We start from the raw sequence: 57,671 nt of genomic DNA, 5'->3' as shown, positions 1-57,671 counted from the left end.
CATTTGAGCTTCTCCCATTACGCCAAGTCCTATAGCACGAGATTTTAAATTCGTATCTTTTACTTTTCTATGTGGATAAAAATTAAGATCGATCACATTATCAAGCATTCTTATAGCAGTTGGAACAACTCGTTTTATATCTTCTTGAGTATAAACTTTACTTAAATTTATACTTGCTAGATTGCAAACTGCTGTTTTTCCATCATTTTTAAATTTTTCAACTATATAAACTTTATTGCCGTCTATGCTATCTAAAGTGCTTATTTTTTTAGCTGGTTTTTGATAGTTTCCATTAACAGTGATTATTTCTTCTTCATGGAAGTATTTTTCTTCGCCATTTTCAAAGACAACCTTGATTTGATAATAGTTTGGTTCAGTGTTTTGAAAGATTTCTGTGCATAAATTTGAACTTCTAATAATGCCTGAATGAGCATTTGGATTAGCTTTGTTAGCATTATCTTTAAAACATAAAAAGGGCATACCAGTTTCAAAATAATTAAGTAATATTTTTTTCCAAAGTTCTTTTGCTTCTATGATTTCTTTGACAATGTTTTCATCTTTTTCATATTCTTCATATCTTTTTTCAAATTCTTCTCCATATAAATCACACAAATCAGCAGTATCAGCAGGATCAAAGAGGGTCCATTTATCATTAGCTCTAACTCTTTTCATAAAAAGATCATTAATCCACAATGCAGGAAAGAGTTCGTGAGCTCTTCTTCTTTCTTCTCCTGAATTTTTACGTAAATCAATAAAATCGCTTATATCCATATGCCAAGGTTCTATATAAACAGCAATAGCACCTTTTCTAGTTCCTAGTTGATCAACTGCAACTGCTATATCGTTAGTAATCTTTAAAAAAGGTATAATACCTCCTGCTGCATTTTTATGACCATCAATGCTTCCACCCATAGCACGAACTTTAGACCAATCCCAGCCTATACCACCTCCGAATTTAGAAAGCAAAGCCATTTCTTGATAGCTATCAAAAATACCTTCTATATTATCAGGTGTGCTTCCTATATAACAAGAGCTTAATTGATGGCGTGTAGTTCTAGCATTAGATAGTGTTGGAGTGGCTAACATTACTTCAAATTTAGAGATGAGGTCATAGAATTTTTTTGCCCATTCTGTAGGATTAAACTCATTTTGAGCCAAAAACATTGCAATAGCCATAAACATTTGTTGAGGTAGTTCTATAGGCATACCTTTGCTATCTTTTATCAAATATCTATCGTATAAAGTTTTAATACCAAGATAGGTAAATTGCATATCCCTTTCAGGTTTTATATAAGCGTTTAGATCATCAAGATCATATTTTTCTTTAAGGCCTAGTAGGATTCTTCCTTCTTTTTCTCCTTTTTCAAGATATTCTCTTAGATGATTGTAACGGTTCATACCATTTACTTTTTTGTAAAGATCAAATAAAAAAAGTCTAGCCGCAACAAAAGTCCAATTAGGACAATCAATATCTATCTTATCCACTGCTGTTTTAATTAAAGTTTTTTGTATCTCTTCTGTGGTTATTCCATCTCTAAATTGAATTTTTGCATCAAGCTCTAATTCGCTTAGATTTACTCCCTCTAAATTTTTAACAGCATCAGAAGTGCATTTTTTGATTTTTGAAATATCTAATTCTTCAGTACGTCCATTTCTTTTAATAACTTTCATAATTAACCTTTAGAATTATTTAAATGTTCTTGCAAAAATTGCATCAATATTTTTTGTGTAATAAGAATAATCAAAACATTTTCTAACATCTTCTTCTTTAAGTTTTGATCTTAAATCCTCATCATTTAAAAGAGCAATTAAAAATAAACTTTCATTTTTTTCATTTAGGGCAGATTTTCCATCTTGTAAATCATTCCAAACTTTCATAGCATTTCTTTGAACGATTTTATAAGCTTCTTCACGACTTAAACCTTTAAGTGGAAGCTCTAAAAGAACTCTTCCTGAAAAAACTAATCCACCTGTAAGATTTAAATTTTTCATCATATTTTTAGGGTAGACTAAAAGATTATCAATCAAATTTTTTAGTCTATTTAGCATAAAATCAGCAGTAATAAAAGCATCAGGTAGGATAAATCTTTCTACACTTGAATGGCTTATATCTCTTTCATGCCAAAGAGCAACATTTTCTAAAGCTGGTGTTACAAAGGATCTTAAAATTCTACAAAGTCCTGTTATATTTTCACTTAAAACAGGATTTCTTTTATGTGGCATTGCTGAGCTTCCTTTTTGCCCTTGTGAAAAATATTCTTCAGCTTCATAAACTTCTGTTCTTTGAAAATGTCTAATTGCTACAGCAATTTGTTCGCAACTTGAAGCTAATATAGCTATGGCAGAAATTACTTGTGCGTAACGATCTCTTTGAATGATTTGATTTGATACAGGAGCTGGTTTTAAATTTAAAATTTTACAAACTTCTTCTTCAAATTCTAAAGGAGCATGAGCAAAATTCCCCATGGCCCCACTGATTTTTCCATAGCTAATTACCTCTTTTGCATGAAGTAAAAGTTCTTTTGCATTTTTTATTTCATCATACCAAATTGCCATTACCAAACCAAAAGTGATAGGTTCACCATGAATTCCATGACTTCTTCCTACCATTAAGGTATTTTTGTGTTCTAAGGCACGTTTTTTAATTACATCTAAAAGTTGTTCTATATCTTCTAAAATTAATTCTAAACTTTCTTTTATTTGTAAGGCTACAGCAGTATCAATACAATCAGAACTTGTCATTGCATAATGCAAAAAACGACCTTCTTCTCCTAAATTTTCACTAACATTTGTAAGAAAAGCTATGACATCGTGTTTGGTAGTCTTTTCAATTTCGTCAATTCTATTGATGTCAAATTTGGCATTTTCTAAAATTTTTTTACAATCTGCATCATTTATAATTCCAAGCTTATTCCAAGCTTTAACTGCGGCTAATTCTACTTTAAGCCAAGCATCATATTTGGCTTTTAAGTCCCATTTTTTAGCCATTATTTCCCTGCTATATCTTTGAACCATTTTAAACCTTTTTTGGTTATAATTTTTTTAATGAGAAAATGTAATTCTATCTCAAAAAATTTACAAAAAGGTTAAAGTTGCCTTATACGAAAATTAAGCTATCAAATAATGGAAAAAAGGCGTTTCAAGTCCTTATGGAAAACTTAAAAATTTCTATAAATGAGGCTCAAAAACTTATAGATAAAAAAAGACTTTTTTGTGATGGAAATTTAGTTACACAAAAAAATCAAATTTTAAAAGGCATTATAGAATTGATTGTTTATGAAAACAATCCAAAAGGAGTTGAAATTGTCTTTGAAAATGAAGATTTTTCTGTGATTGAAAAGCCAAGTGGAGTATTATCTCATCCCAATGGAAGAAATTGTGAATATAGTCTTTGTGATGAAATTTGGCATATTTGGGGAAAAGAGGCTTGTGTGGCTCACAGGCTTGATAAAGAAACAAGCGGACTTATACTTGTAGCAAAACATAAAAATTCTCAAATTGATTTTAAAACTATGTTTGAAAAAAAAGAAATTCAAAAAGAATATTTGGCTTTAGTCCAAGGAAAGATAAATGAGAATTTTAGTGTAAATGTAAGAATGGATTTAGTTAAAGATTATGACGATATAAAAACAAGAATGTGTATTTGTGAAAAAGGAAAAAATTCTTTCACTGAATTTGAAATTTTAGAATTTTATCCAGAATTTAATGCCACACTTTTGCTTTGTAAGCCTTTTACGGGAAGACAGCATCAAATAAGACTTCATTTGTTTCATGTGAAACATAAAATTTTAGGAGATCCTTTATATGGCTTAAATAAAGAGCAAATTGAAAGAATTTTAGATAAAAAAATGGAAGAAAAAGAAAGGATAGAATTTTGTGGAGCAAAGCGTTTGCTTTTACATTCTTATCGTTTGAAATTCAAATACAAAAATAAATTTTTTGATATAATCTCCAAAAAAAATATAAAAAAAGAATTCTTAAATTTCTTATGATTAAAACTCATAAGAAATTATATTTTAATAATTAAGGAGTTAAAATGAAAAATAAACTAACAACGGGGGGGGGTAATAGGATTTTTTTGTCCTTATGGCATAGGAGATAGTTTAATTTCTTTAAAAGCTTTATATGCAATAAAACATATTTATAGGGCAGAAATAGTTTTTTTTGGAAAAAGTAATTTAAAAGATTTAATATCTTGTTTTGATTTTATTGATAAATTTGAAGAAATTCCTTCATTAACTTCTAGTGAAAATCCTATCATAAAAGAGAAAATTAATAAGTATAATTTAGATTTTATTATTTCTTTTCATGCTAAAACTTTTGTACTTAAATTTTTGATAAATACTAATGCTAAAAAAGTGATTACTAGAAATCGTCCTATTTCTATTTTTTCTTTAAAATGCAAATGTGTCTTTGTTTCTTTTATTAAAAGATTTTATAAAAATAGAAACGATGAATTTAAAATGCTTTATTATGCAAGAAAAATAAATCCTAAATTATTTGATAAAGAAATTAAAAATTTAAATTTTGATATAAAAATTAAAACAAATATTTATAATAAAAATATCATAAATAATTTTTTAGATCAAAATAATATAAAAGATAAAAATTTAATACTTCTTAACCCTTTTTCTATTTCAGCTTTTTATACTTTAAAATTGGTAGATTATTTAAGGCTTTGTCAAGAAATTGTTTCTAAATTTAGTGATGTTTGCATAATTATACCAAGTTATGAGACTGTGCATAAAGATTTTATACAAGAATTTAATATGTTTTTTAAACAAAAACCACAAAAAATTTATATTTTTAAAAACGATGACAATATTTTAAATATTTGCGAGCTTATCAAAAGAACAAAATGTGTTATATCTCCTAGTACAGGGGTGATTCATCTTGCTTCAAATTTGGAAAAATCAAGCATAGGTTTATTTAGTGAAAAAGATATAATTTTTTGGGAAACTTTTAACAAGGATTATGTTTTGCTAAATAAAACTAAAGAAGAATTGAGTACATATGATATTTTAGAGATTATAAACGAAATATTTTTAAAATTAAAAAGATATTTATAAGTCTTAGATTTAAAATAATAATAAATTAAATTTCTAAGGTTTTGAAATTTAATTCTATTGCGATTTTATAGGTTTTAAGCTAAAATTTTTAGCTTGAGTTATCTTAAAAGGAGTGATAATGAAAAAGATTGAAACGGGGGGGGTATCACTTAAAATAGGCTATTATTGTCCTGATGCCTTAGGTGATATGATAGCAAGTTTAGATATGCTTTATGCATTAAAATATATCTATAACGCAAAAATTATTGTTTTTGCAAGAAATAACACTTTGTCTCTTTTAAAGAGTTTGGGATTTATTGATTATATTGAAATTTTAGAAAATTCTATAAAACAAGAAAATTTAGAAAAAATTAATCAATATAGTTTAGATTATATTATTTCATATAAGGCAAATACTTTTTTAATTGATCTTTTTATTAAAAGTAATGCTAAAAAAGTTATCACAAGACTCAAAATCAGAAGCTTTTTTTCTATAAAATGCAAAACACTTTGGATAAAACTTCTTAAACGTCTTTATAATAAAAAAACAGAAAGAGATAGGTTGCTTTTTTATGCTAGAAAAATAAATGCTAGAATTTTTGATAAAAAGATTAAAAATTTAGAATTTAAAACACAGATAAAAACCAATGTAACACATAAAAATTTAATTAAGAATTTTTTAAATCAAAATGAAATTAAACGTTTTATAGTGCTTAATCCTTTTAGCATTACTTCAAATACTACTTTAGATACTATTTCTTTTTTAAAATTAGCAAAAAACATTAGACAAATTTATCAAGATGTTAGTATTGTTATACCTACTTACGATTTGGTGCATGATCATTTTATAAATGAGCTTTATGGATATGATAAAAATTTATCTAAAGAAATTGTAATTTTCAAAAATAATGATGATATTTTAAATTTAGCAGAGCTTATTTTAAAATCAATTTGTGTAATAAGCCCTAGTACAGGCACTACTCATCTTGCCACAAATTTGAAGGTTTTTAGTATCGCACTTTACCCATTAGGAGATGAAGTGCTTTGGCCAACATATAATAAAGATTATATTTTTATTAAAAATGCCAAAGATAATTTAAGTGAAGATGAAAAGCAAGAAATTATTATAAATATCATTAAAAAATTAGAAAAATATCTTTAATCTTTTTCTAATTTTAGAATCTTTTTGGTTTGTATAGCTATAGGGATATTTTTAATAGGTTTGGTATAATCGTGACAATAATCACAAGCTTTAAAAAAATCTTGCACATAAAAGTCCAAATATCTTTTTTTATCATCTTATAGGTTGATAAAATCCCCACTGAATTCTTCTAAACCTTTAAGTCTTGATAAAGAACTGGCTACAGGACATACAAAGATTGCTCCTTTGGGAGCTAATAAATGTTTATCCCCCCCCCCATTGCTAATGCCTTGTGCACTCATAAGAGAAACACAAGGCATCATACAAGCATAATAGTTTTTTATGATATCTTCTTTTGTTCTATTTCTTTTATAAATTTTTTCTATGTCATACCAAGTATCAGTTGTATTAAAAGAATAAGCAATTTTATTTTCTTTAAGTTTTTTAAAAATACTTTCTTGTTTTAGTGGGATTTTAAATTTGGAGATTTTTTATAATCAGATATACTAATTTTTCTTAATTTTTTAGAGTTTTTAAGTTCTTTTACCAACTCATCGCTAAAATCTATGGTTGCATTGGTTAGTATATCAAAGGTAAAGATTTTTTTAGAATTTTCTATATAATTTATAAGTTGTGGAAGTTCTTTAAAAAGCAAAGGTTCTCCACCTATAATCCTAAGCCTTTGTATGCTATCTACTTTTTCAAATAAGGTTTCTAGGCTTGTTTTTAAACCTTCAAGCGTTGAGGTGTATTGATTGTTAGGTGAGAAGTATTGCATTAAATTATTGCAAGATTCGCAACGCATGGTGCATTTTGTAGTTAATACAAGCTCAAGGTAGGGTATATCGACCTTTCCTTGTAAAACTCTTTTTGTAAAATAAGATTTTAAAAAGAATTTTTTAGAAAAGTAGCATATAGTACTTTGTAAATTCTAGAGAATCCTCTTTTTCCATTTAGATAAGAAAAATGCCATTTAATATTTGGATAATATATCTTTTGATAAATAAATCATTATTTAAATATTTTTCATAGTATAAATCTTGCATTAATATCCTTAAAAAATTTTTAGTCTTAGCAGGGTAAAGTTTTTTAAAATTTTTTATAAGAATTATATTATAAAACTTATTTAAAAATTTGTATAAATTTTTATTTTTTTTGTCTGAAAAATAAAAATAAAATGGTTACAAAATAAATCACAATAGCCCATACCAAAAATGCTTCAATAAGTCCTATTTGCCTTACTATCGGTTGAGAGATTATAGGGCTTAAAAATTGTCCTAAAAATATAAAGCTTGCTAAAATTCCATAAGCTCTAGCTCTAGCATTTGCAGGACAAATAGAAAATAGATAAGCAGTATTATTAACAAGCATAATTCCTCCGCCCGTTCCAAGCAAGGCTAAAGCAAATATTACAGCACTAAAAGAGTGAATAAAATATAAAAGCATAAAAGAACTACCTACAATAAATAGAGTTAAAATATAAATTTGTTTTATGCTTATAAATTTCATTAAATACTTATAGCTTAGAGAAAATACCCCATAAAAAAGAGCAGAAACTGACATAGAAATTCCTATATATTTTGGATCAAGTCCTAGATGATCTTCTATATAGTAAGGAAGTTGAGTTGGTGATATGTAATAAATTACCATGATAAAAAATCCTATAAAATATATAGGAAAAAATTGCCAATAATTTGTTTTTGTTTCTATTTTAGTGTGATTATAAAATTTAAATTTCTTAGGTTCAAAAAGATATATATAAGCTAAAATTGTGATTAAAATTCCAAGTCCATATACCAAAAAAGGATAACGCCAAGAATAGCTAGAAACATAACCTGCAATAGAAATAAAAATAGCCCCTCCAACGGCACAGAAAAAACCTTGCCAAGAAAGAGCATTTTCACGGCGATTAAATCCACCTCTACTATAATAATCTCCAAGTAAAGCTGAAGCCCCTGTCATAATAAAAGCTGTTGCGATTCCAAATACAGCTCTTGAAACAAGAATGGCATAAATATCATTTAAAAAAAATCCAGCTACACCCGAAATTGTCCAAACTACCATAGCGGGAAAAACAAATTTTAGTTTGCCGAATTTATCCATAAACATTCCTGCAATCGGAGATAGTATTACTACAAAAATAGCTGGTATTGTTAAAATAAGACGTGTTAAAATATCAAGATGATTAAGTGTAAATTCTATCAAGATCCCATTTTGGTTTTGTAAAAGTTTGTCAAAATGTCTATTAATGGCAGGAAGAGCCGAAGAAATAACAACGCTTCCTAGCATTGTCATAGCAGCCATTGAAAATACTGCGATCTTAAAACCAGTTTTTTCTGTAATTTCAACCATTTTTTTATCAAATTTAGTATCATTAGGGTGAAATATATGCTGTTTTTTTGCCATAATAAACCTTTTTTATTTATTATACTGCAAAAAATTGATTTTGTTAAAAATTAAAAACTAATTTTTATTATCTTTTGTAATTACCCAAGCCATACCACAAAAGCCTATGATAACAACTAAGAATATAAAAATAAGTTCTATAATATCAAGCCAACTCATTTTTCTTTCTTTCTTTTAATTGCCCACAAGCCGCTGAAATATCAAGACCTTTACTTTCCCTTATCGTGCAAGTTATACCCTTTGAACTTATATAATCTTGAAATTTAATAGCATTTTCTAAATTTGGACGCTTATAAAAACTCCCTTCGTGTGGATTAAAAAGTATTAAATTTACTTTAGCTTTTATACCATTTAGAAGTTTGACAAGTTCTTTTGCGTGATCTATTTTATCATTGATGTTATCAATTAGTAGATATTCAAACATAACTCTTTTTCTTTGATCTATAGGAAATTCTCGCACCGCTTGCATAATAGAAGCTATATTATAAGCTTTATTTATAGGCATTAGCTCATTGCGTAAAGTATCATTTACAGCATGTAAAGATATAGCAAGTAATACTCCTAAATTCATTTCTCCTAGTTTTTTGATTTGATTTGCTAAGCCACTTGTGCTTACAGTTTGACGTCTAGGACTTATGCATAATCCATCATTGTGAGACAGTATTTTAATAGCTTTTGATACATTATTAAGATTATCAAGAGGTTCTCCCATTCCCATATAAACTATATTAACGCGTCTTTCATAAGGAATTTGATTATCTTTTTTGATGCAAAGAATTTGGGCTACTATTTCTCCAGCACTTAAATTTCTTTTTAATCCACCTTTTGCTGTCAAACAAAAACTACAACCACTTTTACAACCTACTTGAGAAGAGACACAGATAGTATATTTAGCATGAGCGATTTTTATACCTTTTTCATCAAATTTCTCTTCTTTCATTGGTAGGAGCACACTTTCTATTCTCAATCCATCTTTGAGTTCGAAAAGATATTTGATGCTACCATCTTTGCTTTGTTCTTTATAGATGATTTTAAGAGGGTTAAAATGATAATTTTCATTTAGTTTTTCTCGTAAATTTTTTGGCAAAGAGGTCATTTCTAGAAAATTATCGGCATATTTTTGATATATCCATTGATAAATTTGTTTCACGCGAAACATTGGATTGATATATTCTTCCAATTCTTCGGGTAAAAAATCTAAAATATTTACAGTTTCTTTCAAAATTTATTCCTTATATTTTAGAGATAATTATGTTCTTTTAAATATTGTATTAAATTTTCTTTGGCTTTTTGATGATTTTTTATGAAATCTTTATGTGCGTTTTCATTGCAAAAATTAGTTGCACATAGAATACACTCTGCAAAAATTCCAAAATTTTTAGCCACGCTTAAAACAGCAAAAGCCTCCATATTTTCAGCAAAAAAATCTAATTTAGCAAATTCTTTGGCAGCTTTTTTATCTTGACAAATATAATTTGAAGAATTTATTTTAATTGTTTCACAAGAAACATTTTCATTTTTAAGACAAATTTCATTTTGTGCTGGAGTGTAAAAATTGTTTGAAATTTTTGAAAATTCAATATTATAGGCATGAGAGCTTTTATAAATTTCTAAAATTTTACCCTTTTCGTATAATCCACAAGTCCCTATAAATACTAGATTTGATGGTTTATATATATGACAGATTTTAGTTAGATTACAAGTTGCTTCTACTAATCCTATGCCTATAGCTTTGGCAAATGAGAAATTTTCATTACCTCCTGCACAAATTATCATCTAATCCTTTCTTAATTTATTTTTAGAATTTTATCTAAAAAGACTTAATTAAGAATTTTTAGATAAAATAATTCTTTATGATTAAAGCAAAAAAATATTATGGACAGAATTTTTTAAATAATAAAGAAATAGTTTATAAAATCATCCAAGCCATACCCAAAGAAACAAATAATATTGTTGAGATTGGGCCTGGCTTAGGTGATTTAACGCAAGAACTTTTAAAAATTTCTTTTGTTAAAGCATATGAAATCGATAAAGAACTTATACCGCTTTTGCAAAAGAAATTTCAAAAAGAAATCGAATGTGGAAAATTAAGATTATTACATCAAGATGCAAGCGAGGTTAAAGGAAGTTTTGATGAAAATAAGTATTTTTTGATTGCAAATTTACCTTATTATATAGCAAGTCATTTAATTTTAAAGGCCTTAGAAGATGAAAACTGTTTAGGGCTTATTGTTATGGTACAAAAAGAAATGGCTCTTAAATTTTGTGCTAAAGAAAATGAAAAAGAATTTTCTTCTTTAGGAGTTTTAAGTGCTTTAATTTGCAAAAGAAAAATACTTTTTGATGTAGATCCTAAATGTTTTAATCCCGAACCAAAAGTTGTCTCATCTGTGATGAGTTTGATAAAGGAAAAAGAATTTAGGGAACTTTGTAATATAGAAGATTTTAAATTTTTTTTAAAAGATTGTTTTAAATTTCCAAGAAAACAGCTTCTTAAAAATTTGAGTCTTCATAGAAATAAAGTTTTAGAAATTTTAAATAGTCTTAATATAAAAGAAAATGCAAGACCCCACGAAATTTGCGTTGATTCATACCTTAAAATTTATGAAAAATTAAAGGATGAATATGAGCGAAAATAATCAAGAAAACCAAGAGCAAAAGATAAATTTTAATTCTAAAAACAATAAACATTATAAATATAGAAATAAAAGAAAAAAAAATATTCAAAATTCAGAACACGAAAACTCAAATTCTAATACTCAAAATAATCAAGAAGAAAAAAAGAAAAAAAGAAAAAATCTTCCTTCTAAATTAATCGGAAATGAAGACTGGCAGATCGCTCTTGCTGAGTGTATAGAAGCAAATCGTATTTCGCATGAAAATCGTTTAAATCCTCTAAAATACAATAACTCAAGTGAACACAAGATCCGCATAACTCCTCTTGGTGGTTTGGGTGAAATTGGTGGCAATATTACTATTTTTGAAACAAATAATGAAGCTATTATTGTAGATATAGGTATGAGTTTTCCAGATGGGACTATGCACGGAGTAGATATTATTATACCTGATTTCTCTTATGTTAGAAAAATTAAGGATAAGATTAAAGCTATTATCATCACTCATGCACACGAAGATCACATAGGAGCTGTGCCTTACTTTTTTAAAGAATTTCAATTTCCAATCTATGCAACTCCTTTAGCCTTAGGAATGATTTCAAATAAATTTGAAGAACATGGTTTAAAAAGCGAGAGAAAATGGTTTAGACCTGTAGAAAAAAGAAAAATTTATGAAATAGGTGAATTTGATATAGAATGGATTCATATCACTCACTCTATCATCGATGCTTCTGCACTTGCTATAAAAACTAAAGCAGGAACTATTATACATACGGGTGATTTTAAAATAGATCAAACCCCAATTGATGGTTATCCTAGTGATTTGGGACGTTTAGCACAATATGGAGAAAATGGAGTTTTATGTCTTTTAAGTGATAGCACCAATTCTTACAAGGAAGGCTATACAAAAAGTGAAAGTTCTGTTGGGCCTACTTTTGATCAAATTTTTTCAAAGACTAAAGGTAGAGTGATAATGAGCACTTTTAGCTCTAATATTCACCGCGTTTATCAAGCTATCACTTATGGTTTAAAATACGGAAGAAAAGTTTGTGTTATAGGTCGTTCTATGGAGAGAAATCTCTATACCACAATGGAACTTGGTTATATCAAGTTAGATAGAAAAATTTTTATTGATGCTGATGAAGTGAATAAATACAAAGACAATGAAGTTTTAATTGTAACTACAGGAAGCCAAGGCGAAACAATGAGTGCTTTATATAGAATGGCAACTGATGAACATAAATTTATAAAAATCAAGCCAAGCGATCAAATTATCATTTCAGCTAAAGCTATCCCAGGTAATGAAGCAAATGTTTCTGCGGTGCTTGATTATTTGCTTAAGGCTGGTGCTAAAGTAGCATATCAGGAATTTAGCGAAATTCACGTAAGTGGGCATGCAAGCATAGAAGAACAAAAACTTATGCTAACACTAATAAAACCAAAATTTTTCCTACCAGTTCATGGTGAGTATAATCATATCACTAAGCATAAAGAAACAGCTATGAAGTGTGGAATCCCTGAAAGAAATATTTATCTTATGAGCGATGGGGATCAGGTTGAGATTTGTCAAAAATATATCAAACGCGTAAAAACAGTTAAAACAGGAAAAGTTTTTGTAGATAATCAAATCAATAAACAAATCGCTGATGATGTAGTAATCGATCGTCAAAATTTAGCCGATAATGGAATAGTTGTTATCATAGCTCAGCTTGATAAAGCTTCAAAAACACTTGTTAATAAACCTAGAGTTTTTAGCTATGGACTTGTAGCTGATAGACAAGATCACGCATTTTCAAAGGAAATGGCTGAAGTTTTGGCTCAATTCTTTAGCAATGTTAAAGATGAAGTTTTAAATGATCCAAGATTTTTAGAAAATCAAATCAGACAAGTATTAAGAAAGCATATATTTAGAAAAATTAAAAAATATCCAACTATAGTCCCAACTATTTTTGTAATGTAAAATTTTATTCAAAGCTTCTTAAAGGAGTTTTGAATTTTTTCAAGAATTAAAGTAATGAAAATTTTATATAATAATTTTTTGGTTTTATTGAAAAGTAATATATTTTATTTCTTTATTTTTTTTATACTTATATTTTTTACCAGAAATTAATGATTTTATTAGAATACATTTTATACAAAATGATATAAATCACTTAGATACTTTTTCTCAGATGATGTGGCTTTAAGTGATTTTAGAAATATTTCAAGCTTTTTTAATTGCACCTTTATTTTATCTTTTAGGAAAAATAAAGAAAATCCATTAAAAATATTTTATTTTACTTTTTTTGTTTTTATTGTTATAGGCTGGGTGGTGGTTAATTATAAAGTTATTAATTATCGTATAAATTCACATTATTTATTTTTATATTTTCAATGATTTATAATTGTTTAGAATTTCTTGTAATGTTTTTTATTACTTTGTTTTTGGTTAAAGAAAGAATAAAAATATTAATTTTTATTTGTTTTGTTAAATTTATTGTTAGCTTTTTGATAGATTTTATTTTTTTAAAATATACAGATTGTGGTGTGTATTATAAAACGTAAGTTCCGTTGTTTCTAATATTGATAACTATTAGTTTTTATTATTATATAAAATTTTATATATGATAGCTTTAAAAATATTAAAATACGATTTATTGCAAAAACTCATATATTTCTAGCTTTAGAGCAGTTGCTAGATAATATGGCTTATATATTTGTAATTTTAGCAAGCTTAAATTTAATGCATCAAAACAGTGAATATTTTATAGCTATGTCTTATTTTTGGGGATTTATACTTGTATTTATTTTGAGTTTTGGTAGTATTATTCAAAAGATTATTGTAAAAAAAGATGAAATTTGTTTTAAGAATAAATTGATTTTTATATTTTCAATAAATATCTTTTTTATATTTTTGGTTATTATAAGTTATTTTTATATCCAACAAATAGCAACTTTTATAGGATTAAATTTAAATAATCAAAGCTTAAGTATCATTAAATCCCTTTATTTTGCTTATGTAATATTTCATTTAAGTTATAGTATAAAATGTATTTTTTATGCTGCAGGTTGTTTTGAAAAAACACTTTTAATAAGCATCTTAATTAATTTTTGTATATATTTCCCTTATTATTTTTTAGTTATAGATAATATAGATTTTCTTATAAAAATATTTTCTATTGGAGTTTGTTTAAATTTTATCATTTCTTCTGTATTTTTAGTATTTTTCATAAAAGCGAATGTGAATAATAAAAATGTTAAAATTACAAGTTAGTTTTAAACAAATCAAGGCATAACAATGAGAATCAATAAATTCATTTCACACAATAGCCATTATTCTCGTCGTGAGGCAGATGAACTTATTAAACAAGGTTTAGTCAAGATCAATAATAAAATAGCCCTTTTAAGCGATGGGGTAAAATTTGATGATAAGATTTTTATCAAAGGCAAAAGACTTCAAAAAAGAACAAGTTTTAGTGTGATTATTTATCATAAGCAAAAAGGCGAGATTGTTTCTAAAAAAGATGATAGAGGTAGAAAAATTATTTATGATAGCTTGCCAAAACAATTTCGTAATTGGCTAAGTGTAGGAAGACTTGATTTTGCAAGTGAAGGTTTGCTTTTATTAACAGATTCTCCCGTGATAGCTTCTTCTTTAATGCGTAGTGATTTAGAAAGGGAGTATTATTTAAAAGTTAAAGGCATAGTAAATAAACAAGTTATAGAGGCTATGCAAAACGGGCTTGAAATTCAAAATGAAAAAAAAGGAGCTCATGCTAAAACAAAAATCACTTCTATGAGTTTTGCCCCTTTTTTAGACTATGAAATTTTTGGTTCAAGTGGAGGTTATACTAAACTTAGGGTTATTATTAATGAGGGTAAAAACAGAGAACTTAGGCGTTTTTTCGCTCATTTTGATTTAGAGGTGATGGATCTTAAAAGAGTAGCTTTTGGAGCGCTTGATTTAGGTATTTTAAAAGCAGGAAAATATCGCTTTTTAGAAAAAGGAGAATACGAAAAATTAAGAGATTTTTTAAAGTTTAATAATATTAAATATTAAAGCCTTTTTAAAGGCTTTAATATTTTTAGTATTTTTCAAAATATTTTTGTATAGTATTTATATCGTTTGTTTTGGTAAGAGCTAACATTAAAAGAACTCTTGCTTTTTGTGGATTTAAACCTTGTGTATTAATAAAGCCTAAATCTTTATCATCTTTACTTAGGGCAACAGATCCTGCCACTACTCTTGAGCTTATGGCAACTTTTAGGCCTTGTTTCATAAGTTCTTTTAATACTTCTTTTTGATTTTGATGAATGCTTCCAGCTCCACTTCCTGCTATCACTAAACCTTTTGTACCATTTTCAAATAAAGCTTTAGCAGCAACGCCATTTCCATCATTGGAATAAGTATAAAGTATATCAACCTTTGGCAAAGTATCTAATTTGCTCACATCAAAAGGAGTTTTTTTGGTATGTTCTTTTAAATTTGTATTATAAAAAAATACCTTTCCATCTACAATATAACCTAAATTTCCAAAATTAGGCGAAGAAAAAGCATCAACATTTAAAGTGTGGGTTTTGCTTGCATCTCTTGCACCTTGTATTTTATCATTCATTGCTATCATTACACCTTTGTTTTTGGCCTCTTTGCTTGCAGCTAGGGCTACGGCATTATAAAGATTTTTTGGACCGTCTGCACTCATAGCACTTGCAGGACGCATAGCTCCCACTAAAACGACAGGTTTATCGCTTTTGATAGTTAAATTTAAAAAATAAGCAGTTTCTTCCATAGTATCAGTTCCATGAGTGATTACTACACCATCGATATCTTTTTTGAGAAGTTCATTGATTTTTTTAGCAAGTTTTAGCCAAATTTCATCAGTCATATTAGAACTATCAATATTTGCAACTTGCTCTCCGCTAACTTGTGCTAAATCTTTAATTTGTGGAACGGCTTTGATTAAAGTTTCAATTCCTATAACTCCTGCTTTGTATCCTGTTGTTTCTAGTTCATTATCAATGGATCCGGCTATAGTTCCACCTGTGGCTAATATAACAATTTTTGGTTTTGCTTCTAGCATACTTGCTCCTAAAATTAAAAACATTATTATAAAAATAATATTTTTCATAAACTCTCCTTTATTATTTATTGCAATATATTAAATTATATTAATAAATAACAAACAAAAGTTAAATCAATAAATTTCTTTGACAATGAATTGAGGGACTATTAAACCTCTATATTCATTTTTAGAAATACTTCCAACTAGAGTGATTTTTTCGTTTAAATTCGGTTCTTTATCAAAATTAAAAAATAGAGCTTCTATTGTTTTGCTATCTTTATTTAATATGAGTTTTAAATGCTTTTCTTCTTTTCCTATAAGTTTTTTGTTTTTAACATTTAAATTTTCTAAAACAAAAAAAGGTCTTGGATTTTTATATCCAAAAGGCTCAAAAGACTCTAAAATTTCAAGCATTTCAAAATCAATTTCAATTGGATCTAAAATTCCTAAAATTTCATCTGCATCATTAAATTCATTTTTGGGAATTTTAAGACATTCTTTAAAGATTAAATTTTTAAATTCATCTAAGTATTTAAAATCAAGACTAAATCCAGCTGCACCTTTGTGTCCTCCATAATTTTCAAGCAAAAAGTTAGCTTTTGTTATTAAAGACAAAACATCTACTTTTCCAACGCTTCTAGCACTACCTTTAAGTTTGTTTTCATTTTTTGAAAACACAAAGGCCGGTTTTTTAAAATGTTTGGCAAGACGACTTGCAACTATCCCCAATACTCCTTCGTGCCAATTTGCCCCGCCTACTATAATGCAAGCGTCTTTTTCGTCAATTTGTTTTAAAGATTCTTCGAAAAGTTGTTTTTCTTCGTCTTTTCTGTTTTCATTAAAATTCACAATTTGCTCTAGATAGTTTTGTGCATCTTGTAATTTTTTAGTATGCAAAAAACGATAAGAGATACTCGCATCATCCATTCTTCCAGCACTATTTATAAGAGGAGCAATTAAAAAGCTTATATTATCAAGTCCAAATTTATCTTTTTGATAGTATAGTTTTATCGCTTTAAAAGCGGCTCTATTTGATTTATTTATATATTCTATTCCTTTTCTAACAAGAGCGCGGTTTAAATCTCTAAGTTCCATCATATCAGCAATAATGGCAATGGCTAAAAGTTCTATAAATTTGGATAAATCATATTTGATTTTACAAACTTCTTTTAAAGCAGCGACTAAATACCATGCCACTTGTGCGCCACAAATTTCTATATTAGGGAATTTACAATCTTCTTGTTTTGGATTTATAATGGCAAAAGCATCAGGCAGGGTTTGCAAGGGCATATGGTGATCGGTGATGATTAAATCAATATTTTTTTCTTTGCAAAGTTTAGCAGCATCAATAGCAGCTATGCCATTATCAACAGTTATAATTAAATCACAATCTAATTCTTTAATAATTTCTTCATTAAGCCCATAGCCATCTTTAAAACGATTAGGAATTTTGACTACATAATCAAAACCAAGATCATCAAAAAATTCAGATAGTATCACGCAAGAAATAATACCATCTACATCATAATCACCCACTATGGCAACTTTTTGATTTTTTTCTATGGCTTCTTTAATGCGATTTGCCCCTTTATAAATATCTTTTAAGCAAGAGGGCAAAGGTAAATCGCATAATTTTGTATGCATATCATTTTCAAAACGTAATTTTAAAATTCTTTTTATATCTTCTTTGTTAATTGTATTCATTATTTAATGCTGCTTTTATAAATCCACAAATTACAGGATTTGCATTTTCAAGTCTTGAGGTAAATTCAGGATGAAATTGCACTGCTAAAAAGAAAGGATGATTTTTAAGTTCTATGGCCTCAATAAGTCCTTTATTTTCTCCACTTATGATAAGTCCTTTATCTTCATACATTTTTTTGTATTTTGGATTGGCTTCATAACGGTGACGATGTCTTTCTTTTACCGATTTGGCATTGTGATAAATTTTGCTTAATAAACTATCTTTTTTAATTTCGCACTCATAAGATCCAAGACGCATAGTTCCACCTAGTGGCGTTTTACTTGTTCTAATTTGTTTAGTTCCATTAGAATCTATAAATTCATCAATTAGATAAACAATAGGGTTTTGACATTTTTCATCAAATTCGCTTGAATTTGCATCTTTTAATTTTAAAACATTTCTTGCAAATTCAATAAGAGCAAGTTGCATGCCAAGGCAAATTCCTAAAAAAGGGATATTGTGCTCTCTTGCATAATTTATTGCTTTTATTTTGCCTTCAACTCCCCTATACCCAAAACCTCCAGCAACTAAAATTCCATTTACATCTTTTAAATCTTCTAAAGAATCTAAATTTTGCAATTTCTCGCTATCTATCCATTTGATATTAACTTTAGTATCAAGTGCTGCTCCAGCATGGATTAACGCTTCTGTTAAACTTTTATAGCTTTCTTTAAGATCGATGTATTTTCCAACAAAAGCAATTTTTACCTCATTGCTTGGAGCAATTACTCTTTTAACAAGGTTGTTCCAATTTTCCATATCGGGTTTTAAATTTTTAAGATCTAAAATATTTGCAATAGCACTTAAAATATCTTGTTTTAAAAAATTAAGTGGAATTTGATAGATACTTGCTGCATCAATGCTTTCTATCACGCAATTTTTTTCAACCCCACAAGAAATAGCTATTTTATTTTTCAATTCTTTATCAAGCGATTTTTCACTACGACAAATGATCATATCAGGACTTATACCTATACGACGTAATTCTCCTACGCTGTGTTGAGTAGGTTTTGTTTTAAGTTCTCCTGCGGCTTTTATAAAAGGCACAAGAGTAAGATGAATATTCATAGCATTATTCTTGCCCACTTCAAGTTTTAATGCACGTATGGCTTCTAAAAAAGGTAAGCCTTCTATATCTCCAACTGTTCCGCCAATTTCTACTATGAGTATATCTTTATCTTTTCCTGCATTTTTTATTCTATCTTTGATTTCATCTACTATATGAGGGATTACTTGTATAGTTTTTCCAAGATATTCCCCTCGTCTTTCTTTTTCTATCACGCTTTGATAAACGCGCCCTGTTGTAAAATTATTGCTTTGAGATAAGCTTTCATCTAAAAAACGTTCATAGTGTCCTAAATCAAGATCGGTCTCAGCCCCATCATCTGTAACAAAAACTTCTCCATGTTCAAAAGGACTCATTGTTCCAGGGTCTACATTGATATAAGGATCAGCTTTTAAAATTCCTATATTAAGCCCTGAATTTTTTAAGAGTGTTCCAATGGATGCTGCAGCTATACCTTTGCCTAAAGAGCTAAGAACACCTCCGGTTACAAAGATATATTTTGTTTGTTTTAGCTTCATTGATTTACCTTAGATTTTTTGTTTTATTATAACCCAAAAAAGCTTTTTATTTTATTATTTATAAAGTAATTTTGTGTAAGAATTTATAATTTTTTAAGGAAAAATATGAATTTTACAAATACTCAAAAAGCTCTCTTTGATAAAAACCTAAAAGCCTTAAAAAATCCTATTTTAAAACAAGATTTAAGTCAGCTTAAAACCCTTAAATTTAAGATTATTTTAGGAAAGCATAATTTAGATATTAATATTATAGGGGGGGGAGTAAGAGCCTTTATAAAGATGTTTTAAGTGAGCTTAATGAAAAGCTTATAAAATATCAAACTCATTTTGCATTTTATCCAATACTTTATTTTATGGTTTTGGGAATGGAGTTTTGCTTAAGGCTTTGCTTTAAAACACAAATCATAGGCATATTATTGTTTTTGAAAAAGAATTAGAAATTCTTTATATAGTATTTCACTTATTTGATTTTTCTAGTTTTTTAAAAGAGCAAAGATTAATTATTTTTTATACCGACAAAATGAGCATAAATGACTATGCTAATTTTTGTTCTACTCCTGTTTTTGTAAGATATGCAAAAGTTTATCATCTAGAATTAATGAGTGAGTATTATTTTAAATTTCAAGAAGATATTTTAAAAGTCAATGAAACGATAATGTCTTATTTTAAAAAAGAAATTCTAACTAATGGAAATGATCCAAAAGATGTTTTAATGGGTTTAGAAAATTTTATAATCAATTTGCCCAAAATGATTACGCGCCCTAGTTTTACAAATCTCATTCAAGATCGTTGCAAGTCTTTTGAGAATGCTATCATAGTATCAACTGGGCCTAGCTTAACAAAGCAACTCCCTTTGCTTAAAGAAAATGAAAAAAGCTATAATTTTTGTGCTGATAGCGCCTATCCTATTTTAGCCAAAGAGGGCATTAAACCTGATTATGTTTGCATGGTGGAAAGAACTGATTTTACGGCTGAATTTTTTAATAATGACTTTAAAGAATTTGATAAAGATATAACTTTTATTTTAGCAGGAGTGGCATCTCCTAAGGCTTGTGAATTTTTAGAAAAAACAATCGTTCTTTTATGCTTATACCAAGGGATTATCTTTTTGCTTTTTATCTTGACTTAAAACCTTTTTCTTATGTTTTTTACTCAGTTAGCGTGGCGCATTTAGCTTTTGTGATAGCTTTGAATTTGGCATTTAAAAATATTATTTTTATAGGTCAAGATTTAGCCTTTAATGATGAGGGAGATTCCCACCCAAAAGATTATAAACATACTCCAAAATATGAGAGTAGCAACTATAAAGGTTTAAAGGCTTTAGCTTATGGAGGAAAAACACAGGCTAAAACTCAAGAAGCATGGGTTTATTTTAAGCAAGTTTTAGAACAAATGATAAATGAGGCAAAATGTTATGGCATAGAAGTTTATAATGCCACAGAAGGTGGATTAAGGATAGAAGGAAGCATAGAAAAACCTTTTTCTTTGTGTATTAAAGAGCTTTTAAAAGATACAAAAAAATCTTATTTACCTTTAAGTGTATTAAGTTTTGCTAAGCAGAGTGAATTTTTATTAAAAGCTTTTGTAAAAATTATCAAAAGTATAAAAAATTGTAAAAAATTTGTTGATAAAATCAGTCAAAAGATAGCTTATATAGAACAAAGCCACCTTGATTTAGAGCAAACAAAAAAGACAATCAAAGATTTAGAGTGTTTAAAACAAGAATTATTTAATTTTAAAGATCTTTTAGGGCTTTTGCAACCTAGTTCTTTTCAGCTTGAGCTTAGTTTGGCAAAAATTTCTGTGATAAATGTTAAAAACGAAGAAGAACTTTTAAGAAAAAATTTACTCTTTATTGAAGAATTTATAGAGTATTTTAGACTAGTTAAGGGTTTATTGAGCCTTCAAAGGCAAAGTTTTTTAAAACATATTTGCGCACTAGAGAATGAACTTATAAAAAGAGGTTTTGAAAATAAAATTTTAAAAATAAAAGATAATATATGCTAAAATTTCAAAAATTAAGGAGTTTTTATGCAGATTACTTTACTTCATCACACACCACTTTTTGTATGTTCTCACGCTACTAGAACTTGTTGGCAAAGTTTTGATAAGGGTGATTGCGGAGGAGAAAAAGATAAAGAATTAATAGATCGTGTAGGCAATAAATTTAAACATTCTTCTACTTTAGAACATTTAAACTATACTTTTTATATACAAGGGATTTCTAGGGCTTGTTTGCAAGAGGTTGCGCGCCATCGTCATACTAGCCCTAGCGTAAAAAGCACACGCTACACTTTAAAAGAACTTAGAAATGAAGATGAGTTTAAAATTGGAGATTTTGAGAATGCAAGCCGCTATCTCGTTCTTTGTGGCAATGAAGAGGTAGATAATGCTAGTATAAAAGCTTTAGAAAATTTGCGTCTTATTTTGCAAAAAAGCATTAGTTTAGACATTGCTAAATACTGCTTACCAGAAAGCTATAAAACAGAACTTACTTTAAGCATTAATGCAAGAAGTTTACAAAATTTTATCGCTCTTAGAAGTTCAAAATCAGCTCTTTGGGAAATAAGAAATTTAGCTAATGCTTTATTTAAAGCCTTGCCAGAGGATCATAAATTTATATTTGAGCATTGTTTATATAAGGAAGGATAATTAATGCTTTTGGTCAAAAGCATTAAAATTCCTACACCTTCTTGCTTCTAATAAATAAAAAGTTTTATTTATCTTAATGTGATCGTGCTGTTTATCAGCATTAAGTCCTACACTAACACCCATTGTGGTTTCGCTTGCTGGACTTCCTGCATCACCAAGTGCTCCTGCAACTCCTATTATAAAGACTATTAAAGCAAGAGAAAAATTTAATTCTAAACAAATAGGAACAAAAAGAGTTGTGATAATAGGTATAGTTTCAAAAGAAGTTCCTATACCCATTATAAAAAGTTTCTAAAAATTCTATAAAAAGAGTGCTATCACACTTCCAATAAACAATAAAGTTCCATTATAAAAGATAAAAGTAGGGATACAAGTATCTTTAATGTGATCGTGCTGTTTATCAGCATTAAGTCCTACACTAACACCCATTGTGGTTTCGCTTGCTGGACTTCCTGCATCACCAAGTGCTCCTGCAACTCCTATTATAAAGACTATTAAAGCAAGAGAAAAATTTAATTCTAAACAAATAGGAACAAAAAGAGTTGTAATGATAGGTATAGTTCCAAAAGAAGTTCCTATGCCCATAGTGATTAAAAGCCCTATTAAAAGCATTATAAAAATAGCTAAAAATTTACTTTCTTTCATAAAAGGAACAACAGAATTTACAAGCTCATTTACAGCGCCACTTTGTTTTAAAACTTCTCCATATCCAGCTGCTACGAGTATAACAAAGGCTATAAAGCCCATCATTTTTAAACCGTCATCAAAAATTAAATCGATTTTTTTATACTCCACTCCGCCTAAAGCTACCATCAAAACAAAACCTAAAAGTCCAGATAAAGGTAAATTCATTGTAGCAATTTGACAGATTAAGGTTACAACAAGTCCTGCTAAAACTCCCCATTCTTTACGAGTCATTTTAAGATTGTCAAAATCTACTTTAGAAAATTCTATCTCTTTGTATTCTCTTGGTTTTCTATAAAAAACAAAAATAGCCAAAAAAAGTCCAAGTATCATACAAAAAGCAGCTAGATACATAGTATTGGTAACATCATTTAAAGATATATTGACTCCATTAGAAGCAATATTATCTTTTATCAAGTCTTGAAAAGTGAGTCCAAAACCCACAGGCAATACCATATAAGGAGTAGTAAGTCCAAAAGTTAAGGCACAAGCTACCGCTCTACGATCAATTTTTAAGCGATTAAAAAGGCTTAAAAGAGGCGGGATTAAAAGCGGTATAAAAGCCACGTGTATAGGCACTAAATTTTGTGAAAAACAAGAAATAATTGTTAAAGAAATTAGTAAAAAATATTTTTTATGTGAAATAAAATGACTTACGATTTTGATTAAGTAAGCGGTTAAATTTGTTTTAGAAATGGCAGCTGCAATAGCCCCTAGTAAAATATAGCTTAGAGCAGTTTTTAAATTTTCTTTCATACCACCTATTAAGATATCCATAGTTTCGACCATAGATAAGTGAGAAAGCATTCCAGCTACTAAAGCAGAGATTAAAAGGCTAAGTAAGACATTAAAACGAAAAATACAAAGTAAAGTCATTAAAATAACACTTATAATAATGGGATTACTTAAGAGCATATAATTTCCTTAAAAAGTATTAAATCTTTTATCATACTTATAAAAGATTAATTTTTGCTTTATTAATTTATAAATTAAAGCTAAAAGATAAGTTTTTGTGTAGTATTTGCTTTTTTATATTTTTAAATTTATAAAAAGTATCAATTAAATTGCAACCCACCAAAAGGTGAGTTAGCAATAATTGAAGGCATCAAGCCTACGTATAAATCTTGTATTGTAAAACCACTAAAAGTAGGCTTGCAAAGCAAGATTTTTATCTAAGATTAACTTAGATAAAAACTTTATCCAAAAAGGATAAAGTTTGATTATTGTTTTAATTGGATCAAAGTTTGAAGCATTTGATCGCTAGTTGAAATAGTTTTAGAGTTTGCTTGATAACCCCTTTGGATAATGATAAGCTCAGTTAAAGAACGGCTTAAATCCACGTTTGACATTTCAAGCGCTGAGGTTTTCATCTCCCCACGTCCACCTGTTCCAGCTTCTCCAACTACTATATTTCCACTATTTGCAGTAACTTTGAAAAGATTTCCGCCTATTTCTTCAAGACCTGAGTTATTTGCTACTGAAGCCATAGCTATTTTTGCTACTGCAAAGGTTTTTCCATTTGTAAATTCACCTAAGATATTTCCTTTATCATCAACGCGTATTGCATCAGGTTTTAAGTTTCCTGAAGTGTAGCCATCTGTGGCTTGATTGGTAAGAGCTGAAGCTGAGTTAGAACTTACAAGACCATCATTACTTCCACTTGTTCCAAAGGAAAGCTTGATTTGTTGATTTGGAGCTGCACCATTATTTGGTGAAAAATTAATCGTTCTTGGATTGTAATTTGACAAAGAGCCATCATTGTTAAATCTTGCTGTTCCTACTATGATATTATTTGGACCTTCGCCTGTAGTATTAATCTCTGCAGGTTCTGGAACACGGATAATCATTTGCCATTCATTACCACCATCTTGAGTGGTGCTTTGTTTTACAAATTGCACTTCTAAAGTATGTTTTGATCCTAAAGAGTCATAAATTTCAAGTCCGGCCGAAAAAGCACTAAGCTTTAAAAGTTCGCTTTGTTTTACTTGATTTCCAGCAGGGAAAGATCCATCAAGTCCTTTAAAGATTTTTGTAAAGGCATCATTAGTGCTTACAGTTCCTCTCTCATCTGTATAAGCTGTGATATTAAAATTCATATTATGAGGTCCAAAATTTAATGGTCCTTGACCCCCTGTAACAAGCGTTGGACTATTTGAACTTTCATTAACATTAGTGATAGAAAAAGCTCCTGAAGAATTTACAACTACTTTAACATTTTCATTTACATCTGCTGCAGCAAATGTCCCATTTCCATCATAATCAACCCCATATCTTGCATCTCTTTGTAAAAGTTCTCTTAAATCTTCAGTAGTATGAAAAGTTCTTACTTCAGTGTTTAATAAAGAACCATTCATTACAGCATTGTAATAATTTTGTGAACCAATAACATTTGTATCTGTACCATTCCAAGTAGGATTTCCTGCTCCCCCATTTGTTCCTGGAACATAAGCATAACCTCCATCAGGATTATACATAGGAGGAAGGGTTTGAGGTGAAGAACTATAGATATATTTATGAGCTGTTATAACTTGTGCATTTCTACCACCTGTTAGAGCATCTTGTCCGGTATTACCACCTGTAGCTGTCCATAAAGAAGCATTATTTTGTTGCACTTGTTGATATGCAAATGAACCTTCTGCTCCATCTTGCCCTGCTGTCCAAGTTGCTGTCCAAACTTCACCTGCTGTATTATCAGAATTTACTACAAGATTGATATTTTTCATATTATCAGTAGTACCATCTGAATTATCATTGATAAAATCTATACCACTACCATCAGAATTTTTTACTGCTTTAACTCCTGTGCCTTGTCTTGTGTCATTAGGGGCTGTAAAAGTATTAATATAAGTTATAGCTTCATCTATACTTGATATGTTATCATTTTCTATCTTTACTCCATTTAAAACTATACTTAATTTTGTTTTTTGATCACCATTTCCCCAGAAAGCTGCTGTTTGATTTTGTTGTAAATTAGGATTAAAAGCACTAACACCTAAAGAGTTTGTAGAGTATTTTGCATCTGCATAAGATACCCAAATACCTTGTCCATCTCTTAAATTTAAGCCTTGTCCATTAGCATTAAATAAAGATGCTGCATCAACACCTTTTTCTGTAACTTCAACTGAATTTTTAGAAGTGGTATAAAATTGAGTAGTTCCTGTATCATTTTCATCTTTAGTTTCATTTGTTTTGCTATTATATCCGTGAACAGAATCTAGGGCATATAATGGTCTGCTGGCTGTTCCTATATTAAGCCCGCTGTTAAGATTTGCTTTAATAGCTACTTCGGTTGATTGTGCTGCAGGGATGTGCATGCCTGGATCGATGAAAATATTTTTTGGACTTCTTGAAGAATCAATGCTTTGAGTATCCCAGTCGATATTCCAACCTTGGACAACAAAACCTGCATTATTAACAAAATTCCCATAAGCGTCAAGTTTAAAATCCCCTGCACGTGTAAGGTAGTTTGTAAGACCACCATCATCACTTACCATAAAAAACCCATCTCCATTGATCGCAACGTCAGTATTTTTATCGGTGGTTTGAACTGAACCTTGAGAGTGAATTCTTGTTGTGGAGCTAACTGAAGTTCCAAGCCCTATTTGTAAAGGGTTTTGTCCCCCTCTTCCATCAGTTGGAGCTGTGGCAATTTTTACTGTTTGGCTAAACATAGTTCCAAAATCAGCACGAGAGTATTTAAAACCTGCTGTATTAACGTTTGAAATGTTATTACCTTCAACGTCCATTGCAATTTGGTGTGCTTGAAGTCCGCTAACTCCGGACCAAAGTGATCTCATCATAATTAAATCCTTTATAAAGTATTGCTTAAAATTATTCGAAAAAATACTAAGCAATTTTTGTTCCAATTTTAAATTTATTTTGGGTGGGTGGGTGGGATAATGTCACACTTTGTTTCGCATTGAAAATGTTGAAATAAAGTGTGACATTAAAAATTTATACCAAGGTATTAATATAAGTTATAGCTTCATCTATACTTGATATGTTATCATTTTCTATCTTTACTCCATTTAAAACTATACTTAATTTTGTTTTTTGATCACCATTTCCCCAGAAAGCTGCTGTTTGATTTTGTTGTAAATTAGGATTAAAAGCACTAACACCTAAAGAGTTTGTAGAGTATTTTGCATCCTCTCTCATCTGTATAAGCTGTGATATTAAAATTCATATTATGAGGTCCAAAATTTAATGGTCCTTGACCCCCTGTAACAAGCGTTGGACTATTTGAACTTTCATTAACATTAGTGATAGAAAAAGCTCCTGAAGAATTTACAACTACTTTAACATTTTCATTTACATCTGCTGCAGCAAATGTCCCATTTCCATCATAATCAACCCCATATCTTGCATCTCTTTGTAAAAGTTCTCTTAAATCTTCAGTAGTATGAAAAGTTCTTACTTCTGTATTTAAAAGTCCTCCTTGTATAGCTGACCAATAATTATTCTCAGCTGTTCCTGGGGTATTTTGATTATTTGCATTAAATGAAGCTCCTCCATCTGGATTATACATAGGTTTTAAATCAACAGGAGTTGAACTATAAACGTATTTATGTGCTGTAATCACTTGAACTTTATTCTGATTTTGTGCAGCAGTTCCTGCTATCCAATGTGTTCCTTGATCCTTATTTATAGGATTTCCAGCTGGTCTAAGTTGAGTATTTTCCCAATCAAATACTTGTTTGCCGCCTTCTTTTTTAACCCTAATATTACACAACTCCCCAGCTGAGTTAGTATCATTTACTTGTAAATCAATATTTTTCATATTATCAGTAGTGCCATCAGAATTAGTATTAATAAAATCTATACCACTACCATCTTTATTTCTAACAGCCTTAACTCCTGTTCCCTCTCTATTATCATTAGGGGCTGTAAAGGTGTTAATATAAGCTATAGCTTCATCTAAACTTTTAATACTTTCATTTTTAATATTAATACCATTTAAAGTAATATCTAAAGTAACAGGCTTACTTTCATGTCCCCAAAATATTACAGTTTGATTTTGATTTGGAACATTATTAGGATTAAAAACAGTTCCACCTTGAGTGCTAAATTGAGTTTTAAATCACTCTTTTCCATCTAAAATAGGGACAAATAAACATTCTTCTAAAATTTCTTTTTGTAAAGAGGTTCCATTTTTGGTTAATCTTGTAATGTATTGTTTGCCATTTTGAAGTATAGGAGCTACCAATACTCCATTATCGCTTAGTTGATCAAGTATGATTTCAGGTATAGAAGTAGCATAAGCTGAAAATAAAATTCTATCATAAGGCGCGTAGTTTTTCCAGCCATTTTGTCCATCATCATAACGCACATTAATATTGCTAAAACCTAAAGTTCTAAAAGTATTTGAAGCACTTTTGGCAAGATTTTCTATGCGTTCTATTGTAAAAACCCTTCTTATAACACGACTTAAAATCGCTGCTTGATATCCGCTACCACATCCTATTTCTAAAACGCTATCAGCATCTTTAAAATTTAAGGCCATGGTCATTTTTGCAACAGTTAAAGGAGAACTTATCCACTGAGAATTTGCTAAAGGCAAAGCATCTAAACGATATGCATGAGCTTTTAGAGGAGAAAAAATTTCACGCGGGACTTCACAAAAGGCATTAAAAAGTTCTTCGTTGATAAAGATCTTTTTGTCAATTTCTTCAGCCATAGTTTTTACACGTTTTTGTTCAAATGGATTCATTTTCACTCCTTAAATTTAAAAAAAAAATTGTAGCAAAAAATTTAATGCTTGAAAAATTCTCAGATTGTTTTAGTTAGAGAATTTTTGATTTTTAAAAGTTTATTTGAAAATTTAAGTTTATATTTTGTTTTGGATTTTAATGATAAAAAATTAGGATCTAGGGCTTTAAGTCCTTGTGTAACATAGGATCTAATTTCTTCTAAATCTTTTTTTTCTTTAATCCTTTTTCCATCTTTAAATACTAAATTTAAAAGTTCTTTTGCATAGTGTTCTTTTTTAAGAATAATTTTTTCATCATATATTAAAAGCTTATCATAAAGAGCTTTGTGTGAGTTTTTATCATAAATTCTATAAAGTTTTTTTAAATGTGGATAAATAGTTTTTTTGGAATTTTCGCTTATTTTGATTTTGGGTTTTATGATTTCATCTTTTTGAGTTGCTACAAGCTTATATACACAACCAAATATAGGATCGCTTTTTGCGGTTATAAGTCTTTCTCCTACTCCATAAGCATCAATAGGGGCGTTATTTGAAACTAGATCTTCTATAATAAATTCATCTAAAGAATTTGAAGCTATTATTTTGCATTCTTTAAGCCCTGCAAGATCGAGTTCTTTTCTTATAAATTTACTTAAATTTAAAAGATCTCCAGAGTCTAAACGCACAGCACCTTTTGTGATATTTAAAGATTTAAAAGCATTAATGGCATTTAAAAGACCTTTTTTTACATCATAGGTATCGATGAGTAAAATGGGTTGATTTGGATAGAGTTTAAGGTAAGTGATAAAAGCTTCGTATTCGTCATTAAACATTTGTATCCAAGAATGTGCCATAGTTCCTATAGCTTTTATATCGTAGATTTTAGCACTTAAAGTGCAAGAAGTTCCATCAAAACCAGCAATATAAGCCGATCTTGCCCCATTGATAGCCGCTTCACTCCCGTGTGCCCTGCGTGCACCAAATTCAAAAACAAGAACATGTTTCGCTGCTCTTTTTATACGATTTGCTTTAGTGGCTATAAGACTTTGGTGATTGATATTTAAAAGTATGAAAGTTTCTAAAAGTTGTGCTTCTATAGGATTTGCTTTAATAATCATCAAAGGTTCATTTGGAAAGATGATCTCGCCTTCATTTATAGAATAAATTGTGCCCATAAATTTAAAACGGCTTAGATATTCTAAAAATTCTTCACAAAAAATTTCTTGTTTTCTTAAAAATTCTATATCTTCTTTATCAAAATGTAAATTTTCAATAAATTCTAAAATACTTTCGAGTCCAGCAAATATAGCAAAAGGACCATTATCTGGTATTTTTCTGAAAAAAACTTCAAAATAACAAAGTTCATTTTCTAGTTTTTTTAGAAAATAGCCTTGTGCCATTGTGAATTCATAAAAATCACAAAGCAAGGCTAAATTTTGTTTTTTTTGTTCTTTCATTGATTAAAAATCATCAAAACTTATGCTACCTTTTGAGTAGTTGGTTACTTTACTTTCAAAGAAATTGCTTTTTTGATCATTGAATTTAGAAAAATCATCTACCCATTTGATAGGATGACTTGCATTGTAGATTTTATCAAGATTGATTGCTAATAATCTTTGATCTATTAAATAATGGATATATTCTTCTATAATATCATCTGTAAAGCCCATAATTTGATTTTGAGTGATATATTTTCCCCATTTGATTTCAAGTTCTCCAGCTTTTTTAAACATTTCATAAATTTTATTGATATTTTTATCGTTAAAAAGATCTGGTCTTTCTTTACGCGTTGAATTAATCATATTTTGAAATAAAAGCAAATGAGTGATTTCATCTCTTTGGATAAAACGAATCATTTGTGCAGATCCTAGCATTTTACCAGCTCTAGCTAAAGCATAGATCGCAGTAAAGCCACTATAAAAATAAATTCCTTCTAAAATTTGATTTGCTACCATTGCTAAAAGAAGTTTATTATCATCTACATCACCTGCTAATTCTTCATAAATTCCTGAAATAAAATCATTTTTTTCTCTTAAGGTTTCATCGTGTTTTTCCATTTCATAAATTAAATCAGTATTGTCACAAATTGCTTCTACCATAACAGCATAAGATTTTGAATGATTTGCTTCTTCGTAAGCTTGACGTGCTAAAACAGCATTGATTTCAGGAGCTGTAATATAAGGGTTGATATTATCAGCTAGATTGTTAGTTTGAAAACTATCCATAGAAATAAGTTGAGACCATACAAGATCATACATTCTTTTTTCAGCCGCAGTGAGATTGCAACGATAATCAAGAGCGTCTTTAGTGGTATCTACCTCTTTAGGAAACCAAGTGTTTGCTTCCATAACATCCCAAAGTTTTAAAGCCCAAGTATATTTTGCTTTGGTAAAATTTAAAATCCCGTGAGGATTTCCATCAAAAACTTTTCTATCATTTAAAGTTTCGTTTGAACTTGGGTTGTAAATTCTTTTTCTTTTCATTTTAAGCCTTTCTTTTTATAATACAACTTCTTGTTAATATATCATGTAAATTTAAACCATCTTTCCTAAAAAAGCTAAAAAATAATCCTATTAGCATTCCAAAGCTTATAAAAAATATAAAATATCTTAATATTATTTTTAAAAATTTAGGCTTTTTACCACTTTTTAAATCTATCAAATAAAGATCATATGCTTTTAAACCTGGGCTTTGGGCTGATTTGGCTAAAAATAAAGCTTGTATAAAGCCAAATAGTAAAGGACACAAGGCTGTAATGATACCATTTTGTAAAAAAGCATCTTTAGAGCCTAAAATAAAATAAAATAAATATAAAATTGGGACATAAAGTAAAAAAATATCTATAGTTAGAGCTTTAAAACGCAAGAAGCGTGAAGCAACTCTTACTTTAATTTTTTTTTCTTTCATTAATTTCCACGACTTCCAGGTTTGATGGCTGTGCTACCTTGATCACAAAGAGGACATTTATCATTATCATAAATTTCAAAGTCAAAATTACCCAAGGTAAAAAGAGGGATATCATTTGGAAGTTTTGCATTTTCTTTTGATTTTGTATTTAAATTTTTTACAGCACAAAAACCACGATTTGCTAAAGCAGCAAAAGCCACCACTTTGCCACCTAAATTTTCTATAATTTTTGCACTTTCTAAAGCACTTCCTCCTGTTGTGATAATATCTTCACAAATAATAAATTTTTCATTTTTTTTAACTTCAAAACCACGTCTTAAAGTCATTTCCCCATTTACTCTTTCTGTAAAAATGAAACGTTTATTACAAGATCTTGCTAATTCGTACCCAGCCAATAATCCTCCTAAAGCAGGAGAACAAATAGAGTCAAATTCTATAGAGTATTGAGAGATTATTTTTGCTAATTCATCACAAAGTTCTTGGGCTTTTTTAGGGTATTCTAAAACTTTTGCACTTTGTAAGTAGAATTTAGAATGCTTACCCGAGCTTAGTAGAAAATGTCCTTCTAATAAAGCTTCGCAATCTTTGTAGATTTGTTCTAAATTCATAGTTTATACCTTTAATAGTTCTGATTCTTTATTTTTTACACTTTCATCTACTTTGCTAATGTAAAGATCTGTAAGTTTTTGCACTTCATCATAAGCTTTTTTAGCTTCATCTTCTGAGATACTTTTATCTTTTTCCATTTTTTTTACACTATCATTTGCATCTTTGCGTATATTTCTTATGGCAATTTTCGCTTTTTCTCCCATAGCTTTAGCGTGTTTTACATTTTCTTCTCTTTGTTCTTTTGTCATAGGAGGAAAGAAAAGTTTTACACTTTCGCCGTCATTATTAGGATTTACTCCTATATTAGCTGCTGATATTGCAGTTTCGATATTTTTAAGCATAGATTTTTCCCAAGGAGTAATGCTTATAGTGGAAGCATCGTTTGCTAAAACAGTTGAAACTTGATTTAATGGTGTCAAATTTCCATAATAATCTACTTGTATATGATCTAAAATGTGAATATTAACTTTACCTGTTCTTAAGGTAGTAAAGTCTTTTTTTAATGATTCTAGGCTTTTTTCACAGTGAGCTTTTTGTTTATTAAAAATTTCATTTAACATTTAAATCCTTTACTTTGTAATATTATTTTCGTTATTGTTTGGCACAGAAGGAACGATGCTCATAGGTGGATTTGGAATGCTTGAGTTATTTTTAACAGTTATTTTTTCAGCTAAAGAGTCTCCAGAGGAAGTATTGTAAATGTAGCTTAAAGCGATGGTATTAGCTATTAATACAATTCCCATAAAAAAAGTAAATTTTGCTAAAAATCCAGCAGGACCTTTTGCTCCAAATAAGCTTTCATTGCTCCCACTATATGCTCCAAGTCCTATGCTTGAACTTTTTTGAAGTAAAACAGCTATACAAATAACAACAACAATGATAAACTGCAAAATAATTAAAAGAGTTGTCATATTTTTTCCTAAATTTGTGATTGTTTTTAAGAAAATATTTTAACTTATTTAAACTTGAAAAGATTTGAAATTATTAAGAAATTTGTGGGAATTTTTCCCACAAATTAACGATTATTTAAACTTCTTAGGATGTTAAGTAAGCTTACAAAAAGATTTACAAAGTCAAGATAAAGTGCTACGGCACCTTCAATTGGAGTTTCATAATTTCCACGAATGATATTTTGAGTATCATAAAGAATATAAAAAGAAAATAATATCGCCGCAATAGATGAAATAGCAAGGCTTATAATATCACTTTTAATAAAAATATTTAATAAACTTGCTGCTACTATAACTATAAGAACTATAAATAAAGCTTTTCCCATTGTTGTAAAATCTTTTTTTGTATTCATAGCAAAAATACTTAAAGCACCAAAAGCAACAGTTGTAAGTGCAAACGCTTGAGCAATTATAATAGCACCTGTTGGCAATGCAAGAACGGAAATTAATAAAGGTGTTAAAGTAAGACCTGAACAGAAAGTAAACCCAAAAAGTAAAATTAAATTTAATGGAGCCTCTCTTTTTTTCCATTGTAATGCAAAAAGAAGTCCTATTTCAACAATGAAAAGAATCCAAAAAGTTGCTTGAGATTGTATAAAAAAAGATGCTAAAGCAAAAATACCAACATAAGCACCAACACTAGCTGCCAATAAAGACGCTGCAAATAGCTGATATGTTTGTTTGATAAAAATACTTAGTTGGCTTGAGTAGCTTGTTTCAAGCTCTTTAGATTTTAAATAATCTCTATCATAAAGACTCATTATATCCTCCAAAAATTTATTTTAATTTTAATTGCAATATTAAAACTAAAAATACAAATTTATCAAATAAGTTTTAATCAAAAGTAAAAATATTTAGATTTATATAATAGTTTTTGATATAATTTATCTTTCATACTTTATAAATTAGGGTATATATGAAAGATCTTATTAAGGGTGCTATAAAGTTTATGCAAGAAGACTTTAAAGAGCATGAAGAGCTTTTTGCAAGTTTAAAAAATAAACAAAATCCTCATACGCTTTTTATAGGTTGTTCTGATTCTCGTGTTATACCTCATTTGATTACTAATACGGGTCCTGGAGAGCTTTTTGTTGTGAGAAATATTGCAAATATTATCCCTCCTTATAGGGTAGGAGATGACTTTTTAGCTTCAACTTCTGCAATCGAATATGCTTTAAATTCTTTACATATTAAAAATATAGTTGTTTGCGGACACAGTAATTGCGGGGGGTGTAGCGCGCTTTATTATCCAAAAAAAGAGCTTGATAAAATGCCCAATGTTAAAAAATGGCTTACACTTCTTAAAGATATCAAAAAAGATGTTTTAAAATTTTCTAAAGATTTAGCAATGCGTTCATGGTTGACAGAAAAACTTAATTTAATTAATTCTTTGCAAAATATTTTAACCTATCCTGGAGTTTTGAAGTCTTTTGAGGAGGGTAAATTAGAAATTCATGCTTGGTATTATATTATCGAAACAGGTGAAATTTACGAATATAATTTTAAATCTAAAGTTTTTACTTTAATTCAAGGATAATTTTATGAGAAAATTTTTAATTTTATGTTTTTTTATTTTAAATTTATTTGCTAATAGTGAATTTAAATTTATTGATATTAACAAGAGTATTTTAAATGGAAAAAACGTTTATACTTTATCTCAAAAATTTGTAGAATTAAATGAACAAATTAAAGAATACAAAAAATTTACAGATTCAAACAGTAGCATATACAGCGGTATTTTAAAAGAGCTTGAAGATCAAAAAAAGGAAATTCTTTCAGAAATTCCACAAGTAATTGTAAGTCAAAGAATAAACGAAAAGGCTACAGAATCTTTTTTAAAAATTAAACAACAACTACAAGAGACCTTAAAACGTAGCAATGATAAAAGCTTTATTTATGTAGATACAGCTTTAAATTTAGCCTATTTAGACATCGTTGAGAGTTTTTATTCTTCTTTGTTAAGTTTAGAAAATCTTTTTAAAAGTGCTGCAGATAGTGAAAGTATAGTAAATGTTATCGACGAAGCGATGAATGATTTGCAAAAAACTCTTAGTATGGATTTAAGTGTTTATAGAACAAAAATTACAAACCCTAATGAAATAGAAAAAATATCACACAAAGAAGAAATAATTGCCAATACGGTTAATTCTTATAATGAAATTTTAAAATATTTAAGAGTAAATTCAAAATTACTTGAGAGCAATTATCTTTTTAGCATTTTAGGACTTCAAAATTGGATTGATCGTATTAATGAAATAGCAAATATTCATTTTTTAAATACAGGAAAAATTGTTATTTCAATTTTAACTCTTATTTTTTTCTTTTCATTAAGAAAAGTTTTTTCTCATATAGTTTATTTTCTGCTAGTAAAACTAATTTATCGCAATAAAGCAAAAGCCAATGAGGTTAAAACAATTTTTATTGAAAATATCAAAAAACCTGTAGGATTTTTACTTATTGTTTATGCTATTAGCGTTTGTTTGACAATAACTTTTTATCCAGCTCCTGTTTCTTTTGATCTTACAAATCTTTTTTATATTGTTTATGCTGCGCTTATTGCTTGGCTTGTTCTTAATATTTTAGATGGATATGGTATTGTTTTAGTTGCAAATTTAGCTAAAAAAAGTGATAAAAAAGAAGTTGTAAATTTAATTATCAAAATTTTATATTTTGTTGTTATTATTATAGCTTTGCTTTTTATGCTTGCTCAACTTGGTTTTAATATTTCTGCTATTATCGCTTCTTTAGGAATTGGTGGTTTGGCTGTTGCTTTAGCAGCAAAAGATATCATTGCAAATTTCTTCGCTTCTATCTTGCTTTTGTTTGATAATAGTTTTAACCAGGGAGATTGGATAGAAATTTCAGGTATTGAAGGAACTGTTGTTGAAATAGGGCTTAGAAAAACAACTATAAGAACTTTTGATAATTCTTTGGTTTTTTTGCCAAATTCAACTATTATGGGAGCCAATATTAAGAATTGGAGCAAGAGAAAAATGGGACGTCATGTAAGAATGTATCTTGGTGTTACTTATGATGCAACCCCAGAGCAATTAGAATCTTGTGTAAATGATCTAAGAGAATTGCTAAAAAATAGTCCTTTAGTAGCTCAAGTTGATGATAATGCTTTAAAATATGGAGATACTAAGATAAAATATCGTCAAAATTTAGTTTCCATCAATGATTTAGAAGGATATAAAAACTCTTGCTATGTAGCTTTAAGTGAATTTGCTGATAGTAGTATTAATATAGAGCTTTATTTTTATACAAAGGCTATTTCAGCAAATGATTTTAGGCAAGCAAGACAAACTCTGATGCTAGAATTTATGAGAATAATTGCTAAAAATGGATTAAGCTTTGCTTTTCCAAGTAGAAGTGTTTATGTAGAAAGTTTACCTAAAAATTTCCAAGATAATAAAACCTAAAAGGTTTTATTATTAAAATTAATAAGCTTTTTTACGACATTCAATTTCTATTTTTCTTGCAGCAGGGATTGTTGTGCTTGGTGGAGTAATAGCTGATGACATGTAATAAACTTTAGCTTCTAAAAAATCTCCTATTTTAAGATCTTTAAACATTCCTTTTTTATCCATTCCAAATATACCACAATCATCCATATCTATTTCAGTATTTGGTAGAATTTTGATCGCTATTTGACCACCGTGAATGGCGTCAATTAATATTGTTTTATTATTATCATAAATTTCTGCAATACTTCCTTGTATTTTAATACCATCAGCTAAAAGATTTGTAAATATTACAGATCCTGTAACGATAAGAGATAAAAATAATTTTTTCATAATCAACCTTTCCTTATTTTTAATATTTGATTAGAATGATAAACTTTTTATATAAAGTGAAAGTGAAGTGATGATTTGTGTTTTTTTGGTTTAGTGCAAAATGACAAATAAAGCTAACTTGCCAAAAAGTGTAATTTTAATAATAAAGTATTTGCAAGTTTATATTATTTATATCTAATAAACCATCTCTTAGCTTTAATTTTGGAGTATTAAAAAATATTAGATTGAATTCAGTATATTAAGTAAAATAAGTATATTAAGTATATTAAGTATATTAAGTATATTAAGTATATTAAGTATATTAAGTATATTAAGTATATTAAGTATATTAAGTATATTAAGTATATTAAGTATATTAAGTATATTAAGTAATAATCTATTTCAAGAGAGTTTATAATTTCATAGATCTTTATAAACCACAACCACAAAATAATAAAATTTTTCTCAAATTAACCCCAAATTCTAAACCTCATTTAATCTCCCCTTAAGCTTATTAGGAATATAATCTCATTTCTTTTTTACATTTTACAAAAAAGCCTTAAAAGCATTTTTTAAAATAATAAAATAGTTGTATTAAATAATACTTTGATAAAAAGTAGTTTTTTATTTTTAAAATAAAAACTATGGATTATATTATTTTTAATTTTTTCACTATTTTATTTTAAGTAAAAAAGTTTTGTTCTTTTAATTTAATATTGTTTTCAAATCTTATAGTCAATCTTTGAAATCTAAATAAGTGATCGATTGAGCCAGATTATAATTATAAAAAATATAAAGATTAAACTAGTTTTTAATCAAATACTTTTTCTTTGAAGAAAAAGATTAAACTATCTATAAATTATTATGGAGAGTTTGATCCTGGCTCAGAGTGAACGCTGGCGGCGTGCCTAATACATGCAAGTCGAACGATGAAGCTTCTAGCTTGCTAGAAGTGGATTAGTGGCGCACGGGTGAGTAAGGTATAGTTAATCTGCCCTACACTGGGGGACAACACTTAGAAATGAGTGCTAATACCCCATACTCCTATTTAACATAAGTTGAATAGGGAAAGTTTTTTCGGTGTAGGATGAGACTATATAGTATCAGCTAGTTGGTAAGGTAATGGCTTACCAAGGCTATGACGCTTAACTGGTCTGAGAGGATGATCAGTCACACTGGAACTGAGACACGGTCCAGACTCCTACGGGAGGCAGCAGTAGGGAATATTGCGCAATGGGGGAAACCCTGACGCAGCAACGCCGCGTGGAGGATGACACTTTTCGGAGCGTAAACTCCTTTTCTTAGGGAAGAATTCTGACGGTACCTAAGGAATAAGCACCGGCTAACTCCGTGCCAGCAGCCGCGGTAATACGGAGGGTGCAAGCGTTACTCGGAATCACTGGGCGTAAAGGGCGCGTAGGCGGATTATCAAGTCTCTTGTGAAATCTAATGGCTTAACCATTAAACTGCTTGGGAAACTGGTAATCTAGAGTGAGGGAGAGGCAGATGGAATTGGTGGTGTAGGGGTAAAATCCGTAGATATCACCAAGAATACCCATTGCGAAGGCGATCTGCTGGAACTTAACTGACGCTAAGGCGCGAAAGCGTGGGGAGCAAACAGGATTAGATACCCTGGTAGTCCACGCCCTAAACGATGTATGCTAGTTGTTGGGGTGCTAGTCATCTCAGTAATGCAGCTAACGCATTAAGCATACCGCCTGGGGAGTACGGTCGCAAGATTAAAACTCAAAGGAATAGACGGGGACCCGCACAAGCGGTGGAGCATGTGGTTTAATTCGAAGATACGCGAAGAACCTTACCTGGGCTTGATATCCTAAGAACCTTATAGAGATATGAGGGTGCTAGCTTGCTAGAACTTAGAGACAGGTGCTGCACGGCTGTCGTCAGCTCGTGTCGTGAGATGTTGGGTTAAGTCCCGCAACGAGCGCAACCCACGTATTTAGTTGCTAACGGTTCGGCCGAGCACTCTAAATAGACTGCCTTCGTAAGGAGGAGGAAGGTGTGGACGACGTCAAGTCATCATGGCCCTTATGCCCAGGGCGACACACGTGCTACAATGGCATATACAATGAGACGCAATACCGCGAGGTGGAGCAAATCTATAAAATATGTCCCAGTTCGGATTGTTCTCTGCAACTCGAGAGCATGAAGCCGGAATCGCTAGTAATCGTAGATCAGCCATGCTACGGTGAATACGTTCCCGGGTCTTGTACTCACCGCCCGTCACACCATGGGAGTTGATTTCACTCGAAGCGAGGATGCTAAAATAGCTACTTTCCACAGTGGAATCAGCGACTGGGGTGAAGTCGTAACAAGGTAACCGTAGGAGAACCTGCGGTTGGATCACCTCCTTTCTAGAGTACTAAAGTAATAAGTCTCACAACTATTACTTCAATCAAACTCAATCATCCTTGTTTAGATTTCAAAGATTGATGAAAAGCTAATTTTGGGGAATTAGCTCAGCTGGGAGAGCGCCTGCTTTGCACGCAGGAGGTCAGCGGTTCGATCCCGCTATTCTCCACCATATAAGGGCCTATAGCTCAGCTGGTTAGAGTGCACCCCTGATAAGGGTGAGGTCACAAGTTCAAGTCTTGTTAGGCCCACCATAGGATTAAGATTTGAAAAAAGGTTTAAATCTAAAGTAAGTATATTTAAATTATATAATTTTTTATATATTTACTTTAGGTTTTACCTAAATGTTCTTTTACTTATCAATGTTAAGAGTCACAAGCAAGTTTTAAAAAACAATTTTACTAAGCTTGTTAAAGAATAAGATTTTATATTTTTCTTTAGTATAAATATTATCTAAAGTTGAGTTTTAATATTTATTTATAAGTATTAAATGCTTTCCGTCTTGAATATAAAAGACTTATTGTAAAACTTTAACAAGGAAGTGATGCGTTTTAGAATAAAAGGTAGAAGTTAGATTCTAGTCTAACTTTTATGCAAACTTCTTTTTTATAAAGAAGTCAAAAGGTAAGCTACTAAGAGCGAATGGTGGATGCCTTGACTGGTAAAGGCGATGAAGGACGTACTAGACTGCGATAAGCTACGGGGAGCTGTCAAGAAGCTTTGATCCGTAGATTTCCGAATGGGGCAACCCAATGTATAGAGATATACATTACCTTAATAGGAGCGAACGAGGGGAATTGAAACATCTTAGTACCCTCAGGAAAAGAAATCAATAGAGATTGCGTAAGTAGCGGCGAGCGAAAGCGTAAGAGGGCAAACCCAATGCTTGCATTGGGGGTTGTAGGACTGCAATATGTATAAAAAAAGCTTAGCAGAACATTCTGGAAAGTATAGCCATAGAGGGTGATAGTCCCGTATGCGAAAAGCTGACTTTAACTAGCAGTATCCTGAGTAGGGCGAAACACGTGGAATTTTGTCTGAAGCTGGGTCGACCACGATCCAACCCTAAATACTACTACCAGATCGATAGTGCACAAGTACCGTGAGGGAAAGGTGAAAAGAACTGAGGTGATCAGAGTGAAATAGAACCTGAAACCATTTGCTTACAATCATTCAGAGCCCTATGTAGCAATACAGGGTGATGGACTGCCTTTTGCATAATGAGCCTGCGAGTTGTGGTGTCTGGCAAGGTTAAGCACACGCGAAGCCGTAGCGAAAGCGAGTCTGAATAGGGCGTTTTAGTCAGATGCTGCAGACCCGAAACGAAGTGATCTATCCATGAGCAAGTTGAAGCTAGTGTAAGAACTAGTGGAGGACTGAACCCATAGGCGTTGAAAAGCCCCGGGATGACTTGTGGATAGGGGTGAAAGGCCAATCAAACTTCGTGATAGCTGGTTCTCTCCGAAATATATTTAGGTATAGCGTTGTGTCGTAATATAAGGGGGTAGAGCACTGAATGGGCTAGGGCATACACCAATGTACCAAACCCTATCAAACTCCGAATACCTTATATGTAATCACAGCAGTCAGGCGGCGAGTGATAAAATCCGTCGTCAAGAGGGAAACAACCCAGACTACCAGCTAAGGTCCCTAAATCTTACTTAAGTGGAAAACGATGTGAAGTTACTTAAACAACCAGGAGGTTGGCTTAGAAGCAGCCATCCTTTAAAGAAAGCGTAATAGCTCACTGGTCTAGTGATTTTGCGCGGAAAATATAACGGGGCTAAAGTAAGTACCGAAGCTGTAGACTTGACTTTGTCAAGTGGTAGGAGAGCGTTCTATTTGCGTCGAAGGTATACCGGTAAGGAGTGCTGGAGCGAATAGAAGTGAGCATGCAGGCATGAGTAGCGATAATTAATGTGAGAATCATTAACGCCGTAAACCCAAGGTTTCCTACGCGATGCTCGTCATCGTAGGGTTAGTCGGGTCCTAAGCCGAGTCCGAAAGGGGTAGGTGATGGCAAATTGGTTAATATTCCAATACCAACATTAGTGTGCGATGGAAGGACGCTTAGGGCTAAGGGGGCTAGCGGATGGAAGTGCTAGTCTAAGGTTGTAGGAGGTTATATAGGCAAATCCGTATAACAATACTCTGAGAACTGAAAGGCTCTTTGAAGTCTTCGGATGGATAGGAGAACCCCTGATGCCGTCGAGCCAAGAAAAGTTTCTAAGTTTAGCTAATGTTGCCCGTACCGTAAACCGACACAGGTGGGTGGGATGAGTATTCTAAGGCGCGTGGAAGAACTCTCTTTAAGGAACTCTGCAAAATAGCACCGTATCTTCGGTATAAGGTGTGGTTCGCTTCGTATTAGGATTTACTCCGAAAGCGAAGAAACTTACAACAAAGAGTCCCTCCCGACTGTTTACCAAAAACACAGCACTCTGCTAACTCGTAAGAGGATGTATAGGGTGTGACGCCTGCCCGGTGCTCGAAGGTTAATTGATGGGGTTAGCATTAGCGAAGCTCTTGATCGAAGCCCGAGTAAACGGCGGCCGTAACTATAACGGTCCTAAGGTAGCGAAATTCCTTGTCGGTTAAATACCGACCTGCATGAATGGCGTAACGAGATGGGAGCTGTCTCAAAGAGGGATCCAGTGAAATTGTAGTGGAGGTGAAAATTCCTCCTACCCGCGGCAAGACGGAAAGACCCCGTGGACCTTTACTACAGCTTGACACTGCTACTTGGATAAGAATGTGCAGGATAGGTGGGAGGCTTTGAGTAATAGACGCCAGTTTATTATGAGCCATTGTTGAGATACCACTCTTTCTTATTTGGGTAGCTAACCAGCTTGAGTTATCCTCAAGTGGGACAATGTCTGGTGGGTAGTTTGACTGGGGCGGTCGCCTCCCAAATAATAACGGAGGCTTACAAAGGTTGGCTCATAGCGGTTGGAAATCGCTAGTAGAGTATAAAGGTATAAGCCAGCTTAACTGCAAGACATACAAGTCAAGCAGAGACGAAAGTCGGTCTTAGTGATCCGGTGGTTCTGTGTGGAAGGGCCATCGCTCAAAGGATAAAAGGTACCCCGGGGATAACAGGCTGATCTCCCCCAAGAGCTCACATCGACGGGGAGGTTTGGCACCTCGATGTCGGCTCATCGCATCCTGGGGCTGGAGCAGGTCCCAAGGGTATGGCTGTTCGCCATTTAAAGCGGTACGCGAGCTGGGTTCAGAACGTCGTGAGACAGTTCGGTCCCTATCTGCCGTGGGCGTAAGAAGATTGAAGAGATTTGACCCTAGTACGAGAGGACCGGGTTGAACAAACCACTGGTGTAGCTGTTGTTCTGCCAAGAGCATCGCAGCGTAGCTAAGTTTGGAAAGGATAAACGCTGAAAGCATCTAAGCGTGAAGCCAACTCTAAGATGAATCTTCTCTAAGCTCTCTAGAAGACTACTAGTTTGATAGGCTGGGTGTGTAATGGATGAAAGTCCTTTAGCTGACCAGTACTAATAGAGCGTTTGGCTTATCTTAAATAAAGCATCACTTCCTTGTTAAGGTTTTACACCTTTAAATGAGTAAGGTTTTAAACTTGCTTTTAACATTGTTTTTTAAGTATTCTTACTTAAATAATAAATGTGTAAATTAATCATTGTCTTTTATAAATAATATTAAAGATAGAATAAAGAATATTTAAATAACAATGTCCGTGATTATACAGATGTGGAAACGCCTTGCTCCATCCCGAACCAAGAAGCTAAGCACATCGTGGGTGATGATACTACGCCTTACTGGCAGGGGGAAAGTAGCTCATTGCGGACTTGTTAATTTACTTCTTATACTACATACTACTAATTATAAATAATAATTTCAATATTAAGGTTTTAAAAAGATTATTTAGGATTGTTTGTTTAATATATTAAGTTGAATGTTTATGATTTAATTTAAATTCTAATTGTTTTTTATATTTTAGTTATTTTAGAATGTTTATTTTTAATGGTTTTTAGAATGGTTAAGATAGGTATTATCTAATGAATGAGAGGGTTAAGATTTAAATTTATTATGTTTAAAATATAAAATCATTTATTAATAATAATTTAAACTTTTTAAGTGATAAATTGTAAGCACTTGATAAATTTTTAGGTTATGATATATAAAGATATTTTTTATAAATGATTTTAATAAAGTAGCAAGATTATATTTAAAATTTATGTAGAGATATCAAGCTTTTATATAACCTTTTATTTATAAATGACATTGTTAAAATAATAAAACGTATATAATTCTTTTTTTGTGTTTTTTAAAAGATAGAGATTAGGGAAGTTTTAAAGGCATAGGATTTGCAAAATTTATTACAAAAAGATAAAGGTAAATTATTGCAAAGTTTCAAGCTGATATTATTTTTTGGATAAAGATGAATTTTTGATACTTTTAAAAATAGATAACTTGCAAATTAGAGTATCTATAATAGTCAAAATAAATATTATAAATTTTTAAATTTATAATTTTGTATATATAAAACCATAAGAGTTTTTGGGCTTTTTTAGAATTTTTGCTAGCCCAAGTTTTGAGGAGCTTTTATCTCCTAAAATAAAACTCATTTTTTTATTATATTTAATTTTTAAATATAAATCCGTATCAAATTCATTATTAGTTAAAAAAACGATACTTTCTTTTAATTCTTGATAGGATTTTTTTCCAGGAAAAAAATTTAAAGCTTGCTCATATTCTATATTTTTTATATAAATAGCTATTTTGCTACTGTAAGATATAATTTTTTTTCCTAAAATTAAATTATTTCCCAGAATATTGTTTTTTGAACCCAGTTTATTTTTTTCATATGATGGAATTGTAATTTGATGAGGGATATTTTCTATAATGCTTATTTTATTATATAGATTAAAATTACTTTCCAAAGCTTTTTCTATATAGTATTTTGGTCGTCTAAAACTTAAAAGCAAGGGAGCAAATTGCAAATATTTTTTAGCGATATTATTATTTTCAATCCCAAGTAAAGAAAATAATATCCTAGATAAAGTATCACTGAAATCTTCTTTAAAAGATCTTGCATAATTTCTTAAATTTTTACTTTCAAAAAATAACCATAGTATATAGTGATTAAAGAAATCAAAAAATAAGGTCCATTCTGAACTATTTTGACTTCTTGATAGTTTGTCTAACATATAGCTAGGTAATTGAGAAGTGCTTCCTTGCAATCCTATAAAATTAACTATTATTTCAATTAGAATTTTTTGATTTTTTTTATTAAATTTAATAGCCTCGATTTCTTTATTGGGATGTTTTAAGCTAGGATTTGATCTTAAAAAAATATCTTTTTTATTATAGTTTTTAAGAAGTTTTCTAATCAACCTATAAAAATCATACTCTAAAAATTCATCTCTCACATTAACTCCTTATTACCGCTTACAATAGGATAAGTAAAAATATCTTCATTTTTTAAACATTTAATCTTTAATTTAAAAAAGGAATTAATGCTTGTAAAAGAACCAAAGAATCTAGATAAAACTAAACCTAATCTATAAACATCTCCTAAAGAATAAAAACAAGAATCATCTATATCTATAATACATAAAGTCCCTCTTTTGTTTAAATGATAAGAAGAATAGATAGTTTTTGCTTTTATATTTATAATAGCTTTTTCTAAAAGTTCACATATACTTTTATTCTCCTTATCATCCATAAAACTATAAGTATTTAAGATAGCCAAAAAAGAATCTTTGCTTAATAAACTTTGATAATTAAAAGAAAGTAGTGCTACTAATTTATAAAGTAAGCTTCCATCTACCTTAACTTCTCTTAAAGCGCTTGCAAGAGTGATATTTTTTGTTTTAATATTTTTAAAATCTTTTAAATGATTAATATCTGCTATTTTTAATTTTAAAGGCAAGTTTTTATTAGAACATAAAGCATTGATACTTATAGTTTCAATAAAATTTTCATTATCAGTAAAGAAAGAGATTTCTTTAAAAGAATTATTCTTAGAATCAGATTTAGAACTTATATAATAAAAATTATCTTTATTTTGCAAGGAAAATCTTTCAAAGCTATTATAATTTTTAAGCATTTTTACCTCGCCTATATTACTATGAGCTTTTACTTGTATTACTTCTATTAATTCATAAGCATCTTCATGAGTTCTATCTATAAATATTTTATAAGCATCTTTAGTATGATTATTGATAATAGGTTCAGCACTTTTTTCAAAAATATTAATAATAGGACTTACTGCTAAGGAAAACATATGAGCTTTTGGTATGCATTCTTTAGGTAAGGCTTTTAAGAATTTAAAGCGTAGAGTAAAACTTAAATCTGATATATTATTTAAAATATTTAAATTTTCAATACCAATAAAATTAAATTTCTGAGGAATAAAAAAATATTCTCTCAATAAAGAAAACGCTTCAAAACCTAAATCATTATATTTTATGACACTTTCATTACTATTAAATCCCATGGTTTTAATATAATAAGGATTTAATTTAATTTCTTCATTATTTTCTAAGATAATACTTAATTCTTGAAGATAAAGATGAATATATAAAAGTAAAGTAGTTGAGACATAAACTTCATCTCCAAGATAAAGATTGATTCTTTCTAAATTTAGATCACTTAGTTTCGTATTTTCTTTATTGATTTTTAATTTTATATCCATGCTATGATATTTTTTTTCATTGTTTAAGAAAACTTCTTCAATTTCTAAAGGATAAAGATAAACATCATAAGTAGTTTTAAATTCGCATTCAATTTTATCTACGGGTTTAGTTTTGAGTATGCTTGATTTAGGAATTAAAATTTTATTTTCTTTAGCATTTTTTTCAAAAGCAAATTCTTGTAAACATAAAGATGGTAAAGAATTTGTATAATTTGGAGAAAGTATATTGATTAAAGACTGTGCTATATAAGGAATATTTTCATCTAATTCTTTGTGAATTTTTGAGGTTAAAATAGCAAGATTTTCAATGATTCTTTCTACATCTGGATCTTTGGAGTTTTTATCTAAAAAAGGAGCTAATTTAGGATAAAATTCTAAAATAGTTTCCTTGCTTTTGTGAAGATAATCAAGCTCTTTTTGATAGTAAAAAATGTTTTCTTTATCCATCAAAAAACCTCATAATAGCGATTATTTTTAAAAATAATTTCATAATTAATTTCTTTCATTTCATCATCAATACATTTTAAAAGAAAACTAAGCTGCCAAGGACTTAAGGAATAATCATAATTAATGGATATAATTTTTATCCTTTTTTCATATTTAGAAATTAAATAATTTATTTCTTTAGCCATATTTGAAGAAAGCTCATTAGCGCTTAAATTTAAATCTGTATGAATACCTAAGTCATTTATACTTAAGCAATCATCAAGCTTGGTATTGAGTAAAGCTTTTATATTGTTTTTAATATCTTTATATTTATCCTCTATAAAAGCTTTAGAATTTTGTTCATCAAGATTGTGAATAATTTTATCTAAAAAAGACATTAATTATTCTTTATCAAGCTTTCCTACTAAAGAAAGTTCAAAATTACCGCCCATATATTTAAAATGAGGTCTTACGCTAAGATTTATTTTATACCAGCCTACTTCTCCTGCTACATTTTCAACTTTAATACTAGCTGCTCTAAAAGGTCTTTTACTTCTTACTTCAGCAGGAGGATTTTCTTGATCTGATACGTATTGTCTTATCCATTCATTAAGTCCATTTTCAATATCACTTCTTTCTTTCCAGCTACCAATTTCTTCTCTTTGTAGAACTTTAAGATAATGAGCAAGCCTTGAAATTAAGAAAATATAAGGAAGTTGAGTTCCTAAACGATAATTCATCTCAGCTTCTTTGCCCTCTTGAGTATTAGCAAATATTTTAGGTTTTAAGGCTGAATTTGCTGAGAAAAAAGCCGCGTTATTTGTATCTCTTCTTAAGGTTAAAGCTATAAAACCATTTTCTGCAAGTTCAAATTCTCTTCTATCTGTAATTAGCACTTCTGTTGGAATTTTAGCCTCAAGTGTTCCAAAGCTTTCATAAAAATAAGTAGGCAAGTCTTTTACACTTCCTCCGCTTTTTGGTCCTATAATGCTTCCACACCATCTATACTTTGCAAAACTTTCACTTAATCTTGTAGCAAAGGCATAGGCTGAATTACCCCATAATAAATGCTCATGCGAAGCGTGGATATTTTCTTTATAATTAAAACTTTTAATAGGATTTTCTTTATCATCATAAGGACTTCTTGTTAAAAATCTTGTTACAAGCAAACCTGCATATTTAGAATCTTCATTTTCTCTAAAGGTATGCCATCTTGTATATTGAGGTCCTTCAAGTAAACTTTTTAAATCTTTGACATTGGCTAATTCTGCGTAATTTTCAAGTCCAAAAAAAGATGCAGATAAAGAAGTGATAAAAGGAGAATGACTCATTGCAGCAATAGAAGACATTTTATTTAAAAAATTCATATCAGGGCTACTTGTGCTTAATTCATAATCTCCTATAATAGCTCCAACAGGTTCTCCTCCAAATTGTCCATACTCAGCAGAATAAATATTTTTATAAACAATGCTTTGAGTTATATCAGGATTGTTCTCAAAATCTTCTAAGGCCTCTTCTTTGCTTATATCAAATAAATCAATTTTAATATTTTCATTAAAGTCAGTTCTTTGAACTAAAAATGAAATTCCTCTCCAAGTAGATTCTAATTTTTGAAATTCTTTATGGTGTAAAATTTCATCCATTTGAGCAGAAAGTAAAGTATCAATTCTTGCAATCATTTCATCTAGAACAAATTTATTAATCTTATCCTCAACATTATCATTTTGAACAATGCTAGATATAAACTCAGCAACACCTTTTTTTGCTATGGCATAACTCTCATCATTTTTATTATATTTTGTTTTTTCCATAATGGTATCAATTATAGAAGGCGTGAGTGTTTTATCTTGCATTTTATTCCTTTTCTTCTTTAATTTCTAAAAGTAATTGTTCTTTTGAGCCTTTATCCATTAAAGCCTCCAAGAGAGCTTTTCTAAAATCAGGTATATTCCCCATAGGCCCTTTTAAAGCCATTAAAGCTTCTCTTAATTGTAAGAGTTTATTAAGTTCTGGAACTTGCTTTATAATGTTATCAGGAGAGAAGTCTTTCATATTAGAAATATGAAGATTAATATTTAACTCACCTTCATTATTTTCACTTAGAGTATTTTTTACGCTAAATGAGGTATTAATATTTAGTTTTTGCATCACTTGATCAAAATTATTTTTATTAATAGAAAGAATTTCTCTTTCTTCTAAATTCTTTTTATTTTCACTTGCGGTTAAATCAGACATTATCATTAATTTTAAAGGTAATTCAACATCAGCATTTTGCCCGTTTGTTTTAGCTTTGTAAGTAATATTAATGCGCTCTTTTGGAGCGTTTGATCCCTCAGACATTAATTATCCTTTAATTTAAATTTAAAATATTATAAACAATTAAAAATAAATATTAGCTAATTAAAAGCTTTTAGTTTCGCTTTTTCATATTCTTTAGTTAAATAATCTTTTAAGAGTTTTTTTTCCATTAAATCTTTAATTTGTGTATAAATAATCTTTGCGTTATATTCCATTTTTTGCTCTTCGAAAAGTTCAGCCATTTGTATTAAAGAATTAAGAGTGCTAAATAAAGAATTATCACGGTTTTTATCAATATCTATTAAACTTTGATTTAAATCTTTTTGAATTTTAGATGGATTGGTTTTTGTATTTTCATTTTTATTAGAAAAGTAGTTTAATAAGCTTTGTTCGCAAAAAGGAGTGTTATTGCTAAATTTAAGTTTTAAAAGCTCTTTAAAACGATCAATAAAATTATAGATTAAAGAACATAAAAATTTTGCTATATTGTATTTTTTGTGTTTTTTTAAAAATTCACAAAACATCTTAAATCCTTCAAACCAAAAAGGATTTAAAGCAAGATGAGACATAAAAAGTTTTATGTGTTCTAAAAGATTTGAGGACTCTTTAAGTAAGAGTTCTTCTAAATTTTTATTAGGACTTTCAATAAAAGTGATAAAATTTTCATGAGGAGGTAAGTGTTCAATTTTACCCCAACAAGCTTCAATAAATAATGCATAGGCCGTTAAATTATCTATATCATTGGTTAAAAGTTTAAAGGCTAAATCATTAAAATAAGTTTTATAAGATCTATCATTTAAAAGATCAATGCTTTCTTTTTTTGTTTCTTCATTATTTAAATTTATTTTTTCTTTATTGTGTTGATTATCTTGTATTTTAGCTTTTTGTATATTTAATTCTATAAAAGAAATATTTAGGCTTTTTTCTAATTCTTTAAAAATTTCATTAAATTCTAAGGCCATATCAGGATTAATATTTAATTTTGCATTATTAAATTGATTTATAAAATTTTTTATAATACCTTCTAATCTTTTTTTGTAAGAATTTAATATTTTTTCATCTTGTGTTAGTGTGTTAGAATTTAATAAAGAGTTTAAATGCTTAAATAGTTTTAATAAATTCTCATAAACTGTTGCATTATTAAGATATAAACAAGCCAAAGAGAAATAATTGCAAATTTTAATATCAATTGTTTTAGTCTTTAAAAGATTAAGCGAGTATTCATACACTTTATCCCATTCAATACTTTCATGATTTAGAGTTTGATATTTAGACATTTGATATTCTAAGAGTTCATAATACTCTTCTTGTTTAAAATCATTATTTATACTTTTTGCAAAAGTCATTCATACTCCAAATTCTATTAACTTTTATAATTATAATTAAAATTTAAAAAATATTATGTTAATTTACTTGCTTTAAATCTTAAAGGATAAAGAAAAATGCATAAAAAAATCTTTTTAACTTTATGCTTTTTGTTGTTTAATGCTTGTTCAAGTACTGTGGGTATAAAAATAATTAATGAAGAAAATTCTAATTTAAATAAACGTCTTGATGATGTTCCTCTTACAATTATTATTTATCAATTAAAAGATATAAGCAAATTTAAAGAAAGTAATAATGCTGATTTAATAAGTCAAGATCAAATACTTTCTAAAGATAAAATCGATGCTTTAAGGCTTCAATTAGCCCCTAAAGAACAAACCTTAGCTCTTGAGGTTAAGGATGATGAAACGCCTTTTATAGGAGTGCTTGTTTTATATACTAATGGCACAATTTCTAAAATTTATACAAGTACTAAAGATGCTAAAGGTTTTGGAAAAAACAAACTTCTTATTTTTGAAATCAATAAAGAAGGTATTAAAAAGCTTTAGGAAAAAAGATGGCAGATAAATTAAAAGTTGTTTGGTTTAATGGTTTAAGTATAGATAAAATTCATTTTGAGCAGCAAGAAAGATATATAGAACGTAATATAAATACAAAAACAATCCATCTTTTTAATGCTTTATATGGCATTATTGATTTAGAATTTGATAAAGAAATGCTAGAATTTGGAAGAATTGCTTTAAAAAAAGTATCTGGCATTGCACGTGATGGAAGTATTTTTGATGCTCCAATGCAAGATATTTTACCAGAGCCATTAGAGCTTGATTTTAACACTTTAAATAGTCCAATTATAGTTTTAAAAACTTCTTTAACAAATGAAGCCTTAGCTGATGTTGCTCTTAATAATGATTTAGAACTTAAATACAAAACTATAAGAAGTATTATAGCCTCTAAAGTCTATGATGGTAATAACGAATTTAAAGATTTTGAAGAAGATGAGGATATAAAAAATTCTACTTTTGCACAAGATAAGATGAATATAGCACTTGCAAGTTTAAGATTGAAACTAGGCGTTTTGGGAAATGCAAATGCTAATGAACTCGAAATTCCTATTTGTAAAATTAAAAATATTTCAGCACATAAAAAAATAGAGCTTGATGAAAATTTTATTCCAACTTGTCTTAATTTAAATAAAATAAATATTGTAAAATCTTTTTTAAATCAAATTCTTTATACAATTAATCAGCACAAAATCACTTTTAAAAATGTATTTAAAGGTATAGATAAAACTAAAAATACTTTGGATTTTAGCACTTATTTAACTTTAAATCTTTTAAAAAAATGGTATTTAATCTTTTCTTATATCAACAATAAAGAAAAAATTCATCCAGAATTTTTATATGAAAAACTTATAGAATTTCAAGGAGAATTATATGCTTTAAGTAATGAGGAAGAATTAGAGTTTATAGCTTATAATCATGATGATTTAAGCTCTACTTTTATTTTGCTTATTAATCATATAAGAGTTTTATTTTCAAAAATTACCTCTCCTAAATATAGCATAGCTAAACTTGTAAATAATGGCAATGGTTTTTATGATTTATTATTTGATAATGATTCAATTTTAGAACAAGCTGAACTTTATTTAGCAGTACATTCTAGCGTTGGTTATGAGTATTTGCTTCGCAATTTTAAAACTCAAAGTAAAATTTATACTCAAAGCAAAATTAAAGAAATTGTTGCAACCCAGTTAAAAGGTTTAAATATAGAACAAATTCCAAATATTCCTTCTAATATTCCTTATTTAAATGGTTATATTTATTATAAATTAGACAAAGAGGATAAATTATTTAAAGACTTTAAGGGTGAAAATGTGATTAGCATTTACTTAACTAATAATATAAAAGAAGCTGATATTAAGATGTGGGCTCTTTTTTAAGGTAAAAAATGCAAGAAAAAGAATTAAATCTGATTTTAAGTTCGCAGTTTAAAGGGCTTGGAAATAATAAAGTAATTGATAATTCTTTAGAGCTTTTATTGCTTATTTTTAGATTGTCTAAATTAAATTCTATTGATTTAAGCTTTATGCAAAATCTTAAAGATGATTTAATTAATGATATTTTAGCTTGGAGTTTAAAGCTTGGAGCTTATAAAGAATATGAGGAAAAAGATATAATTAAACTAAGATATTGTCTTTGTGTTTTTATTGATGAGATGCTTATGAAAAATAGTATTTTTATTAATAGTTCTTGGGCAAATAATACTTTAACAATTAGCTTATTTGATGAAGCTTTGGGCGGAAATAATTTTTATGATATAGCCTTAAATTGGTTAAGCGATCCTTTAAAAAATAAAGATTATCTTGAATTTATTTATGCGCTTTTAGCTTTGGGTTATCAAGGAAAGTATTCAAATGATGAAAACGTTAAAGAAAAAGTGGTTAATTTTTTAAATAATATAAGTTCGAGTTTGACTCCTCTTTTTAATGTAGATGAACAATTAGTTTTTAATAAAGCTTATGAAAATAAAATTAAAGAAAATCTTTGGCAAAAATTTAAAAGATTATATTTTAAAAAAACTCTTATTATTTTGCCTATTGTTTTTGTTTTATTTTTTTATTTGTATTCTTTAATAGATCTTCATAATAATAATTTAAAAGTAAAAGAAGAAATAAATAAGACAATTGCTGAATTTAATCAGAGCATAAAGCTTAATTAAAATATTAATTAAGCTTTTTCTCTCCAATCATCTGCACCACTTGTTCCAGCAGCTACATGCTCCCAAGTAATTTTTCTGTAATTAAGCGAGACTTTAAAAAGTTCAGTTTTGTTGTGATTATTTGGATCTTGAGCATTTGGCATTATAAGAGTAATATCTGTAATAATTGCATCCTCTAATTTGGTTGTAAAAAAATGCTCTTGTCCACCACTTGTTGAAGTTCTAAACCAATGTACTTCAACATTAGGAAGTCTTTCTCCGCTAGTTAGAGCATTATAAAGCAATGGAACGGCTTTGTTTAAAGAGCAAGTAAAACTAAAGGGTTTATGCACTCTTTGTCCTGAGGGTTGTCCGCTTTGTTGATCAACAGGCACTGTTACTATGTGAGAGATTTCTTGAGCCATAATCTCATCTTCATGTCCTGCTTGGTAGCGATTTCCTATACTTGCTTCAGTAGAAGCACCACTTGAGATAAGTCCTTGAGTGGAGCCTTCTATTTTTATATATGCTGGTTGTGCCATAGCAACTCCTTTAAATCTAATACTTAATATTCTAGCAATATTTTTTATACTTTATTATAAATTGTGTAAAAATTTTATAAAATGTTACAAAATTACCTTTTAGGATAGTTTATGCTTGAAAAACTGATATTTTTTTTTAAATCCAAATGGTTTGCACTTACAATTTTTTTAATCTTTTTATTTGCACTTAGTTTCTTGTTTTATTTTTGGGGTTCTTTAATAGCATTTAATGATTTTTATATTTTTAGTGATGCTTATTTAAGAATTGCTATTATTGCTATAACTTGGGTAATTATTTTTTTATTTTTTTTATTAAAACCTTTAATGAGATTGATATTTTCTTTAAAAGATGCAAAAAGATTAAAATTTAAAAGATTAAGAAAAGAAGCTAATATTTTTTTATATAGAGCTAAAAGGAATTTTTTTATTATTTTAAAAGATGCAAAAAATACCTTTAAAAATTTAAAGATCAAAAAACTCCCATTGGTTATGATAATAGGAAAAGAGGGTGCTGGAAAAAGCTCTTTGATAAATTATTCTAATATGGAATATCCTTTAAGTGATAGTTTAAATTCTTATAAGAAATTACATCAATCTACAAACAATTTTGCTCTTTATATTTCAAAAAAAGGAGCTTTGCTTGATACTGAAGGAAAATATTTTTCCCAAGAAGAGCTTTTTAAGCCTTTAAGAAGTGATGAATTACCAGAAGATGATCTTATTAAAAATAAAGAGTTTTTAATTAAGCAAAATATTTGGCAAAACTTTTTATTTTTTTTAAATAGAAAATTTTTTTACAATAAATTAAATGGTGTTGTTTTGGTAATAGATACTCAAGCTTTTTTGAGTAATTCTAAGGAGTATTCAAAAAATCTTTTACGTTATCTTGGCAAAAGAGTAGATGAAATTGAAGATATTTTAAATTTAAAACTTCCTATTTATATAGTTTTTTCAAAGATCGATCTTTTATTGGGCATGAAAGAATATTTTGAAATTTTTAATGAGACAATTTCAAATAAAGCTTTAGGCATTAGTTTTTTAGAGGAAATAAATCAAGAAAAACTAGATAAAGATTTTAAAGAATTAAGCAATGCTTTACTTTTTGCTTTTATGAGTAAAAATCAATTTATATATTCTTTAGAAGAGAAAACTAAAATCTATCTTTTCTTAAAACAATTTGACAATTTGCTTGCTTTAATAAAGGAATTTATCTTACAAATTCAAAGCAAAAATACTTTTAAAAATCATTCTTATTTAAGAGGAGTGTATTTTATTAGTGCTTATCAAGAAAATATACCAAGAAATTTTTTATTAGATACTGTATGTGAAAAATATGATATAAAAAAACCTTTAGCACATTCTACACGCTTTATAAATAAGAAAAGCTATTTTATTAAATCTTTATTTGAAGATATTATTTTTAAAGATTATTTTTTAAGCCAATTAACTTTAAAAAATTTATTTAAGAAATTTAGTTTTTTATTTTTAGTTTTAGCTTTATTTATTTGTTCTTATTTTTTATCTTCTTATTTTATTGAAATTAATAATAAAGAACAACAAAAGGCCAATAATGTCTTAAATCAAATCGAAAATTTGCTTAAAGATTCTGATTATAAGCATTTAGACATTTTGCAAAAGGCTAAATTGTTGGCTAATTTAAAAAGTATCTTAAGTTCTTATTCTGAATTTAATAATAAAACTTCTTTTTTGGAATATTTTAATTTAAATATTTCTTATAAAGCCTTTACTCCTATTTTGGATTTTTATTATAAACTTAATGAAAATATACTTGAAAATACTCTTATTAAAGAAATGGAAAATATTTTACAAACTCAAAACAATCCTAAGGTTTTGGTTGAAACTTTATATATGTATAGATCTTTGTTTAAAGAAAACGCTCTTAATAAAGAATTATTAAAAAAATGGATTGATAAAAATTGGATCTTTTTAAATAAATATGAACTTTCAAAAGAGAATTTTTTAAATAGGATTGATACTCTTAAAAAAATTGATTTAAATGAGTTTTTAGAAAATAAACAAAGCATCAATGAGGCTTTTTTAAAGCTTGGTAAAATAAATAAATTTCAAAGAATTTATTTTTTACTTAATTTTTTAGACACAAAACAAAAAGATCAAATTTATAATCTTAAAGATGAGCTAGGTTTTTCTTTAGAAAATATTTTTGCAAATAAAAACATTAATGTAGATTTATCTTATAACAAAAAAGCATTGATGGCTTTTTTAAAAAATATCAATCAAACAATTGATCAAGCTATAAGCATAGATGCTTGGGTATTTGATGGTTTAAGTTCAAAAAAAGAAAGTAAGAATTTTATTATTTTAAATATTATTAAGTTATATTTAGAACAATATAAAGAGCAATACAAAAATTTACTTTTAAATCTTGCCCCTCAAAGATATATCTCAAAAGAAGCTTTGCTTGATAATTTAAATATCTTAGCCAGTAAAGAAAATCCTATAAAAGCTTTAATTGAAATTATAAATATTAATACTAATTTAAATGATGCTTTATTGTTGGGCCAAGCTTATAATTTGGGTGTGAATGCTAGTGAAATTAAAACTATTTTTATGAGCGTGAGTAATTATTTTAGTGCCTATCATACTCTTTTAGATAATAAAAGTTTAATTGATAATATTTTAAATACAAACAATGCCAATAATGTAAGCAATATTATGGATATTATAAATGAGGATTTAAACGTTTTAATTAGTAGAATTTCTAATTTTACTAATAATGATTTAAATACTCAAGAAAAAATAAATTATATTTTTAATCAAAACAAAGAAGCAAATGATATTTTTGATGTATTTTTAACCCATATTAAAAAACTACCTCCTAGCTTACAAAGATATTATTCTTTGCTTATTTCTTATTCTTATGAATTTATGCAAGATTATGGATTTTTATTGCTTGATAATACGTGGTTTAATGAGGTTTATACTCCTTTTATAAATAATATAGCTCCATTTTATCCTTTTAATAATAATTCTAACGATGATTTAAGTATAGATGCTTTTAAGGAGTTTTTTGGAAAAAGCGGGATTTTAAATCAGTTTTATGAAAAATACTTAAATAATATTTTAATCAGAAAGAAAAATGAATATTTTATAAAAGAAACTTTTGCTAAAAGATTTGTTTTTTCTAAAGAATTTTTAACCTTTCTTTCAAAATCTTATATGCTTTCAAATTTAATGCTTGATTTAAATGATAATATAAAGGTTAATTTTATTTTAAAAAGCTTGGATTTAAGTTCTAGTTTTTCTTTTATAGAGCTTTCTTATAATTCTTATAAAATAAGATATGATCATACTTTAAAAACAAATCTACAAATTATTGCAGATCAATTTAATACTTCTACTATTTTAAGCTTAAATGCTTATTCTTTTAATAATACAAATATAAATTATAATAAAAATTATAAAGGAGAATGGGCTTGGTATAAATTATTAAAAGAAGCAAATTATATGGATAATGGCACTTATAGCATTTTATTTGATAATAAAGAGAGATATTTTGATTTTATGTTAATAAGTGGAGCTAGTGTTAATGATATTATTAAAATATTAGATGATTTTAAAATGATTAAAAGGGTGAAGGGGTGAAAATGGAAAAGATGGGAATTTTGCTTGAAAATATTGAAGATAGTTTAGGCAAAAATAGAGCGCATATTTTTGATGAAAATGGTGGAGTTATAGGCTCTGATCCTGAGTGTTCTTTTAGTGTACAGGATTTAAAAAAACAAATTAAAGATAAACATGTTCAAATTAAATTTGAAGAAGGGTTTTTTACAATTTGCCCTATTGATGATTCTATAATTTTTTATAATGAGTCTTTTTCAAAGTTGCAAAGCGGTTTTGATGTGATTATTAACAAGGGGGATACTTTCAAAATAGGGGATTTAAAATTCCGTTTTACTGATATTAGTGATATTGATAATGAGGCTATAGAGGCTAAGCTTAAAATAGAGGATATACCAAGACATAATGAATTAGAAATTGCCATAGAGCCTAGATTTAAAGTTAATATTGATCTTAATGACAATATAAAAGAAAATATTAAAGCTAAAAATAATTTAGATTTTGTTAAAGATAAAGAACAAAAAAGCGACACACTACAAATCCAAGATAGTAAGTTATTTGGATACCAAGATCTTTTAGAGCTTATAAGACAAAATTTTAAAGAATTAAAACAAAATCAAAAAAAGATTAATTTTGATCAAAATTCTAGTTTAGAAAGAAAACAAATTGAAGAAATTATAGAAAATATTCCTCTTATAAAGTCTACTAAACTTATTAACATTATTGTTTTGACTTTAATTTCAAAAGAACTTTATAATCCTTTATTTGACGGAATGAAAAATGATTTGTTTATGAGATGTTTGAATTCAGCTATTAAAGATAGTATTAACAATGATAAAGAACTATTTGAAATTTTAAGCTTGATGGCTTTAGAGGCATATAAAGATAAAAG

48 protein-coding genes, 2 tRNA genes, 3 rRNA genes and 2 pseudogenes (2 of these 55 only partly in view) are annotated in these 57,671 nt (G+C 28.8%); 23 read left to right on the top strand and 32 right to left on the bottom strand.

The features are described from left to right. Both CNZW441b_RS07580 and purB read right to left on the bottom strand, forming a co-directional pair. Nucleotides 1-1,671, bottom strand: the 5' portion of a protein-coding gene (locus CNZW441b_RS07580; RefSeq protein ID WP_131163214.1) for a ribonucleoside-diphosphate reductase subunit alpha. Its footprint begins 699 nt before the window's first position; only the first 1,671 of its 2,370 coding nucleotides appear in the window; the start codon lies at nt 1,669-1,671; its stop codon lies off the left edge, out of view. Nucleotides 1,672-1,686: 15 nt separating this feature from the next. Beyond that, a complete protein-coding gene (gene purB, locus CNZW441b_RS07575) occupies nt 1,687-3,015 on the bottom strand; it encodes an adenylosuccinate lyase (RefSeq protein WP_131163213.1) in 1,329 nt (442 codons plus the stop codon). 77 nt (nt 3,016-3,092) lie between these two features. Between purB and CNZW441b_RS07570 the strand changes: the two genes are divergently transcribed. The 3 genes from CNZW441b_RS07570 (at nt 3,093) to CNZW441b_RS07560 (ending at nt 6,210) form a co-directional block, all read left to right on the top strand. Then, nucleotides 3,093-3,992 carry an RluA family pseudouridine synthase gene (locus CNZW441b_RS07570; RefSeq protein WP_131163212.1) on the top strand — a complete coding sequence of 300 codons (900 nt, stop codon included), beginning with the start codon at nt 3,093-3,095 and terminating at the stop codon, nt 3,990-3,992. A gap of 366 nt (nt 3,993-4,358) precedes the next feature. Continuing rightward, nucleotides 4,359-5,069, top strand: a complete 711-nt coding sequence (locus CNZW441b_RS07565; protein ID WP_131163211.1) for a glycosyltransferase family 9 protein — start codon at nt 4,359-4,361, stop codon at nt 5,067-5,069. 118 nt (nt 5,070-5,187) lie between these two features. After that, nucleotides 5,188-6,210 carry a glycosyltransferase family 9 protein gene (locus CNZW441b_RS07560; protein WP_216681398.1) on the top strand — a complete coding sequence of 341 codons (1,023 nt, stop codon included), beginning with the start codon at nt 5,188-5,190 and terminating at the stop codon, nt 6,208-6,210. A gap of 137 nt (nt 6,211-6,347) precedes the next feature. On the opposite strand, the gene CNZW441b_RS08185 is transcribed toward CNZW441b_RS07560, so the two are convergent. The 5 genes from CNZW441b_RS08185 to CNZW441b_RS07540 form a co-directional block, all read right to left on the bottom strand. Further along, nucleotides 6,348-6,512 (bottom strand): hypothetical protein, encoded by a 165-nt coding sequence (locus tag CNZW441b_RS08185; RefSeq protein WP_244985438.1) that lies wholly within the window; start codon nt 6,510-6,512, stop codon nt 6,348-6,350. Between the two features lie 140 nt (nt 6,513-6,652). After that, the gene (locus CNZW441b_RS08180; RefSeq protein WP_243830576.1) at nt 6,653-6,967 is read right to left on the bottom strand and encodes a hypothetical protein; all 315 of its coding nucleotides are present in this window, start codon (nt 6,965-6,967) and stop codon (nt 6,653-6,655) included. A 368-nt stretch (nt 6,968-7,335) separates the two neighbouring features. Further along, a complete protein-coding gene (locus CNZW441b_RS07550; protein ID WP_131165632.1) occupies nt 7,336-8,595 on the bottom strand; it encodes an MFS transporter in 1,260 nt (419 codons plus the stop codon). A 145-nt stretch (nt 8,596-8,740) separates the two neighbouring features. Beyond that, entirely contained in the window at nt 8,741-9,817 is a 1,077-nt protein-coding gene (gene rlmN / locus CNZW441b_RS07545) for a dual-specificity RNA methyltransferase RlmN (protein ID WP_131165633.1), read from the bottom strand. 17 nt (nt 9,818-9,834) lie between these two features. Further along, on the bottom strand, nt 9,835-10,371 hold the full coding sequence (locus CNZW441b_RS07540) for a phosphorylase family protein (RefSeq protein WP_131165634.1): 537 nt from the start codon (nt 10,369-10,371) through the stop codon (nt 9,835-9,837). A gap of 77 nt (nt 10,372-10,448) precedes the next feature. Here CNZW441b_RS07540 and rsmA point away from each other — a divergent pair, with 77 nt between their 5' ends. The 4 genes from rsmA (at nt 10,449) to CNZW441b_RS07520 (ending at nt 15,249) form a co-directional block, all read left to right on the top strand. After that, nucleotides 10,449-11,234 carry a 16S rRNA (adenine(1518)-N(6)/adenine(1519)-N(6))-dimethyltransferase RsmA gene (gene rsmA, locus CNZW441b_RS07535; protein ID WP_131163205.1) on the top strand — a complete coding sequence of 262 codons (786 nt, stop codon included), beginning with the start codon at nt 10,449-10,451 and terminating at the stop codon, nt 11,232-11,234. Then, nucleotides 11,215-13,170 (top strand): ribonuclease J, encoded by a 1,956-nt coding sequence (locus CNZW441b_RS07530; RefSeq protein ID WP_131163204.1) that lies wholly within the window; start codon nt 11,215-11,217, stop codon nt 13,168-13,170. Before rsmA ends, CNZW441b_RS07530 begins: the two co-directional genes overlap by 20 nt. A 723-nt stretch (nt 13,171-13,893) precedes the next feature. Further along, on the top strand, nt 13,894-14,463 hold the full coding sequence (locus CNZW441b_RS07525; protein WP_131163203.1) for a hypothetical protein: 570 nt from the start codon (nt 13,894-13,896) through the stop codon (nt 14,461-14,463). 24 nt (nt 14,464-14,487) lie between these two features. Beyond that, nucleotides 14,488-15,249, top strand: coding sequence for a pseudouridine synthase (locus tag CNZW441b_RS07520; RefSeq protein ID WP_131165636.1), 762 nt, complete (start codon nt 14,488-14,490; stop codon nt 15,247-15,249). A 25-nt stretch (nt 15,250-15,274) separates the two neighbouring features. Here the strand turns inward: CNZW441b_RS07520 and CNZW441b_RS07515 are convergent, their stop codons facing one another. From CNZW441b_RS07515 to CNZW441b_RS07505, 3 genes are all read right to left on the bottom strand, one after another. Next, a complete protein-coding gene (locus CNZW441b_RS07515) occupies nt 15,275-16,270 on the bottom strand; it encodes a type II asparaginase (RefSeq protein WP_131165640.1) in 996 nt (331 codons plus the stop codon). A gap of 114 nt (nt 16,271-16,384) precedes the next feature. Continuing rightward, nucleotides 16,385-17,956: a single-stranded-DNA-specific exonuclease RecJ gene (recJ, locus tag CNZW441b_RS07510; protein WP_131163201.1), complete on the bottom strand. Its 1,572-nt coding sequence runs from the start codon at nt 17,954-17,956 to the stop codon at nt 16,385-16,387. Further along, nucleotides 17,943-19,580 (bottom strand): CTP synthase, encoded by a 1,638-nt coding sequence (locus tag CNZW441b_RS07505; RefSeq protein ID WP_131163200.1) that lies wholly within the window; start codon nt 19,578-19,580, stop codon nt 17,943-17,945. Before CNZW441b_RS07505 ends, recJ begins: the two co-directional genes overlap by 14 nt. Before the next feature lie 105 nt (nt 19,581-19,685). Here CNZW441b_RS07505 and CNZW441b_RS07500 point away from each other — a divergent pair, with 105 nt between their 5' ends. The 4 genes from CNZW441b_RS07500 to thyX all read left to right on the top strand — a co-directional run bounded on the left by CNZW441b_RS07500 (nt 19,686) and on the right by thyX (nt 22,232). Further along, entirely contained in the window at nt 19,686-19,868 is a 183-nt protein-coding gene (locus tag CNZW441b_RS07500) for a hypothetical protein (RefSeq protein ID WP_216681397.1), read from the top strand. 232 nt (nt 19,869-20,100) lie between these two features. Further along, nucleotides 20,101-20,709 carry a 6-hydroxymethylpterin diphosphokinase MptE-like protein gene (locus CNZW441b_RS07495; protein WP_131163198.1) on the top strand — a complete coding sequence of 203 codons (609 nt, stop codon included), beginning with the start codon at nt 20,101-20,103 and terminating at the stop codon, nt 20,707-20,709. Continuing rightward, nucleotides 20,664-21,587, top strand: a complete 924-nt coding sequence (locus CNZW441b_RS07490) for a motility associated factor glycosyltransferase family protein (protein ID WP_131163197.1) — start codon at nt 20,664-20,666, stop codon at nt 21,585-21,587. The genes CNZW441b_RS07495 and CNZW441b_RS07490 overlap by 46 nt, the downstream gene beginning before the upstream one ends. A 24-nt stretch (nt 21,588-21,611) precedes the next feature. Then, nucleotides 21,612-22,232, top strand: a complete 621-nt coding sequence (thyX, locus tag CNZW441b_RS07485) for an FAD-dependent thymidylate synthase (protein ID WP_216681396.1) — start codon at nt 21,612-21,614, stop codon at nt 22,230-22,232. On the opposite strand, the pseudogene CNZW441b_RS07480 reads toward thyX, so the two are convergent. The 13 genes and pseudogenes from CNZW441b_RS07480 to CNZW441b_RS07420 all read right to left on the bottom strand — a co-directional run. Further along, a pseudogene (locus CNZW441b_RS07480) lies at nt 22,233-22,520 on the bottom strand (Na+/H+ antiporter NhaC family protein); the annotation flags it as partial. 12 nt (nt 22,521-22,532) lie between these two features. Further along, a complete protein-coding gene (locus CNZW441b_RS07475; RefSeq protein WP_131186447.1) occupies nt 22,533-23,831 on the bottom strand; it encodes a Na+/H+ antiporter family protein in 1,299 nt (432 codons plus the stop codon). Nucleotides 23,832-24,136: 305 nt separating this feature from the next. Further along, complete coding sequence (gene flgE / locus CNZW441b_RS07470; RefSeq protein WP_131163194.1) at nt 24,137-26,716, bottom strand: flagellar hook protein FlgE; 2,580 nt, start codon at nt 26,714-26,716, stop codon at nt 24,137-24,139. Nucleotides 26,717-26,870: 154 nt separating this feature from the next. Continuing rightward, nucleotides 26,871-27,074 (bottom strand): hypothetical protein, encoded by a 204-nt coding sequence (locus tag CNZW441b_RS07465; protein WP_216681395.1) that lies wholly within the window; start codon nt 27,072-27,074, stop codon nt 26,871-26,873. After that, nucleotides 27,064-27,963, bottom strand: a pseudogene (locus CNZW441b_RS07460) (flagellar hook protein FlgE); the annotation flags it as partial. The pseudogene CNZW441b_RS07460 and the gene CNZW441b_RS07465, both read right to left, overlap by 11 nt. A gap of 33 nt (nt 27,964-27,996) precedes the next feature. Next, the gene (locus tag CNZW441b_RS07455; protein WP_131163443.1) at nt 27,997-28,626 is read right to left on the bottom strand and encodes a protein-L-isoaspartate(D-aspartate) O-methyltransferase; all 630 of its coding nucleotides are present in this window, start codon (nt 28,624-28,626) and stop codon (nt 27,997-27,999) included. Between the two features lie 59 nt (nt 28,627-28,685). Further along, on the bottom strand, nt 28,686-30,062 hold the full coding sequence (locus CNZW441b_RS07450) for a nicotinate phosphoribosyltransferase (protein WP_131163444.1): 1,377 nt from the start codon (nt 30,060-30,062) through the stop codon (nt 28,686-28,688). Nucleotides 30,063-30,065: 3 nt separating this feature from the next. Then, complete coding sequence (locus CNZW441b_RS07445) at nt 30,066-31,088, bottom strand: ribonucleotide-diphosphate reductase subunit beta (protein ID WP_131163445.1); 1,023 nt, start codon at nt 31,086-31,088, stop codon at nt 30,066-30,068. Between the two features lies 1 nt (nt 31,089). Then, on the bottom strand, nt 31,090-31,512 hold the full coding sequence (locus CNZW441b_RS07440; protein WP_216681393.1) for an RDD family protein: 423 nt from the start codon (nt 31,510-31,512) through the stop codon (nt 31,090-31,092). After that, on the bottom strand, nt 31,512-32,120 hold the full coding sequence (gene pyrE / locus CNZW441b_RS07435) for an orotate phosphoribosyltransferase (protein WP_131186950.1): 609 nt from the start codon (nt 32,118-32,120) through the stop codon (nt 31,512-31,514). The genes CNZW441b_RS07440 and pyrE overlap by 1 nt, the downstream gene beginning before the upstream one ends. A 3-nt stretch (nt 32,121-32,123) precedes the next feature. Beyond that, complete coding sequence (gene frr / locus CNZW441b_RS07430) at nt 32,124-32,681, bottom strand: ribosome recycling factor (RefSeq protein ID WP_216681392.1); 558 nt, start codon at nt 32,679-32,681, stop codon at nt 32,124-32,126. Between the two features lie 9 nt (nt 32,682-32,690). After that, nucleotides 32,691-33,032: a preprotein translocase subunit SecG gene (secG, locus tag CNZW441b_RS07425; protein WP_131163449.1), complete on the bottom strand. Its 342-nt coding sequence runs from the start codon at nt 33,030-33,032 to the stop codon at nt 32,691-32,693. A 104-nt stretch (nt 33,033-33,136) separates the two neighbouring features. Beyond that, nucleotides 33,137-33,832, bottom strand: a complete 696-nt coding sequence (locus CNZW441b_RS07420) for a Bax inhibitor-1/YccA family protein (RefSeq protein ID WP_200218355.1) — start codon at nt 33,830-33,832, stop codon at nt 33,137-33,139. Nucleotides 33,833-33,987: 155 nt separating this feature from the next. Here CNZW441b_RS07420 and CNZW441b_RS07415 point away from each other — a divergent pair, with 155 nt between their 5' ends. After that, entirely contained in the window at nt 33,988-34,608 is a 621-nt protein-coding gene (locus CNZW441b_RS07415; RefSeq protein WP_216681391.1) for a carbonic anhydrase, read from the top strand. Nucleotides 34,609-34,612: 4 nt separating this feature from the next. After that, on the top strand, nt 34,613-36,493 hold the full coding sequence (locus CNZW441b_RS07410; protein ID WP_216681390.1) for a mechanosensitive ion channel family protein: 1,881 nt from the start codon (nt 34,613-34,615) through the stop codon (nt 36,491-36,493). An 18-nt stretch (nt 36,494-36,511) separates the two neighbouring features. Here CNZW441b_RS07410 and CNZW441b_RS07405 read toward each other — a convergent pair whose 3' ends face one another. Beyond that, nucleotides 36,512-36,868 (bottom strand): hypothetical protein, encoded by a 357-nt coding sequence (locus CNZW441b_RS07405; RefSeq protein WP_216681389.1) that lies wholly within the window; start codon nt 36,866-36,868, stop codon nt 36,512-36,514. Nucleotides 36,869-37,708: 840 nt separating this feature from the next. On the opposite strand from CNZW441b_RS07405, the gene CNZW441b_RS07400 reads away from it, so the two are divergent. The 5 genes from CNZW441b_RS07400 to rrf all read left to right on the top strand — a co-directional run bounded on the left by CNZW441b_RS07400 (nt 37,709) and on the right by rrf (nt 43,039). Then, nucleotides 37,709-39,222 (top strand): 16S ribosomal RNA (locus CNZW441b_RS07400). 94 nt (nt 39,223-39,316) lie between these two features. Further along, a tRNA-Ala gene (locus CNZW441b_RS07395) sits at nt 39,317-39,392 on the top strand. 5 nt (nt 39,393-39,397) lie between these two features. Then, nucleotides 39,398-39,474: transfer RNA gene (locus CNZW441b_RS07390), tRNA-Ile, on the top strand. Nucleotides 39,475-39,842: 368 nt separating this feature from the next. Further along, nucleotides 39,843-42,751, top strand: a 23S ribosomal RNA gene (locus CNZW441b_RS07385). A gap of 171 nt (nt 42,752-42,922) precedes the next feature. After that, nucleotides 42,923-43,039, top strand: a 5S ribosomal RNA gene (gene rrf, locus CNZW441b_RS07380). The 16S, 23S and 5S rRNA genes sit together here with 2 tRNA genes alongside, the layout of an rRNA operon. Nucleotides 43,040-43,716: 677 nt before the next feature. Here the strand turns inward: rrf and tssG are convergent. The 7 genes from tssG to pheL all read right to left on the bottom strand — a co-directional run bounded on the left by tssG (nt 43,717) and on the right by pheL (nt 50,084). Then, nucleotides 43,717-44,622 (bottom strand): type VI secretion system baseplate subunit TssG, encoded by a 906-nt coding sequence (tssG, locus tag CNZW441b_RS07375; protein ID WP_216681388.1) that lies wholly within the window; start codon nt 44,620-44,622, stop codon nt 43,717-43,719. Next, nucleotides 44,619-46,337, bottom strand: a complete 1,719-nt coding sequence (gene tssF / locus CNZW441b_RS07370) for a type VI secretion system baseplate subunit TssF (RefSeq protein WP_216681387.1) — start codon at nt 46,335-46,337, stop codon at nt 44,619-44,621. Before tssF ends, tssG begins: the two co-directional genes overlap by 4 nt. Continuing rightward, nucleotides 46,337-46,714, bottom strand: a complete 378-nt coding sequence (locus CNZW441b_RS07365; protein WP_131163058.1) for a GPW/gp25 family protein — start codon at nt 46,712-46,714, stop codon at nt 46,337-46,339. Before CNZW441b_RS07365 ends, tssF begins: the two co-directional genes overlap by 1 nt. Before the next feature lie 3 nt (nt 46,715-46,717). Next, on the bottom strand, nt 46,718-48,169 hold the full coding sequence (gene tssC / locus CNZW441b_RS07360; protein WP_131163059.1) for a type VI secretion system contractile sheath large subunit: 1,452 nt from the start codon (nt 48,167-48,169) through the stop codon (nt 46,718-46,720). Between the two features lies 1 nt (nt 48,170). Next, nucleotides 48,171-48,656, bottom strand: a complete 486-nt coding sequence (gene tssB, locus CNZW441b_RS07355; RefSeq protein ID WP_131163060.1) for a type VI secretion system contractile sheath small subunit — start codon at nt 48,654-48,656, stop codon at nt 48,171-48,173. Nucleotides 48,657-48,712: 56 nt separating this feature from the next. Further along, nucleotides 48,713-49,960, bottom strand: coding sequence for a type VI secretion system domain-containing protein (locus CNZW441b_RS07350; protein ID WP_216681386.1), 1,248 nt, complete (start codon nt 49,958-49,960; stop codon nt 48,713-48,715). Between the two features lie 79 nt (nt 49,961-50,039). Beyond that, on the bottom strand, nt 50,040-50,084 hold the full coding sequence (gene pheL / locus CNZW441b_RS08305) for a pheA operon leader peptide PheL (RefSeq protein WP_373563805.1): 45 nt from the start codon (nt 50,082-50,084) through the stop codon (nt 50,040-50,042). 32 nt (nt 50,085-50,116) lie between these two features. Between pheL and tssJ the strand changes: the two genes are divergently transcribed. Genes tssJ through icmH form a run of 3 tightly spaced genes read left to right on the top strand, consistent with a single transcriptional unit; the run spans nt 50,117 to nt 52,658 of the window. Beyond that, a complete protein-coding gene (gene tssJ, locus CNZW441b_RS07345; RefSeq protein WP_425331636.1) occupies nt 50,117-50,488 on the top strand; it encodes a type VI secretion system lipoprotein TssJ in 372 nt (123 codons plus the stop codon). 8 nt (nt 50,489-50,496) lie between these two features. Further along, the gene (gene tssK / locus CNZW441b_RS07340) at nt 50,497-51,879 is read left to right on the top strand and encodes a type VI secretion system baseplate subunit TssK (RefSeq protein ID WP_216681383.1); all 1,383 of its coding nucleotides are present in this window, start codon (nt 50,497-50,499) and stop codon (nt 51,877-51,879) included. A gap of 8 nt (nt 51,880-51,887) precedes the next feature. Beyond that, a complete protein-coding gene (gene icmH, locus CNZW441b_RS07335) occupies nt 51,888-52,658 on the top strand; it encodes a type IVB secretion system protein IcmH/DotU (protein ID WP_216681382.1) in 771 nt (256 codons plus the stop codon). Nucleotides 52,659-52,666: 8 nt separating this feature from the next. Here the strand turns inward: icmH and CNZW441b_RS07330 are convergent, their stop codons facing one another. Continuing rightward, the gene (locus CNZW441b_RS07330) at nt 52,667-53,179 is read right to left on the bottom strand and encodes an Hcp family type VI secretion system effector (protein ID WP_131163065.1); all 513 of its coding nucleotides are present in this window, start codon (nt 53,177-53,179) and stop codon (nt 52,667-52,669) included. A 111-nt stretch (nt 53,180-53,290) separates the two neighbouring features. Between CNZW441b_RS07330 and tssM the strand changes: the two genes are divergently transcribed. Together tssM and CNZW441b_RS07320 are read left to right on the top strand one after the other, a co-directional pair. Next, nucleotides 53,291-56,803: a type VI secretion system membrane subunit TssM gene (tssM, locus tag CNZW441b_RS07325; RefSeq protein WP_216681381.1), complete on the top strand. Its 3,513-nt coding sequence runs from the start codon at nt 53,291-53,293 to the stop codon at nt 56,801-56,803. Between the two features lie 2 nt (nt 56,804-56,805). Next, nucleotides 56,806-57,671: the 5' portion of an FHA domain-containing protein gene (locus CNZW441b_RS07320; protein WP_131165738.1), read on the top strand. 4 nt of this gene lie beyond the right edge of the window; the window shows 866 of its 870 coding nt (coding positions 1-866); its start codon is at nt 56,806-56,808; its stop codon lies beyond the right edge, outside the window.

Source organism: Campylobacter novaezeelandiae (assembly GCF_018968685.1).
GTDB classification, from domain to species: Bacteria; Campylobacterota; Campylobacteria; order Campylobacterales; family Campylobacteraceae; genus Campylobacter_D; species Campylobacter_D novaezeelandiae.
Note: the sequence above shows the minus strand (reverse complement) of the source record. Positions and strands in the feature narration are given on the sequence as shown.

What these genes read in the sequence shown, in the direction of transcription:
- secG (WP_131163449.1), bottom strand. Translation starts at nt 33,032, where the DNA reads ATGACAACTCTTTTAATTATTTTGCAGTTTATCATTGTTGTTGTTATT.
- CNZW441b_RS07405 (WP_216681389.1), bottom strand. Translation starts at nt 36,868, where the DNA reads ATGAAAAAATTATTTTTATCTCTTATCGTTACAGGATCTGTAATATTT.
- CNZW441b_RS07495 (WP_131163198.1), top strand. Translation starts at nt 20,101, where the DNA reads ATGAGCATAAATGACTATGCTAATTTTTGTTCTACTCCTGTTTTTGTA.
- flgE (WP_131163194.1), bottom strand. Translation starts at nt 26,716, where the DNA reads ATGATGAGATCACTTTGGTCCGGAGTTAGCGGACTTCAAGCACACCAA.
- CNZW441b_RS07560 (WP_216681398.1), top strand. Translation starts at nt 5,188, where the DNA reads ATGAAAAAGATTGAAACGGGGGGGGTATCACTTAAAATAGGCTATTAT.
- tssB (WP_131163060.1), bottom strand. Translation starts at nt 48,656, where the DNA reads ATGTCTGAGGGATCAAACGCTCCAAAAGAGCGCATTAATATTACTTAC.
- pyrE (WP_131186950.1), bottom strand. Translation starts at nt 32,120, where the DNA reads ATGAATTTAGAACAAATCTACAAAGATTGCGAAGCTTTATTAGAAGGA.
- tssC (WP_131163059.1), bottom strand. Translation starts at nt 48,169, where the DNA reads ATGCAAGATAAAACACTCACGCCTTCTATAATTGATACCATTATGGAA.
- CNZW441b_RS07445 (WP_131163445.1), bottom strand. Translation starts at nt 31,088, where the DNA reads ATGAAAAGAAAAAGAATTTACAACCCAAGTTCAAACGAAACTTTAAAT.
- CNZW441b_RS08185 (WP_244985438.1), bottom strand. Translation starts at nt 6,512, where the DNA reads ATGATGCCTTGTGTTTCTCTTATGAGTGCACAAGGCATTAGCAATGGG.
- CNZW441b_RS07465 (WP_216681395.1), bottom strand. Translation starts at nt 27,074, where the DNA reads ATGAGAGAGGATGCAAAATACTCTACAAACTCTTTAGGTGTTAGTGCT.
- CNZW441b_RS07410 (WP_216681390.1), top strand. Translation starts at nt 34,613, where the DNA reads ATGAGAAAATTTTTAATTTTATGTTTTTTTATTTTAAATTTATTTGCT.
- purB (WP_131163213.1), bottom strand. Translation starts at nt 3,015, where the DNA reads ATGGTTCAAAGATATAGCAGGGAAATAATGGCTAAAAAATGGGACTTA.
- CNZW441b_RS07475 (WP_131186447.1), bottom strand. Translation starts at nt 23,831, where the DNA reads ATGCTCTTAAGTAATCCCATTATTATAAGTGTTATTTTAATGACTTTA.
- thyX (WP_216681396.1), top strand. Translation starts at nt 21,612, where the DNA reads ATGCAGATTACTTTACTTCATCACACACCACTTTTTGTATGTTCTCAC.
- CNZW441b_RS07440 (WP_216681393.1), bottom strand. Translation starts at nt 31,512, where the DNA reads ATGAAAGAAAAAAAAATTAAAGTAAGAGTTGCTTCACGCTTCTTGCGT.
- CNZW441b_RS07525 (WP_131163203.1), top strand. Translation starts at nt 13,894, where the DNA reads ATGGCTTATATATTTGTAATTTTAGCAAGCTTAAATTTAATGCATCAA.
- CNZW441b_RS07330 (WP_131163065.1), bottom strand. Translation starts at nt 53,179, where the DNA reads ATGGCACAACCAGCATATATAAAAATAGAAGGCTCCACTCAAGGACTT.
- CNZW441b_RS07520 (WP_131165636.1), top strand. Translation starts at nt 14,488, where the DNA reads ATGAGAATCAATAAATTCATTTCACACAATAGCCATTATTCTCGTCGT.
- CNZW441b_RS07505 (WP_131163200.1), bottom strand. Translation starts at nt 19,580, where the DNA reads ATGAAGCTAAAACAAACAAAATATATCTTTGTAACCGGAGGTGTTCTT.
- icmH (WP_216681382.1), top strand. Translation starts at nt 51,888, where the DNA reads ATGCAAGAAAAAGAATTAAATCTGATTTTAAGTTCGCAGTTTAAAGGG.
- CNZW441b_RS07550 (WP_131165632.1), bottom strand. Translation starts at nt 8,595, where the DNA reads ATGGCAAAAAAACAGCATATATTTCACCCTAATGATACTAAATTTGAT.
- rsmA (WP_131163205.1), top strand. Translation starts at nt 10,449, where the DNA reads ATGATTAAAGCAAAAAAATATTATGGACAGAATTTTTTAAATAATAAA.
- tssF (WP_216681387.1), bottom strand. Translation starts at nt 46,337, where the DNA reads ATGGATAAAGAAAACATTTTTTACTATCAAAAAGAGCTTGATTATCTT.
- CNZW441b_RS07415 (WP_216681391.1), top strand. Translation starts at nt 33,988, where the DNA reads ATGAAAGATCTTATTAAGGGTGCTATAAAGTTTATGCAAGAAGACTTT.
- CNZW441b_RS07350 (WP_216681386.1), bottom strand. Translation starts at nt 49,960, where the DNA reads ATGACTTTTGCAAAAAGTATAAATAATGATTTTAAACAAGAAGAGTAT.
- frr (WP_216681392.1), bottom strand. Translation starts at nt 32,681, where the DNA reads ATGTTAAATGAAATTTTTAATAAACAAAAAGCTCACTGTGAAAAAAGC.
- CNZW441b_RS08180 (WP_243830576.1), bottom strand. Translation starts at nt 6,967, where the DNA reads ATGCAATACTTCTCACCTAACAATCAATACACCTCAACGCTTGAAGGT.
- CNZW441b_RS07450 (WP_131163444.1), bottom strand. Translation starts at nt 30,062, where the DNA reads ATGAAAGAACAAAAAAAACAAAATTTAGCCTTGCTTTGTGATTTTTAT.
- tssM (WP_216681381.1), top strand. Translation starts at nt 53,291, where the DNA reads ATGCTTGAAAAACTGATATTTTTTTTTAAATCCAAATGGTTTGCACTT.
- CNZW441b_RS07500 (WP_216681397.1), top strand. Translation starts at nt 19,686, where the DNA reads ATGAATTTTACAAATACTCAAAAAGCTCTCTTTGATAAAAACCTAAAA.
- CNZW441b_RS07515 (WP_131165640.1), bottom strand. Translation starts at nt 16,270, where the DNA reads ATGCTAGAAGCAAAACCAAAAATTGTTATATTAGCCACAGGTGGAACT.
- CNZW441b_RS07540 (WP_131165634.1), bottom strand. Translation starts at nt 10,371, where the DNA reads ATGATAATTTGTGCAGGAGGTAATGAAAATTTCTCATTTGCCAAAGCT.
- CNZW441b_RS07490 (WP_131163197.1), top strand. Translation starts at nt 20,664, where the DNA reads ATGCTTATACCAAGGGATTATCTTTTTGCTTTTTATCTTGACTTAAAA.
- CNZW441b_RS07420 (WP_200218355.1), bottom strand. Translation starts at nt 33,832, where the DNA reads ATGAGTCTTTATGATAGAGATTATTTAAAATCTAAAGAGCTTGAAACA.
- recJ (WP_131163201.1), bottom strand. Translation starts at nt 17,956, where the DNA reads ATGAATACAATTAACAAAGAAGATATAAAAAGAATTTTAAAATTACGT.
- tssK (WP_216681383.1), top strand. Translation starts at nt 50,497, where the DNA reads ATGGCAGATAAATTAAAAGTTGTTTGGTTTAATGGTTTAAGTATAGAT.
- CNZW441b_RS07365 (WP_131163058.1), bottom strand. Translation starts at nt 46,714, where the DNA reads ATGTCTTTTTTAGATAAAATTATTCACAATCTTGATGAACAAAATTCT.
- CNZW441b_RS07530 (WP_131163204.1), top strand. Translation starts at nt 11,215, where the DNA reads ATGAATATGAGCGAAAATAATCAAGAAAACCAAGAGCAAAAGATAAAT.
- CNZW441b_RS07455 (WP_131163443.1), bottom strand. Translation starts at nt 28,626, where the DNA reads ATGAATCCATTTGAACAAAAACGTGTAAAAACTATGGCTGAAGAAATT.